This window comes from Thiohalocapsa sp. ML1 (assembly GCF_001469165.1).
GTDB lineage: Bacteria > Pseudomonadota > Gammaproteobacteria > Chromatiales > Chromatiaceae > Thiohalocapsa.
Genome location: NZ_JABX01000014.1, coordinates 1 through 57,671, shown reverse-complemented (window position 1 = coordinate 57,671; position 57,671 = coordinate 1). Strand labels below are relative to the sequence as shown.

The following is a 57,671-nucleotide window of genomic DNA, read 5'->3' as shown; positions in this document are numbered from 1 at the left end:
AGTACGTTCAAACAATCGTGTGGGACAAAGGCATAGCCCACATCGCGGGCAACGTCAACGGCGATACCATCCGCCAATTCCCTGTAGTTTCTGAGGTCTGTGCCTTCTATCGCCGTCGCCTTGAGTTCGAAACGCGTGAAGGGCGAAGATTGCTTGCCAAAGAGTGGCTTCGCTATGAATGGCAACGGGCGAAGTTGAGGCTCGATCGCGCCAACGAGGCATGCGGAGTGAAGAACGCTGCAACGCGCAAGTACTTAACGCAAGACTGGCTTTGGTACTTTCCCCCGCCCGATATGATGGCCCGGTTGGTTGCGTATGCAAATGAACGTGGCGACCCTGCTGGACGGCCGTACTTCGCAGTCGATGGTACCAATCCGGTGACGCCGACGGAGTGGGCGGAGTTTCGTGATCGCTGGGTGCATATCCACGGATTGACAAACGTTTGGGCGCATCCGCCGTTGAACGGTCGTGAGCGCTATCGGGGCACAGGCAACCGATCCGCGCCGCGAATACACAATCCAGGGCCTAATGCCGCGGCGCATCTGAATCAGAAGCCGCTGGAGTTCATGCGCCGCATTATTAAATGCTGTACACCGCGTGGCGCGGTGGTATGGGAGCCCTTCGGTGGGCTTTGCTCTGCATCGGTTGCTGCCGTGGAGATGGGGCGCAGAGCTTTCGCGGCCGAGAACATCCAAGAATTCTTCGAGCTTGCCGCAGCCAGGCTTTCGGAGACAGAGCGAGCCCAAGCGCTCAACGAACAAGCGCCAATCGAACCATAGAAATGCTCTATCTCTGGAGAATTGCCCGTGCCTAATCCACCCGCGGCGCCGACTCGGACATCTATCCCAACTGGAAACTCTGCACTTGCTAAGCTCCTCGACAACGTAAAGGATGCGCTTAGAGCGATCCCGGTTTATTATGAATCTGGGACTCACATAGAGGGGCTGGAGGCTGTAGATTTGTTTAATCTCAACTCGGTTCTGGGGAGTTCTATAGAGATTCAAGTCGTTGACACTTTGAACCGCGTAAGGAAAGTGTGGGACCCGGATGACGAATGGCCCGAGCATAATTTCGAGCGTTCATCGCAAACGTTTCCGGACGTTCGCCTAATATCGAGAACAGGTGGGGAAATCAATACGGTACTGGGAGTAGAGCTTAAGGGTTGGTATCTCCTAGCCAAAGAGGGCGTGCCGAGTTTTCGGTACAAGGTAACACCCGCGGCATGTTCCGAGTACGACCTATTGGTTGTCGTGCCCTGGCACCTGAAGAACGTATTATCGGGTATCCCGATCGTCTATGAGCCTTACATTGAGCAGGCTCGCTTCGTAGCCCAGTACCGCAACTTTTGGTGGAAGCACATGCGCAACTCGGCTGGCAACACGACGATCAACCCACCGCCCGGAGTAATTCAGCCCTATCCGCCGCCGAAGTCGAAAGTCAACGATTCACCTAGCAGCGACAGTGGCGGCAACTTTGGTCGAGTCGCGCGCATAGGAGTTATGGATACCTATATTGACCGCATGCTGTCGCATCGCGTATCGGGTGTTGAAGCCAACCATTGGGTTCTATTCTTCAAGACGTACGCCGAATCCAATAACTCGGCGAGAATTACAGAGAAGCTTGAGAACGAGCTTGCGAGGATGCGCCAAGAGGCAAATTCCGATTCGGATCTTCGACTTCTCGACTTGCTCGCGGAGATTGGTAACCTATGGTGTACACGGTAATCTGAGCCTGCCCGCGTCGCGGTGACAGTTTATTGCATCCACTGATTCGTAGGCCTCAGGGGCTACCCCATGCCATTACCCACATCTCAGTGGGGACAGAGAGCCCGAGGGGCTGGACACGCTGAGCCGGACCTGTTGAAATCCGGCCCCATCAAGTTTGATGGGGCTGGAGCAGATGGGCGTGGGCATACCTGACAAGTTGTGCGGTCGGCCGTTCGATGCGGCGGACCTGGAGCGGATCCGCGCTGAGATCGTGGCGGCGGAGCCGCCGCAGCGCTCGGAGATTGCACGGCGGGTGTGTCGGGCGCTGGAGTGGACGGATGCGCTGGGTCGGCCGAAGCTGATGAGCGCCCGGGTGGGGCTGCTGCGGCTGCATCGGGCGGGGCTGATCGAGCTGCCGGCGCCGAGCCGAGGCAATGGCAACGGTCGTGGTCTGCTGCGGGGTCCGGAGCGCTGGCCGGAGCCGGTCGCGGTCGTGGGCACGGTCGGGGATCTCGGCGGCTTGCGGCTGGAAGCGGTGCTTGATGCGAGCGCATCAAGGCTGTGGAATGGGTTGATCGCGCGTTATCACTACCTTGGCTACACGCCGTTGCCGGGGGCGCAGCTGCGCTACCTGGTCCACTGCGAGGGTGGCGTGCTGGGCGCGATCGGCTTCGGCGCGGCGGCCTGGAAGGTGGCGGTACGCGATCGCTGGATCGGTTGGGATGCCGCCTGTCGCGAGGCCCACCTGGGCCGGGTGCTCAACAACGCGCGCTTTTTGCTGCTGCCCTGGGTGCGGGTGAAGCACCTCGCCTCGAAGGTCCTGGCGCTGGCGGCGGCGCGGATCCCCAAGGACTTTGCCGCGCGCTATGGTGAGCGGGTGGTGCTGTTGGAGACCTTCGTCGAGCGGCCGCGCTTTGCCGGCACCTGCTACCGTGCCGCCAACTGGCACTACCTGGGGGAGACCACCGGACGCGGCAAATGCGATCGCACCCATCAGGCGGCGTTGCCGCGCAAGGGCGTCTACGTCTACCCGCTGACGGCGGGGTTTCGCGCCGCGCTGGGGGTGGTGCGATGAGTGCGCTGGCCGACGAGCTCGGCGCCATCGATCTTGGCGATCGCCGCCTCGATCGCCGCGCGCGCCGCCTGCTGCAGAAACTGGGGGAGAAACCGACGTTGAGCATTCCCGCCGCCTGCGGGGGCTGGGACGAGACCCGCGCCGCCTACCGCCTGTTCGACCACGCCGAGGTAACGCCCGAGCGCGTGCTCGCCCCGCATAGCGCCTGCACCGAGGAGCGTTTGCGTGCCTATCGGCGGGTGTTGTGCATTCAGGACACCACTGAGCTGGACTACACCACCAAGAAGGCCAGCATGGCCGGACTCGGCCCGCTCAACTACGAGACCCGTTGGGGGATGTATCTGCATCCGACCCTGGTGGTGACCCCGGAGCGGGTTCCGCTCGGACTGCTCGATGCCTACACCTGGGTGCGTGAGCCCGGCAGCATCGGCCAGGAGAAGGATCGCAATCGCCCCCTCGAAGAGAAAGAGAGCGTGCGTTGGATCGATGGCTTTGCTCGCGTCAACGCCTTGGCCGAGACACTGGCCGACACCCGCATCACCTACATCGCCGACCGCGAAGGCGACATCTACGACCTGTTCGTCGAAGCCCCCTGTCCCGAGCGCAGCGCCGACTGGCTGGTGCGCGTGCAGCATACCGAGCGGCTGCTGGCCGATGGACGCAAGCTGCGCGCAGTCCTTGATGCCGCCCCCGTGCTCAGCGAGATCAGCTTCGAGCGCCCCCCCGCCAAGGGCCGGCGTGCGCGCACCGTCCACCAACAGATCAAGGCCGTGCGCGTCACCCTCAAGCCACCGCCGCGCCCCGACCGCACTTTGGCCGAGGTCACCGTCACCGCACTGCTCGCCACCGAGCCACACCCGCCCGCAGGCGAAGACCCCTTGGAGTGGCTGCTGCTGACCAACCTGCCGGTGGAGAGCGCCGAGCAGGCCGCCGAAACCCTCTCCTGGTACCTCTGCAGGTGGCAAATTGAGCTTTATTTCAAGGTCTTGAAAAGCGGCTGCCGCGTCGAGCAGCTGCAATTGGAGACCCGCGAGCGCCTCGAGCCGGCGCTGGCCTTCTACATGATCATCGCCTGGCGTGTGTTGTACCTGACCATGCTCGGACGCGACTGCCCGGAAATGCCCTGCGACAGCGTCTTCGCCGAGGAAGAATGGAAGGCGGTCTATTTGGTGACCCAGCGCAAGCCACCACCCGCCGTGCCGCCATCCCTCGACACCATGGTGCGCATGGTCGCCACCCTCGGCGGCTTTCTCAATCGCAAGGGCGACGGCTTTCCCGGATCGAAAACCCTTTGGATCGGCCTGCAACGCATCCCCGATTTCGTCCTCGCACTTGAGGCTCAGCGCAGCATCGGGGAAAGTTATGGGTAATGGTATGGGGCTACCCCCCCCGGCAGCGTCCGTAAATTGCCCGCGACGGTCAGTGCCAACTGTTCTTCTGTTCTCGCGAGGAGTCCCATATCCATGTTCATGTCGCGCACCCGGACGCGGAGGCACGATGCCAGGCATCTTCGATCTCCGTAAAGTGTGCTGCGACAACGGCCTCCGCTTGCCGCATTTGAAGCCGATTAAGGCCTACGGCGACTGCGAGCGGTGTTGAAGGATTCAGCCAGAATGTCCGCTTTGGCGGCTGAAGTCACGAGCATATCCAAGCGCTGCTTATGGCTTCTGCTTGACGATGAAGAACTTGCAGTGCCGTTTTCAGACTTCCCTTGGTTCAAGTCCGCAACGATTGAGCAACTCTGCAACGTTGAGCGTCCGACCGAAGATCATCTGTATTGGCCGGCGATTGACGTTGATCTTTCGGTCCAGTCGATTCGTCAGCCTGAGCGTTTCCCGCTTCTCTCCAAAACGACAGGCTGACCAGAAATGGCCTTGATCATACTTTCGACCACGGACGCGCGGTCCGCGTAGTCAGGCCACCCTGGCCTACCGGAGTCAGGGCTGGAAGCCGTGGCTACGCACGGAGCCCTCGGCGCTGGTCGGGATTACGATCAAGGCCTGCCGCGCCGGCTAGGCGGCTTGGTCCTGTTGCAGCAAGGCGTCGGGATCGTAATCGGCGAGCCCGAATTCCTTGGGGTCCAGATCGAGCGCTGCGGCCTGCTCACGTGGGACGGTCAGAACATCGTAGTAGGCTGCCTTCAACCCGCTGTTGAACTGCGTCCGCTCTTGCTGTGCCCTTTCGGCAGCCCGCCGCGCGGCCAGCAACATCTCCTCCAATAAGGGCCGAGGGCCGAGGGCCGAGGCGGGCTCCCTCGGCCCTCGGAGCGGAATGGCGCCCGCAGCCCACCGAGCGCAGCGCGGCGCTCAGCCGCCGCCGAGCATCGCCCGCAGCGCCGCGGCGTGCCGGCAGGCCTGGCGCGGCTCGCGCAGGCGTTCGGCGATGACGATGGCGTGGAGCTCGCCGAGTGCCGTGGCAAAGTCGTCGTTGACGACCAGGTAGTCGTATTCGTCGTGGTGGCTCAGCTCGTCTCGCGCCTGGGCCATGCGCCCGGCAATGATCTCGTCGCTGTCCTTGCCGCGACCGCGGAGCCTTGATTCCAGCGCGGCAAGGGACGGCGGGGCGATGAACACGCTGACGGCATCCGGAAAGCGCTCCCGGACCTGGCGTGCGCCCTGCCAGTCGATCTCGAGCAGCACGTCCGTGCCGGTGTCGCGCTGCTCGCCGAGCGCCGCGGCAGCAGTGCCGTAGGCGTTGCCGAAGACGCGCGCGTATTCGACGAATGCTGCAGCCGCCGCCATGCGGTCGAAGGTGGCGGCGTCGACGAAGTGATAGTGCACGCCGTCCTGCTCGCCGTCGCGCGGGGCGCGGGTTGTATAGGACACCGACAGCGCGAGGCCCGAGTCCTGATCGAGCAGCGCCTTCACGAGGCTGGTCTTGCCGGCGCCGGACGGCGCCGAGACGATGAACAGGAGCCCGCGGGCGGCGGCCTCGGCAACGTTGGCTTCTTGCGGCATGCTCGTCACTCCAGGTTCTGCACCTGCTCGCGCATCTGCTCGATCAGCACCTTCATCTCCACCGCGGCGTGGGTGGTCTCGGCGTCGGCGGATTTCGAGCTCAGGGTGTTGGCCTCGCGGTTGAGCTCCTGCATCAGGAAATCGAGCCGCCGGCCGACCGGCACGTCGCCGGCGAGGGACTTCTGCACCTCGGCGATGTGCACCTTGAGGCGGTCCATCTCCTCGTCCACGTCGAGGCGTTGGGCGATCAGCGCCATCTCCTGCTCCAGCCGGGCCGGATCGAGCTCCGCCTTGACCTCGGCGAGCCGCTCGCGAATGCGGGCGCGCACGGCTGTCAGCACATCGGGCATGCGCGCGCGCACCGCGTCCACCTCGGCCGCGAGCTTCTCGCAGCGCGCGAGCAGCAACGCCCGCAACCGCTCGCCCTCGCGCTCGCGGGCGGCGATGAGGCTGTCCAGTGCCTGCTCCAGCAGCGCGAGGGCCGCGGCGGCGATGACGTCGGTGTCCTGCGCTGGCTCCTCCAGCAGGCCCGGCCAGCGCAGCAGGTCGATGACATGCGGTGTGGCGGGCTCACCGAGCCGCGTGGCGATCTGGTCCGCGGCGACCAGGAGCTGCTCCAAGAGCCGCCGATTGACCTTGAGCACGCCCGCATCGTCTGCTGACGGCGCGAAGCGCAGTGTGCAGTCCACCTTGCCGCGGCCGAGCCTTGCCGCGAGACGCTCGCGCACCGGCGTCTCCAACCCGCGCAGGTCGTCCGGCAGGCGCAGGTGCGGCTCCAGGAAGCGGTGATTGACCGAGCGCAGCTCCCAGGTGAGCTGGCCGAATGCGCCGGTGCTGCTCTCGCGGGCGAAGGCCGTCATGCTGCGTGTCATCGTGCTCACCTCGGTGTGGGCTTGCGGGTGGGGTTGTCGGGCGGCGGTGCCGAGCCTGCGGCGCGGGCGGCAAGCGCGCTGCGCATCGACCCCATCGGGGGCGCGACAGCGCGCGGCAGCGGCTATCATACCGGCTCGGGCTTCGGCGCTGGCGTTGCGCCGGAGGCGCCGGAACCGAACGCATGCCCTGCGGCCCTGACCTGAGGCCCGCACCCCGCAGACGCCGCAGCAAGAGCGCCGCATGAGCCACGCCCGCGACAGCCTCGAAGCAGGTACCACGCTGGATTGCTATCGCATCGTCGATACCATCGGCAAGGGCGGCTTCAGCCTGATCTACCTTGCCGAGGACGAGGAGACGGGCGATGAGGTCGTGATCAAGGAGTTCATGCCCAAGCGCCTCGCGCGCCGACATAGCGACGGGCGGCTGCTGCCGGTGGATAGCAAGCAGCGCGAGTCGCTCTACCGCAACCGCCGGCTGTTCTTTCAGGAGGCGAAGGTCATGGCTTCCCTCGCCCATCCGCACATCGTCGCGGTGCTGAACATGTTCATGCGCAACGACACGGGCTACATCGTAATGCAGCACGAGCGGGGGCGGAATCTGGGCCAGTTCGTCCACGAGCGCGGCGGCGGGCTCAGCACGACACTCCTGTTGCGGATCTTCGTTCCGCTGCTGGACGCGCTGCACACGATGCACGCCCGCGCCATGCTGCATCTGGACGTGAAGCCCGGCAACATTCATTTGCGCAACGGGCACGACCCGCTGCTGCTGGACCTCGGCGCCGCGCAGGTGCTGACCATCGGCGGCAGCACGGCGAGCCATGTCATCACCGCGGGTTACTCGCCGCCGGAGCAGTACCGCCAGGGCGGCAAGATCGGCCCCTGGACCGATGTGTATGCCGTCGGCGCGTCCCTGCGCTGCTGCATCGAGGGCAATACCATGCAACCGGCCCCGGAGCGCCTGGCGGACGACGCGGTGGTGCCGTCGCTGGAGCTGTTCGCCGATCAATACCCGCAGTGGCTGCTCGCCCTCATCGACCAGTCCACCGACCTGGTTCCGGAGCGCCGCCCGCCGGACGCGGGCGCGATGCTTCGCGTCATGCAGGAGCACGGCGAGCAGCACTTGCAGTTCGGCTGAGCACCCGCGCACCAGCCTTGCCCCCGATCCGTTTCACCGCCATAGGAGAACCCGAATGCGCCCATCGAAGCGCGCGCCCGACGAGCTGCGCCCGGTCCGCCTGACACGCGGCTTCACGCACTACGCCGCGGGGTCGGTGCTGGTGGAATTCGGCGCCACGCGCGTGTTGTGCACCGCGAGCGTCGAGGAGCGGGTGCCGCCCTTCCTGCGCGGCGCGGGCAAAGGCTGGGTCACGGCCGAATACGGCATGCTGCCCGGCGCCACGCATGAGCGCACGGCCCGCGAGGCCGCCCGCGGCAAACAGGGCGGGCGTACGCTCGAGATCCAGCGCCTGGTGGGGCGCGCGCTGCGCGCGGCGATGGACCTGCCGGCGCTGGGCGAGCGCACCGTCACGCTCGACTGCGACGTGCTGCAGGCCGACGGCGGCACCCGCACCGCCGCCATCACCGGCGCCTGGGTCGCGCTGCATGATGCACTCACCGGCCTGACCGCCGACGGTTTGCTGACCGGCTGGCCGCTCAAGGAGCAAGTGGCCGCGGTGTCCGTTGGCATCTATCAGGGCACACCGGTGCTGGACCTGGACTATGCCGAGGACAGTGCGGCGGAAACCGACATGAACGTCGTGATGAACGCGACCGGCGGGCTGATCGAGGTGCAGGGCACCGCCGAGGGCGCGGCCTTCTCGCGCGCGGAGCTGGACGCGCTGCTGGACCTCGCCACCGCCGGCATCGGTCAGCTCATCGTCATCCAGCGCGCGGTGCTCGCCGGCGCCTGAGGGCAGCCGACGCCGGTCCTGCGACAACCCAAGCCCGGAGCATCCCACCATGCCTGTGCACCGACCGAGCGACATCGTGCTTGCCAGCAACAACCCGGGCAAGCTGCGCGAGATCGGCCAACTGCTCGCCGGTGCCGGTGTCGCGGTGCAGCCGCAGCGGGCCTTCGGCCTCCCGGAGGCCGAGGAGACCGGGCTCAGCTTCGTCGAGAACGCGATCCTAAAGGCGCGCCATGCGGCGGCGGGCAGCGGACTTGCGGCCATCGCCGATGACTCCGGCATCGAGGTGGACGCCTTGGACGGCGCCCCCGGCATCTACTCGGCGCGCTACGCGGGCCCGGGAGCCGACGATCAGGCCAACAACGACAAGCTGCTTGCGGACCTCGCCGAGGTGCCGGACGGCGCGCGCACGGCACGCTATCGCTGCGTCATGGTCTATCTGCGCCATCCGCTGGACCCGACCCCGTTGATCTGTCTCGGCACCTGGGAGGGGCGCATCCTGCGCGCGCCGCGCGGCGAGAACGGCTTCGGCTACGACCCGCTGTTCTTCGTGCCGACCCATGGCTGTGCCGCCGCGGAGCTGGACCCCGACACCAAGAATCGCCTGAGTCACCGCGGCCAGGCCCTGCGCGCGCTGGTGGCGCAGATCACCGACGCCGCCGGCCAGCACCAACACGCCGACGACTGAGCGCCACCGACGAACCGCATGACCGCAAACCTCGCCCTGACCATCGCGGACAACCTCGCGCGGGTTCGTGAGCGCATCGCCGCCGCGGAGGCCCGCTACGGGCGCCCGCCCGGCAGCGTCGCGCTGCTCGCCGTCAGTAAGGTGCATGGCGCCGACAGCGTCGCCGCGGCCCATGCCGCGGGCCAGGCGGCCTTCGGCGAGAGCTACGTGCAGGAGGCGCTGGACAAGCAGGCAGCCCTCGCGCACCTACCGCTGACCTGGCACTTCATCGGCCGGGTGCAGACCAACAAGACGCGCGACATCGCGGGCCATTTCGCGTGGGTGCACGGCCTCTGCGAGCTCAAGCACGCGCGCCGGCTCGGCGCGCAGCGCCCGGCGGCGCTCGGCCCGCTCGCCTGCTGCGTGCAAGTGAACCTAAGCGGCGAGGCGAGCAAGGGCGGGCTCGCGCCCGAGGCCGTCGCGGACTTCATCGCCGCCTGCCGCGGCATCGACGGCATCGGCGTGCAGGGACTGATGACGCTGCCGGCACCGGCCGACGACCTCGCCGCGCAGCGTCGGCCCTTCGCCGCGCTGCGGGCGCTGCGCGAGCGCCTCGCGACACCGGCGCTGCCGCTGCCGACCCTGTCCATGGGCATGACCGACGACCTGGAAGCGGCCATCGCCGAGGGCGCTACAATGGTCCGCGTGGGCACCGCGATCTTCGGCGCACGCGTCGGCACCGCGCACCGCTGACGCTCGCGCAGGCGTCGGGCGCCACCGCCCGGCGTCGAGCCCGCACAGCGGGCCTCGTTTTGCAGCCGCCATTTGCAGCCACGTTTCGCAGCCACGTTTCGCAGCCACCATTTTCGACCACCATAGGGAGTCGATCTCAACATGCCACTGAGTCAGACCCGCATCGCCTTCATCGGCGGCGGCAACATGGCCCGCAGCCTGGTCGCCGGCCTCATCGCCGATGGTCATGCGCCGACGGCGCTGACCGTCAGCGACCCGCTGCCGGAGCAGCGCACGCGGCTCGGCGAGGCGCATGGCATTCACACCACCGACAGCAATGCGGCGGCCGTCGCCGATGCGGAGGTCATCGTGCTCGCGGTGAAGCCGCAGGTGGCGCCCGCGGTCTGCCGCGCGCTCGCGGGGCAACTGCGTGAGCCCGCACCGCTCGTCGTCTCCGTCATGGCGGGCGTCACCGAGGCGTCTATCTGTGCCTGGCTCGGCCGCCCGGTGCCGCTGGTGCGCAGCATGCCGAACACGCCGGTGCTGGTGCAGTCCGGCGCCATCGCGCTGCACGCCAACGCCATTGCCACGCCCGCGCAGCGCAACCTCGCCGAGGAGATCATGCGCGCCGGCGGGCTCACGCGCTGGGTTGCCGGTGAACGGGACCTGGATGCCGTCACCGCCGTGTCCGGCAGCGGGCCCGCATACTTCCTGCTGCTGATGGAGGCGCTCGAGCACGCCGCCGTCGCCGAGGGCCTGGAGCCCGAGGCCGCGCGACTGCTGAGCATCCAGACCGCGCTCGGCGCCGCGCGCATGGCCATGGAGAGCGACGAATCGCCCGAAGAGCTGCGCCGGCGCGTCACCTCGCCCGGCGGCACCACCGAGCGCGCGCTGGAGGTGCTCACCGAGGGCGGCTTGGAGGCGCTGGTGACCCGCGCCGTCGCCGCCGCCCGTGCCCGCGCCGTGGAGTTGTCCCAGTTGCTCGGAGCCGACGCATGACCCAGGCCTACCTCACCGAACCGCTGATCTTTCTGATCAAGACCCTGTTCGGGCTCTACATCAGCATCGTCGTCATCCGCTTCCTGTTGCAGTGGGCGCGGGCGGACTTCTACAACCCCATCTCGCAGTTCGTGGTGACCCTCACGTCGCCGGTGCTGCGGCCATTGCGCAAGGTCATCCCGGGCTACGCCGGCATCGACATCGCCTCCGTCGTGCTCGCCTGGGTGTTGAAGGCGGTGGAGCTGACGCTGCTCGCCTGGCTGCTCGGGCTCGGCTTTCGGCCGCTCATCGCACTGGCCTGGGCCGTGCCGGCGCTGGTTGGGCTCATCATCAGCATCTTCCTGTTCGCAATCCTGGTGCGCGTGATCCTGAGCTGGGTCAACCCGGACCCCTACAACCCTGCAGTGAGCCTCCTGAACCGTCTCACGGACCCGATCCTTGAGCCCGCGCAGCGCCTGCTGCCGGCCATCAGCGGCATCGATCTATCCCCGATGGTGGCGATGATCGGGCTGGTGCTGCTGCAAATGCTGCTGTTGCCGCCGCTGCGCGCGCTCACCGGCAGCCCGTTCTGACCCTTCCGCCCGCGCCTTGAGCTGGTATCGCTGGGACGGCAAGACGCTGCGGCTCAACCTGCGCGTGCAGCCGCGGGCGCGGGACGACGCCTTCGGCGAGCCCCTCGGCGACGAGCTGCGCGTGCGGCTGAAGGCACCACCCGCGGACGGCAAGGCCAACGCCCGGCTGGTCGAGTTTCTCGCCGTTGCCTGCGGGGTGCCGCGGCAGCGGGTGCGGCTCGCCGGCGGCGCACACGGGCGCTCCAAGGTCGTTCTCATCGATGCGCCGGTCGTCTTGCCGCTACCTCTGGCCGAATGTCGCACCAGCGCACGGGATAACGCCTGACGCGCGGTTAGAATTCGAGTCATCCAGGGCAGTCATCCCGCCCTCCAACGCTGACAAGGTTGTCCGATCGCGGCTCGATGGAGGCGCACCCGATGCGCTCGGGACACGACAACACAGTACAGGCTCCGCTGCGCGAGCAGTTGGTCGTGCACGCTAAGTGGCGGTCCCGGGCAACACGGGCCGTACACGTTATGAGGGCTTGGCTGCGCAGCGTCGGTGCCGGCACGCCCCAGACAGACGCGCGGTTGCGGCGTGCGCTTGCCGCCATCGAAGGCGACAGGCTCTGCATCGCCATCGCCGGCGAGTCGCAACGCGGCAAGACGGAGCTGATGAACGCGCTGTTCTTTGCCGAGCTGCGCCAGCTTTTGCCCATCGCCGCGACCGGGAGCCTGTGTCCGCTGGAGATCTGCTGGCAGCCCAGCGACGGCGGCGCGTGCCTCAAGCTCTTGCCGATCGAGTACCTCGGCAAGCCCGATTCCCTGGCCGGGATGAAACAGAAGCCGGAGCGCTGGGTGCGGCTACCGCTGCATCCGCAGGAGCCGGAGCAGATCAGCGCGATCTTGGCCGAGGTCCATCGCACCAAACCATTGCAGTTGGCGCAGGCGGCGGGGCTCGCCGGCGCGGCGGCGACCGGTGATCAAGAGGGCACTGTCGAGATCCCCTGCTGGCGCTACGCGGTGCTGAGCTTTCCGCATCCGCTCCTAAAGCGCGGGCTCGTGCTGCTCGATTTGCCGGGCCGCGCGGCCATGGCGCGCGATCCCGCTCTCTACACGGAGCTGCTCGCGGCCATCGACGGTATGGTCATGACCATCGCCGCCGAGCGCGGTGTCGAGGCAGGCGACCTCGCGCTCTGGCGCGAGCATCTGCGGCCGGCGGGTGTGCAAGCCCCGGTGACCCTGGTGGCGCTGACGCGCAGCGGCGCGCTCGGCGCCGTCGAGGAGGCGCCGAGCGGCAGCACGCTTGAGCGTTTGCGCCACCGCACCGCCACCACGCTCGGCATCGATCGCGCGCTGGTGCGTGCGGTATGCGCCCGTGCGGGCCTGGCCGCCAAGATTGCCGACAAGCCGGCACGGCTGCGCGCGAGCGGCATCGACGCCTTGGAGTCGCTGCTCGCGGAGCAAGTCATCGCCAAGCGCCGGCAGGCCTGCCGCAGCGGCGTTGAGGCGAGCATTGGTGCCCTGCTGCGGTTCGCCATGTCGCGGCTGGAGGCGCGCACCGCGGCCACCGAGCAGCGCATGGCCGAGCTGGAGGTCCTGGATGCACAGAGCGCGGGACTGGTGGCGCGCTCCCTGGAGCTGGTGCGCCGTGACGAGGCCCTGTACGTGCAAGGCGTGGAGCAGGTCAGGGGCGCCCAGCGCCTGCTGCGAGCGCACGCCGAGCACGCACGGGGCCTGCTCTGCGCCGCGGCCTTCGAGCACCTGGCAGGGCGCGCGAGCGCGCGCCTCGCCGAGCGCTGGACCACGGCCGGCATGCGCCAGACCATGCGGGCGCTGTTCGACGAGCTGCGCGGCGTGGTGGCCCGCGTCGGCACCGACAGCGCGCGGCTCGGGCGCGAGGTGCAAGACATCTACGCCGCGCTCCGCGCGGAGCTCGGTCTCGATTTGGACCCACCGGCGCCGTTCTCGCTGACGCACTATCGGCACGAAATGGAGCTGCTGTACGCGGAGGCCGTGCGCTGGATCGATAGCGAGGAGCTTTTGCTCTGCCCGCGCGGCGCCGCCGTCGCGCGCTTCGAGCGCGGGCTCGTGCAGCGGGCGCGGGTGTTGTTCGACCACCTGCGCGACGCCGTGGACGGCTGGCTCGACGCCGCCCTGGCGCCGCCGGTACGCGCGGTGGAGGCGCGCAAGGCCCGCGCCGAGGCGCGCCTCGGACGCTATCAGCGCGTCGAGACCAGCCGCGAGCACCTGCATGCCGAGCGGGCGAGCCTCGTCCGCGAGCGGGCGCAGCTCGCAAGGCAACTGACGCTGTTGCGCAACATCCGCAACGCCATCGACTTCGAGCCCGGCCCCCAGGCCCCAGCGCGGCGCGCGCCGTATCTGGTCACCAGCGACGGCGCCCCGGTGCGACGGCTGGACCGGGCTACGGAGGCTTGACCCTAGCGGCAAAAGGGGCCGAGGGCCGAGGGCCAAGGCAGGCCTCCTCGGCCCTTGGCCCTTGGCCCTTGGCCCTTTCCGATCCCGATCCCGATCCCGATTTCGATAGCGATTTCGATAGCGATTTCGATAGCGATGATCAGGTCCGAGGCTCTGCCTCGCTAGGTTGACGCGGCGTAACGCAGCTCAGCCGGGCGCCGCCACCTGCCACAGCGCATAGCCGCCGAAGCCGATGACGACCAGGCCTGCGGCGCGGCGGAACCAGATTGCCTCCATGTAGCGCGCGGCGGCGCCGGCCAGCAGGCCGATGCCGAGCAGATTGGGCAGCGTGCCGAGCCCGAACGCGAGCATCAGCAGGGCGCCCGCTGCCGGCGAGCCGGTGCCGAGCGCGAGGATCAGCACGCTGTAGACGAGCCCGCAGGGCAGCCAAGCCCAGATGAGGCCCACGGCTACCGCCTGCCACCAGCGGCGAATGGGCAGAAGCCTGCGGCCGATGGGCTCCAGCCGCCGCCACAACACGCCCCCCGCCCGTTCCACGGCCGCCAGCCCACGCCACCAGCCACCCAGGTAGAGCCCGAGTGCGATCATCACCAGCGCCGCGACGGCGTACAGCGCCCGCTGACCGAGCAGCAGCGCGCCCGAGCCCGCCAGCAGCGCCCCGAGCCCGCCCGCCAAGGCCCCGGCGACGCCGTAGCCCAAGATGCGCCCCAGGTTGTAGCCGAGCTGCAGCGGCAGCGCGGCCGTGAGGCTCGCGCGGCGTTCCGCCGCCATGCCGAGGCTCAACAGTGAGACGATGCCGCCGCACATGCCCACGCAGTGCACGCCGCCCAGCAAGCCGACGATGAAAGCGGTCAGAATCGCGCTCGGCATACGTGCCTCGCCGCAACCAGGTTAGCATGCCGGCCCGCCCGGAGATGCTGCCGCGCGCCATCGGCAGAGATGCACGCGGTGTGTTGTTTGTGGCAATATCGACCACGATCCATCGGAGCCCGTCCAATGCATGAGTATCAGCGGCAGTTTCTCGCCTTCGCGATCGAGACCGAGGTGTTGCGCTTTGGACGCTTCACGCTCAAGTCCGGCCGGGAAAGTCCCTACTTTTTTAATGCCGGCGCGTTCAGCACGGGGCGAGGGCTGGCTCGGCTGGGCCGCTATTATGCCGAAGCCTTGCGCCATTCCGGGCTCGGCGTCGATATGCTGTTCGGTCCCGCCTACAAGGGCATTCCGCTGGCCGCCTGCACCGCCATCGCGCTGGCCGAGCACTACGCTTGGGATCTGCCCTTCGCCTTCAACCGCAAGGAGGCCAAGGCGCATGGCGAGGGTGGCAGCGTGGTCGGCAGTCCACTGGCGGGGCGTGTCCTGATTGTAGACGACGTTATTACCGCGGGCACGTCGGTGCGCGAGTCGGTGGCGCTGATCCGCGCCGCTGGGGCCGAGCCCGCCGGTGTGCTCATCGCCCTCGACCGTTGCGAGCGCGGCGCCGGTGCGCTGGCCGCGACGGCGGAGATCGCGGCGGAGTATGGCATCGCCACGGTCAGCATCGTGACCCTGCACGACTTGGTGGATTACCTCGATGAGCATGGCGATCAGGGTGGCTTTCACGCCTCGTTGGCAGAATATCGGGAGAACTATGGCGTGGGTCTCACGCTGCAGCCAACACGCAGTGACGCCGACCGCGAAACATGCTCCACATCGCAGTCGGCGTAACCTCGCTCGACTACCTTTTGTCTGCAGGGCGGGGTGCGGCACGGGACTGGGCTTCCTGACGGCGCACAGAGCATGCGGGAGGGCCAAGGGAGAAGGGCCAAGGGAGAAAGGGCCAAGGGAGAAGGCCTATAGGGAGGCGGGCCACAAGGAGAAGGGCCGCGGGAGCTCGTCGCCCTGCATGAGTACTGCTTTCGTCCTCGCCTTTGCCGATACAACTTCTGTCAGATCAGCCATGACACAAGTCCAGCGACTCCCCTCCCAGCGCCGGCCGAGCCGGCTCCCAACGGCGCTACGTCTTGGCATGCTGCTGGCGCTGCTGCTCGTGTCCGGCGCAGCGCCACTGGCCGCGCCGCAGTTGTATCGCTGGGTCGATGACCAGGGCAACATCCACTACTCGGACGTCATGCCGCCGACGGAGGTCGAGAAGGGCCACACCCAGCTCTCGCCGGAGGGCCTGCGCGTGCGCACGGTGGCGCCGGCGAAGACGCCGGAACAGATCCAGCGCGAGCGCGAGCTGGAGCGCCTGCGCGCTCAGCAGCAGCGCATGCTGGACCAGCAGCGGGCCGATGATCGCGTGCTGCTGAACACCTTCCAGAGCGTTGATGACCTAATCATGACCCGCGAGGGCAATCTGTCGGACATCGACACGATGGTCCAATTCAAGAAGGCCAACATTCGCCGTCAGCAGGACTGGCTCGCGCAACTGCGCGCCGATGCGGCGGACCTCGAGCGCAAGGGCGAGCGCGTGTCGGATCAGCTCAAGGAGCGCATTGCTAGCACGGAGCGCTCCATCGAGGAGGCGCTCACGAGCATCGTCGCGCGCGAGCAGCAGAAGCAGGAGATCCGCGCCAAGTTCGACCGGGACCTAAAGCGCCTGCGCCAGCTCAAGAATCTGCCCGCCTCCGCGGTGCCGAAGGAGGCGGTGGCGACGCGCCGGCCGGTGCTCGATAACCTCGTCGAATGTGCTGATCCGGTTGTTTGCGAGCAACTCTGGCAGCGTGCATTGAACTACGTGCGCCGCCACGCGACCCTCCCCATCGAGTCCCTCGGCAAGGACGTTGCCATGACCGCGGCACCGAAGGAGCGCGACGACATCGCGCTCACAGTCTCGCGGATCTGGAGCAAGGGCGGCGGTAGTGCGTCGATCTTTCTCGACGTGCAATGCACCAGCTATTCCCCCGGTCAGGAGGATGCCTGCCGCACCGATGCCCGATCGCAGGTGCTGAAGGGTTTCCGTGCCGCGCTCGAATCCGCCGAGGATACGAGCGCCGAGACCGCGTCGATGCCGCTTGGGAATCTCGGCGCGCAGCGCCTCAACGGGGGCTGATTCGGCGCGCAGCGCCTTAACGGGGGCTGATCTTGGTGCCGACGCCCTCGTCGGTGAACAGATCGAGCAGCACCGCGTGCTCCACCCGCCCGTCGAGGATGTGGGCGGCGCGCACGCCCGCCTTCACCGCCTCGACTGCGCAGCGGACCTTCGGCAGCATGCCGCCGGTGATGACCCCGTCGCGCACCATCCCGTCGACGCGGGCGAGATCCAGCTCGCGCACCAGCGCGCCGTCGGCGCCGAGCAATCCCGCCGTGTTGGTGAGCAGGATCAGCTTCTCCGCGCCCAGCACCTCCGCCACCTTGCCGGCCACGAGGTCCGCGTTGATGTTGTAGGAGCGGCCGTCCGCGCCGACCCCGATGGGGGCGATGACGGGGATGAAGTTGCCACCCACGAGCATGTTCACGACGCTGACGTCGATGCTCTCCACCTCGCCGACGTGACCGAGATCGATGATCTCGGGCGCGTCCAGCTCCGGTGCGTCGCGGCGCAGCACCAGCTTGCGTGCCCGGATCAGGTCGCCGTCCTTGCCGGTGAGCCCCACGGCAACACCGCCGTGCTGATTGATCAGGTTGACGATGTCCTTGTTGACCAGGCCGCCCAGGACCATCTCCACGACGTCCATGGTCTCGCTGTCGGTCACGCGCATGCCGTCGACGAACTCGCTGGCCTTGCCGAGGCGCGCCAGCAGCGCGCCGATCTGCGGGCCGCCGCCGTGCACTAGCACGGGGTTCAGCCCGACCAGCTTCATCAGCACGATGTCGCGGGCGAAACCCTCCTTCAGGCGCTGCTCCACCATCGCGTTGCCGCCGTACTTGATCACCATCGTCTTGCCGGAGAAGCGGCGGATGTACGGCAGCGCCTCGGTGAGGACACGGGCGATGGTCTGAGCGCGATCTTCGTTAACGGACATCTGGGCGATTACACGAGCACTATCGGACGTTTAGGGAACGGACATGAGGGCCAAGGGCCAAGGGCCAAGGGCCAAGGGCCAAGGGCCAAGGGCCAAGGGCCAAGGAGCGGCTCGGCGTTAGCCCCGAGCGACGCAACGCCTCGGACCGACGAGTCGCGCTCATCGCTTATCGAAATCGCTATCGAAATCGGTATCGGGATCGGCTGCAACTCGGTTCGATTTCGATTTCGATTTCGACGAACGGCTGGCGGAAAACGCTTCCCTAGCCCCTAGCCCCTAGCCCCTCAAGCGGAAACGCTTCCCTAGCCCCTAGCCCCTAGCCCCTAGCCCCTCAAAAAGGCAGCTCCAGGTCAGGCGCCACCATGTCCATCATGCGCCGGAACAGGTCCTGGATCTTCTCCAGCGCCGCCTGATCGTCGGCCTCGAAGCGGAACATGAGTCCGGGCAGCGTGTTGGAGGCGCGAATCAGGCCCCAGCCCTGGTCGAACTCCGCACGCAGTCCGTCGATGATATTCACCTCGACGCCATCGAGCCGGTCCGCCATCCCCAGCACCGCCTGCATGATGCTCGCCTCCTCGCCCGTCGGCAGCGGCACGAACAGCTCCGGCGTGCCGATGCCGACCCGCAGGGCGCCGAAGACCTCGGTGCTGGTGCGCGGGTCCAGGGCCAGCACCTCCAGCAGGCGGGCTGCGGCATAGAAGGCGTCGTCGAAGCCGTTCCAGCGCTCGGCGAAGACGATGTGGCCCGAGTATTCGCCGCCGAGTGGGGCACCGAGCTCGCGCACCTTCTGCTTGATGAAGCTGTGCCCGGACTTCCACATGACGGGCCGCCCGCCATGCTCCAGCACTGCGGCGCCTAGGTGATGGCTGCACTTGACGTCATAGACGATGTCGCTGCCCGGGCTGCGGGAGAGCACGTCGGACGCCAGCAGCATCAGCATGCGGTCCGCGGAGATATACCTGCCGGCGGAGTCGACGATGCCGAGCCGATCGCCGTCGGCATCGAATGCCAGGCCGATGTCCGCCCCTTGCCCGAGCACCGCGTCGCCCAGCCCGAACAGGTTCTGCGGCTGCGAGGGGTCCGGCATGTGCGCATCGGCCTGGGCCGGGTCGAGATCGCAGTCGAGCTCGACGACTTCGCACTCCAGTTGCCTGAACAGCGCCGGTGCGACGCGGCACGCCGTCGCGAAGCCGCAGTCGATGACGACCTTCAGCGGCCGCGCCAGCGCGATGTCGTCACAGACCGCGCGGATATAGTCGCCGACGTAGTCGAGGACGGCATAGCCGCCGGCGCCGCGCTCAAGCTCGCCGCGGACGATACGCTCGCGTAGGCCGCGCATCTGGTCCTCGTTGGCCGAACGCCCGCCGAGCACGACCTTGAGCCCGTTGTAGTCGGCCGGGTTGTGGCTCGCGGTGACGATGGCCGCACTCGCCGCACCCCGTGCGAAGGCCGCGTGGTAGGCAAGCGGTGTCGGCGCGATGCCCAGGTCGATGACATCGCAGCCGCTCTCGCGCAGACCGGCCGTCAGCGCCGCTGCGAAGGCCGCGCCGGACGGGCGCTGATCGCGCGCAACGATGCAGAGCCTTTGTCCCTGCGCCGCGGCCTCGCTGCCTACGGCACGCCCGAGCAGGCGCATCACCTGCTCGTTGACCTCCTCGCCGATGAGGCCGCGGATGTCGTAGGCGCGGAAGATGTGCGCGGGGACGCTGGCATGTGCGCGGCTGCCGGGCGGGGCCGCCGCGTTGGGTGCAGACCGAGCTGGCCGATCGGACTCGTCCTCCGGCAGGTTGAGCTCGAAGCCCGCGTCCAGGTCCATGACGCCATCGTCCTCGCTGCCGTTGGCCTCCGCGGCCAGCACCGCGAGCTCGGCCGCGGACTTGGGGGCGACGCTGCGCCCCGGCGCCAGCTCCCGCAGCCGCCGGCGCAGGTTGTCCGTCGTGGCAACGAGCTCGCGCACGCGCCCACGAGTGGTGCGCAGCGGTCGCTGTGCCACGGCGTCCTCGGCCAGCGCCAGCATGCTCGCGAGGTCGGTCTTGACGCCGCGCTGCAGCAGCCGATACGGAAAGCCGAGCGCCGCGGCCAGCAGCAGCAGCGCAAGCCCGTACAGCCCTGCCAGCAGTGGCAAGAGTCCGGCGCCCACCAAACCCGGGGACTCGGTCCAGGCGAACAGCTCCAGGCGCGTGTCGGCGATGGGCAAGCGCACCGACGGCGCGCCGGCGGGCGGCGCCTTCGCCTCCGCCGGCATCACCGGCACGATACTGTCTGCCACCAGTTGGCGGAACACGAAGCGGCTTTGCCCCGGCACCTCGGACACCGCGTGCGGCAACAGCGACAGCGGCAGCATGATGTGCACGACGCCGATGACGGGCCCGCCGTCGCCGTTGGTGACCGGGCCCGCAATGGCGAGGTGCTCATCCTCCTGGCGCACCCGGTGCGCCTCCAGCGGCGAGATGGCACCCTGCTGCAGCACCTGCTGCACCATGTCCAGCCCGGCGAAGCTCAGGCGGCGGGAGGCGGCACCGCCGGGCGCGATGTCTTCTGGGCTGAAGATCAGCACCGCGAGAGCGCCCGGCACCAAGAGCCCAAGCTCTGCCTCCTTGTCGCGCAGCGCCGCGGCGCGCCCGTCGAGCAGCGCTGCACGCAGACCGGCATCGTCGCGCCAGCGTTTGAGCTGCCCGCGCACCGCCGCCGTGCGATTGCTCATTTCCTGCGCCAGCGTCGCCGAGTAGCCGCGCAGGTGACGCTCCATCAGGCGCGACTCGTTGGCGCCGAAGATGATCGTCGCCCCGAGCAGCACCATCAGCAGCACCAGCGCCGCCGCGGTGTAGGCCAGTATCCAGTAGGTGCCGAGGCCGAAGCCGTCGACGCTGTCCGGAACCGCGAGCCCCTCGGGCTCGTCGCGCCCCTTGCGCGTCATGAGGAGCATGCCGGCGCCATCCCGTCACGCCCCGGCCTGCGCAGGCGGCCAGGCTCCGCCCGCCGACGCGCGAGCCCATATCGGGCGCGCGCCGCCGCCTGCCCGCCCAATCGCGGCAATGGCGCCATCGTCAACATGCTGACATCCCCATCACAAGCGTCCACTGTGCCCGAAGCCGCGGCTGCCGCGCGGCGTGGCGGCGAAGTCCGCCACCAGCTCCAGCTCCGCATGCACCACGGGCACGAGCACCAGTTGTGCGATGCGCTCGCCCACCTCGATGCGGAACGGCGCGCTGCCGCGGTTCCAGCAGGACACCAGCAGTTCGCCCTGGTAGTCGGAGTCGATGAGCCCCACCAGGTTGCCGAGCACGATGCCGTGGCGATGCCCGAGCCCCGAGCGCGGCAGGATCACGGCCGCGAGGCCGGGCTCCGCGATATGCACGGCCATGCCGGTGGGCAACAGCTCCGCGCTGCCGGGGGCGAGCTCGATTGCAGCCGGCGGCAGCGCGCGCAGATCCATGCCCGCCGCACCGTCGGTGGCGTAGCCGGGCAGCGGAAAGTCGCGCCCGAGACGCGGGTCCAGCACCTTAACCTGTAACCGATGCCGCATAGCGCTCTGCAATCAGCTCTGTGAGGGCCGCCGCCAGCGCGGGCTTGGGCAGCGTTGGAAGGGAGCATCTGCCGCCGGGCCAGAGCACGAGCAGCGCGTTGTCGTCCGCCTCGAAACCGACGCCGCGCCCGACCAGGTTGGCGGCGATCATGTCGAGCCCCTTCCCGCGCAGCTTGGCCTCGGCGTGGGCCGCGAGCGCCTCGGTCTCGGCGGCAAAACCGACCGTGAAGGGCCCGGCCGGCAGGGCCGCGACCTCGGCCAGGATGTCAGGATTGCGCACGAGCTCGAGCGTGAGCCGATCGGCGGCCTTCTTGAGCTTGCCGGGCAGTGGCGCGGCCGGTCGATAGTCGGCGACGGCGGCGGCGGCGACGAAGATCGCGCAGTCGCCGACGCGCGCCATCACGGCCGCGTGCATCTCCGCCGCCGATTCCACGCCGACGCACTCGACGCCGGGCGGGCAGGGCAGCGATGCCGGCCCGGAGACCAGGCTCACCCGCGCGCCGGCGCGGGCCAGCGCCGCGGCCAGCGCATAGCCCATCTTGCCGGAGCTGCGGTTGCCGACGTAGCGCACCGGATCGATGGCCTCGCGGGTCGGCCCCGCGGTCAGCAGCACCGGCACGTCGGCGAGGAGGCCCGTTGCGTCACCCGGCGGCGGGCCGCCCTGCGGCGTGCCGTCGAGCAGCGCGGCGGCGATCTCGGCGGGCTCCAGCATGCGGCCGGGGCCGGTCTCACCGCAGGCCTGTGCGCCCTCGGCCGGACCGAGCACCCGGCAGCCGCGCGCCTCGAGCAGGCGCAGGTTTGCGGCCGTCGCCGGGTGGCGCCACATCTGCCGGTTCATAGCGGGCGCGAGCGTCACCGGTGCCGCGGATGCGAGCACTAGCGTCGTCAGCAGATCATCCGCGAAGCCGTGCGCCAGCCGCGCCATCAGGTGCGCGGTGGCCGGTGCGAGCAGAATCAGGTCCGCCCAGCGCGCGAGCGCGATGTGGTCCATGCCGGCCTCGGCCTCCGGCTCCAGCAGCGCCGTGCGCACCGGCCGGCCCGAGACCGCCTGCAGCGACAGCGGCGTGACAAAGGCGCCGGCGGCGCGCGTCATGACCACCTGCACCGTTGCGCCGCGCTCGGTGAGACGCCTAACCAGCTCGGGCGTCTTGTAAGCGGCGATGCCGCCGCTGATCCCCAGCAGAATCTTGTACGATCCGTCGACGGACACGGTGCTCGTTTCGCTGGCTCGGTGCCGATTGAGACTGTTAGCACCGGATTGTAGCGCAGGGTTTACAGTGCCCGCGTGCGCAAGCACGCAGGATGCGCCGCAGAAGGGCGGCTAAATTTTCGCTTGGAAGCATCGTGTACGCTGCCGTAAGCTCTCCGCGGACGCACCCTAGCTCGCTTTGGTGAATTTTTCCTTCGCAGATGCGTCAAGTTTCATGGCGACAAGGCGCTTGAAGGCAAAAGGGCCGAGGGCCGAGGGCCAAGGCAGACCTTCTCGGCCCTTTGGTTCCGTTGCGGCAACGAGCGGGCGGCGCAAGACGACGCTCCGCGCCCTGGTTGGTCTGAGGCTCTGCCTCGCAAGATTGCTTGGGGGCGCCGAATGCTTGCAGATGAGTCAATTTTCGATGGGACGCCGGACTGGCGAGGCGCGTCGGGATCGGGATATCGACGTCGAAATCGATCCGAGTGCCGACCGATCCCGATCCCGATTTCGATTTCGAGAGCGATGAGCACGACTCGTCGGTCTGAGGCGAAGCCTCGCTAGGAGACCATGCCGCATGCGAATCACCGATCTGCCCGCCGCCGAGCGCCCGCGCGAAAAACTGCTCGAGCGTGGCGCCGGCGCGCTCAGCGACGCCGAGCTTCTTGCCATCTTTCTGCGCACCGGCGTTGCGGGCCGCAGCGCCATCGACCTCGCCCGCGACCTGCTCGCCGAGCGCGGCGGGCTGGTGGGGCTGTTGTCGGCGAGCCATGCGGACTTCTGCCGCGGCAAGGGCCTCGGCACGGCCAAGTACGTGCAGCTCCAGGCGGTGCTGGAGCTGAGCCAGCGCTATCTGCGCAGCGAGATCAGCGAACGCGACGTGCTGACCAGCCCGGAGGCGACGCGCAACTACCTCAAGAGCAAGCTGCGCGTGTATGCGCACGAGGTCTTCGCCTGCCTGTTTCTCGACAACCACCACCGCGTCATCGAGTACCGCGAGCTGTTCCGCGGCACCATCGACGGCGCCAGCGTGCACCCGCGCGAGGTGGTGCGCGAGGCCATGCGCTGGAACGCGGCCGCCGTGATCTTCGCGCACAACCATCCGTCCGGCGTCGCCGAGCCGAGCCAGTCCGACGTGCGCATCACCGAGCGGCTGCGCGACGCCCTCGCGCTGGTGGACGTGCGGGTGCTGGACCACATCGTCATCGGCGAGGGCGGCGGCACGTCGTTTGCGGAGCGGGGGCTGCTGTGAGCGCCCGAGAGCGGCCGCGCTGCGCCGCCTTTGGTAGACTCTGGCGCAACTGCCCTGAATCCGGCCAAACAGTTGACGCATGAGCACAGTGCTTCAAACCCGTCACGCCTGGTCTCGTCTCGAGTACGAGCGCATGGTCGATGCCGGCGCGTTCGCGGCGGACGCCCGGGTCGAGCTGTTGGATGGAGAGCTCCTCGATATGAGCCCGCAGAAGAGCGCCCATGCCACGGCGGTGGGCTTGGTCGAGGAGGCGCTGCGCGGCTGCATCCCCGCCGGTTGCCACATCCGCAGCCAGAAGCCGCTCGCCCTCGATGACCGCTCCGAGCCCGAGCCGGACATTGCGGTCGTCCCGGGGCAACTGCGGGACTATGCGCGGCGCCATCCGGCCTCTGCCCTGCTGATCGTGGAGGTCGCCGACAGCAGCCTGCCCTACGATCAGACGGACAAGGCGCGCGCTTACGCCCGCAACGGCATCCCGGAGTATTGGATCCTGAACCTGCGGGAGCGGGTCTTGGAGGTCTGTCGCGGGGCCGCGGCACAAGGCTACCGAGAGCGGCAATCGATTGCCGCCGCGGGCCAGGTGGCCCCGCTGCTCGCACCCGAATCCAGCATCCAGGTCAGTGCTCTGCTGCCTTGAGCCCGCGGATCGGCCGCCGACCGAAGGTCTTGCGCACGCTGGAGACAGCCGACTGTGCTGCCCCATCGCCTTAGGCGACGGGATCATCTTTGTGCGTCGAGTAATCGGCCGCGACCGTACACCCAGGGCGGGTCTCCCAAAGCAGCATCAGGGGTTTCCCTGTTCCGCGATCCGGTCTAAGATCTTCAAAGAGCTAGCTTCTTGAAGCGATCGGCGTAATTCGTCATGGAAAAGTCACAGTTCGTGCGACGAGGCAGGTGCCTCCTGCTGCTGGCCGACAATATATCAATGTGTGCGGTTGCGCCCGCGATCATGAAGCTTGGCGCCACTCTCGCCGCGCCGGAACCGGCCCCGCCCCCGGCCCCCGCGGAGCCGAGCTGCAACTGCATCTCCGCCACCAGCGTCGATGCCGGCTGCTGCGGGCTCGACGCTCTTAGGCGCCGACACGGCGAGGGGTTTTATCTGAACCGCTCCGTGGGTGTCTCACCTGCCGCTGCGGCGACGCCGAACGCGCTATGGCTCTTCGTGCCGCCGACACCGCTGTCCGGGCGCGGCGGTCCGAGCCGCCGCTCGGTCGCCGCCAGCTAGGATCGCCGGGCTGACCGAGACCTCACGGATGGGACCGCGCAGCCGCCATCAATTGGTTCAGCACGCCGGCCAGTGGCGTGCGCCGGGGTGATTGCATCCACGCCGCCACCGCGCGCTCGTCTCGCCGCGGACGGCGCTCCCACACCCGCGGGCTGCGGCGACAGGATCGGCGCGCCCGCCACCGAGCCAGCCAACGCCCGCCGGCGGCGTCGGCATCCGCGCCGCCCGCGCGGGCCATCTTCAAGACGCACCATCACCTTCGGAGACTGCCATGCGCTGGACGGAGTCGCGTTGGTCTAGGGGATTGGTCGGCACCCTGGTGCTGACCTTCGTGTTGCAGGGCATCTGGTCCGCGGCCTTAGGCGTCGCGCAGGCCTTCCCGCGCTGGGCGTCGGCCGCACCGCCGCCGGTGCATCCAGACCTGTTGCCTCCGGGTGCGCACGGCTCGAGCTGGAGCATGCTGGACCTGCTGGCGCCGCCGGTCCTGGCGCAGGGGGCCGATCCGCTGATCTTCTCGACGCCCGAGGCGGACCTGAACGACCCCTTCCTGGTGGAGCAGGCCGCGGCGCTGGGCTACGACGCGGAGGCCATCTTCGCCTTCGTCCGCGACGAGATCGGCTTCGAGTCCTACGACGGCTCCCTGCGCGGCGCCCGCGGGGCGCTGTGGAGCCGCGCCGGCAACGCCCTGGACCGCGCCAGCCTGCTGGTGGGGCTGTTGCGGATTTCGGGCATCCCGGCGCGCTATGTCGGCGGCACCCTGGGCACCCCGGACGCCCAGCGGCTCATCGCCTCCATGTTCCCCAACCCCACCGTCATCCTCGGCTGCCCGCCGGATGACGCCGAGCGCGCGGACCCGGTGAACGACCCGGAGCTGATTGCCGAGGCCAGCCAACACTACTGGGTCGAGTACGGCGACGCCCTGACCCCCCTCGACTCTGCCTTCCCGGAGGCCCTGCCCGGCGACACCTTCGCCACCGCCGCCGAGACCTTCGCCGAGGTACCGGACGCGCTGCGCCACAAGGTCACGGTGCGCCTGAAGGCTGAGCTGCGCGGGCAGCTTTCCAGCCTGTTCAGCTTCGGCGGCGCCTACGAGATCGAGCCGGAGACGGTGCTGGAGCATACCTTCACCGCCGTGGAGCTGGTGGGCAAGCCGGTCAGCATCGGGCATTTCGTCGACACCTGGACGCCGCCGCCGAACCCCTTCGCGGTCTACACGATCACCCGCCACACCTACTCGCCCTACCTGCTGATCGGCCAGAACGACACCGACCTCAGCGACGACCCGATCATCCGCGGCGACGACTACTTCGAGCAGTTCACCAACTTCCCGTTCGGCAGCCAGGTGCTGACCGGGGTGCTGCTGGAGATGGATGTGATTGCGCCGGGTGGGGGCTCGGAGACCTATGAGCGGTGGTTGTTGGATAAGGTGGGGTATGACGTTAGGGTGAATGGTGGGCAAGTAGAGACGATTGGTGATTCGGATTCTCCTTCGATCTCACGGCATGAAGTTTTCACCTTATACATTTCTGGAAGCCTGATTGGCAATTCTGTGATTGATCGTCACTCCGATATGGCGGCATCGCTGCGCGCGCGGGCGATTAGTTTATCTGTATTGGCAGAGAGCGTCGATTCCGAGACTCCTTCCGCCCAGGACATAAAGTACGTGGACGAAGTTGATTCACTCGGGGTAGAGCTTCTTGTATCTACTACTGCTGCGAAGACCTTCGCTTTCGCTGCGATATCTGATTCTGGCGCCGCCGCCTTGGACGAGTCTTTCCTGGTCAAATCTTTCTTTGACAGCCCACGGATCATAATTGCTGGTGGGTCGTTCAATGAAGAATCGCAATCTTCGGGCTCTTTAGGTAGCCTTATGGTTGAGCTTTCAATGGATTTGCGAAAGGATAACGTTCGAGTTATCCCGTTTAATGGACAAAGTGACCTAGGAATCTCCGCTTTCAACTTTGCTAGAGGCCTCTACGAAAGTTCTGCCGAGCACGCTGCACTTACGGCTTTGCCCGAAGGAGCCGAAGATACTGTGGAACTTGCCGCCCTCAGTGCAGTGAAGGTTTTTCAAGAAGCCCGTTTCCAGGATGTCGGGATGGTCCTCTACGGTTCTTGGGATGCGGTAGGGATCGAGCAGGGCGGTTACTCCTCGGAGGCGCAGGCCCGTATGACTGCGTCCTTGCGCGAAGGGAAACTCATTATAGCGCCTGCCAACCCGGTCTTAATTGACGGGGCATATACGGTTGCCTGGTACGAAGTAGATATTGAAACGGGTGAGACGTTTTCTGTTCTCGAAGATGGAACTTATGGTATCGGTTCTTACCTAGCACTGGCGTACCATACAACTCGCAATCTTTTGCAGAGTGTCACGCCCTTTGCGGCCGGCGTGATTTCTGGGGGTTTAATCACGGTCAGCTCAATGATGACGTTCGCCGCGATAGATCTCGCTTGCAATGGCAGATGCAGGCAGGAAGCAAAGGCCATTGCAAGTGCCGAGGCCGAGTTTATGGCAATAGCGATCACCTTGGTTGCGGCGACGGCCTATCCTCCGCTTGGAATTGCCGTTTTCTTGGCGACTGTCGAAAGCTTTTCTGAATCCGTACAGTTGATTTTCGACCTCGCCGATCCGCCGGCGCCGGGCTTCCTGTTCTCCATTCCAGGTGTAGCAGCGATCCCAGGGGAGGCAGTACAACAGCCCAGCCTTAACTCGTCCGTGGTCTCAGACAGCTACCTCACGGTATCGAAGCATGGGAGCGAGTATCCCTTCGCCTTCCGCACCCAAGTCAAAAACCTCGGCCCCGACACCGACACCTTCACCCTCGCCCTCGACAACATCCCCGACGGCTTCACCGCCCGCACCAGCGTCCCGTCCATCACGCTGGAGTCCGGCCAGACCGGCGAGGTCGGGGTCTGTCTGGAGCCCATCGACGCGGTGCCGCCCGTGGGCACCGACCTCGCGTTCGATGTCACGGCCACCAGCAGCGCGGACCCGTCGGTCTCGTTGACCACCACCGGCGGCATCACGGTGCCGGCGGTGGAGGGGCTGGCACTGGCGTTCGGCCCGCAGGTGCTGGCCACCGAGCCCGGCGTGCCGGTGCAGACCACGCTGACGCTGCGCTCCGTCGGCAGCGGCCCCATCGACGACGCCGAGATCACCGTGGACCCGTCAGCGGGCCTCACCGTCGAGGGCATTACCAGTCCGGTGTCGCTTGCCATCGGCGAGACCCTGACCTGGCCCGTGACCCTGACCCCCGCCGCCGATACCCCGGTCAACACCAGCCTCAGCGCGCTGGTCACCGCCCGCTTCGGCGAGGACCTGGCCGGCGACCCGCTGGAGGTGAATGCGGCGGTGTCCGTGATTGCGTCGACGGAGGCGGCGAAGTCGGCCTATGAGGCCGCGGTCGCGGCGGCCGATGTCGGGCGCCCGAATCTGGCCGGCACCTTGTCGGACCTGGGCGATGCTGTGAACGCCCTCGCCGGCGAGCCGGAGAACAGCCAGCACCGGGATCGTTTGCTGGCACTGCTGGATCGGCTGCTGGCTCAGTTGCACGGCCCTGCCGTGGTCGATTTGGTGACCGGGCTGACCGCGACGCGGGATGCCCTGGAGGGCGCGGAAATAGCGGATATACCGGATGTACTGGCGCAGTTGCAGACGGATGTCGGCGCGCTGGACAGCTTCCTGCGGGACGATCCGTCGGCGGTTCCATTCGAGTTGAACATGTGGCCGACGTCGGTGACGGCGCAGCCGGGCAATGCGGCGCGGTTTTCCGTTCAGCTTGCCAACACCGGCACCGAGACGCTGACCTATGACCTGAGTCTGTCCGACGTGCCCGACGGCGTGAGCGCTGGTCTCAGCATAGAGTCCGTGACATTGGCACCGGGTGAGGCGACGTCGGTGGAGGGCGGCACGCCGCTGGTGCTGACGGTGACGCCGGCACCGGACCGGATCGAGACCTTTGAGCTGACGGTCACGGCGAAACCCAGCGGCTCCGCGCACGAGAAGACGGCGCGGGGGCAGGTGCTCGCGCGGTCGGAGACGCTGCAGGTCTTGAACGTGACGGCGACGCCGGGCTTCACGGACCCGGGCGGCTCGGTGCAGGTGTCCGCGGATGTACTGAGTGCCGTCAATCGCGAGCAGACCCTGCAGGCCGGCTACAGCGTGACGGACGCGGAGGGCAATGCCGTACTCACGTCGACGCCCGTGACCGTGACGACATCGGTGACGGATACCTTCACGCCGATCGATCTCGGGCCACTGGATACTACTGGCTTCGCCGAGGGCCAATACCGTCTTCTGGTCTCGCTCTCCGACGCCGACGGGACTCCGGTGCCGGGCGCAACCGAGGAAGGCAGCCTGTTCGTCGGCTCGCCGCTGCTCGCCGAGCTGACGCTGGAGCCGGGGCTGGTGCCGCCAGGCGATGCGGTGACCGAAGCGAGCCTGAGCGTCAGCAATCAGACCGTCATCGACGACGCGGAGATCACCCTGCTGGGGCAGATCGATACCACCTCGACAGCCCGCAGCCTCGTGGTTCGAGGTGACTATGCTTACGTCTGCGGCACAGAGGACGTTACCGTTGTGGACGTCAGTGATCCGCGCAATGCGGTTGTCGCGGCGGTGGTGGCGGAAGACTTGATCGAGAACTTCAGTGTTTCCTACTGCCGAATCGTCGATGATCAACTGGTCATCAACGCACAGGAACGTGAGAACGCGAGCTCGCTGCGCAGCTTTGTGTTCAGCCTCGATGACCCGTTGTCACCCACGTTGCTCGGGAGCCAGACACTGCCCTACCGCTTCTTGCAGAGCTGGTACGGGGAGGGTGATACGGTGTTCATGGCCTTCGGCACACTGTCGCGTTCGTGGTGGTGGATCACGCAAATGGGAAACTTTGCAGCGTTCGATTTCAGCGACCCGACAAATCCACAGTTGCTGGGTTCAGTGTGGGGCTTTGACGGGCTTGATGGCGCGGGACCGGATATCGTAAACAGTGCAATCGCAGCACCGGGCGACTTCGCCTTGTTGGGAGTGGGGGATGCGAATGGAGACGACAGATCCTCTGCCGGTCGTATCCTGACAGTGGATACGAGCGATCCTGCGAACATGCAGGTGGTTTCGGAAACCGTAGTGCCGGGTACTCGCTATATCGAAGAGCTGTTGCTGGTTGGAGAGACGTTGTGGGTCGTCGGGACGAACTATTCCGATCTGGAATGGCCGCCTTTCGATTACCCGGACATCACGATCAGCGCCTACGATGCGGCCGATCCCACCGCGTTGCAGTGGATCAGCTCGACCCCCGTCACGGATGCAACCATGGCGGGCGCGACCTTGGTCGATTTGGGCAACGGCTTCGCGGCCCTGGGCGGGCTGAAGTTCGAAGGCCAACCGGCCCTGACGGTTGTGGACATCAACGACCCGCTTCAGCCGAACATCAGCCATGTCGATGTCACAGCCCGTGTTGCCGAGATGCGTCGACGCGGAAATATTCTGTTTACGCCGAGCAGCGATGGCCTCGGCTTCTACGACATCGGTGAGGTCTTGGGCCTGACCTACTCGGCACAGGTCCGGGTGCCGAACGACGGCAGTGTTGCCGTCGTGAGCGATTCCTTCGACATCCCGCCGACGCGGATCGAGTCGGGTGCCGACTACGACACGTTGATCTGGGAACGTGCACTGAATACGGATCGCCCCGAGGAGACGATCAATTGGAGCATGTCCGCGGCAGATCTCGCGCCGGCAGAGGTTAGAACGGCTACCCTGGAGTCGCAGATCGATTTCACCACATCTCAGGACGACACCGGTGTCGTGGCCTTGCCAGCTACCGAGTTGGCGAGCGAGCAGACCGTCGGGCTGACGCCGGCCACGCGAACCGTCTCTCCAGGGGGGCAAGCTGATTACACGCTGCGCATCGACAACCCGTCGGACCAGGCCGTCGATTACACCTTGGCGCTCCAGGGAGTGCCTGCTGGCTGGGTGAGCATGTCTCCGCAGGTCAGTATCCCCGCGCAGTCGTCGTTGGACGTACCGCTTGCCATCACCGTTGCCGGAGATCCCGGGTCCAACGGCTACGGCTTTGTGATTGCCGCCGTCACGGGAGGTGGCGCGACCAGCGAAGTGGCCGGTGCGGTGTTGCTCCAGCGCCCGACCATGGAGCCGGCGAGCGCCGACCCGGCGGTCGGCGTCAATCTGGCGCTGACGCCGGCGAGGGCGACAGCCGGGCAGGGGACGGCTGCTGTGTTCAGCATTCAGGTGACCAATGTCGGCGACGACACCGACACCTTCGACCTCTTCGTGAACGTGCCGGCCGGTATCACGGCCACGCTCGGCATGAATTCGGTCAGCGTCCCGCCGGGCACCAGCAACGGCCGCTATGTGCAACTGGAGCTGACGCCGGCACCGGGCACCGCGGCGGGTGACGTGCCCTTCACCGTGTCGGCCGCCTCGACCGGGGACCCGGACACGACGGATCAGGTCGGCGGCACCCTGTCGGTGTCCGCCATCGGCGTCGACGCGGAGCTTGCACCGGAGCTGCTGGCGCCCGGTGAGGCGATCGCGCTGACGGTGACCAACACCGGCGCTGTCGAGGAGACCTTCGACCTGGCCATGGCGGGTACGCTGGGGCCGTTCGCGGTGCCGGCGGCGGAGTCGGTGACGCTGGCGCCGGGGGCCTCCGCGACCGTGGCCATCGACCTGCCCGATGTCGGCGCGGCGCTGCCGGGCCGGCTGGAGCTGTATGCCATCGCCACGGCCCGGAGCGACTCGGCGATCTCCGACCGCGCGCTGGCCGAGGTCGAGATGCCAGCGACCAGCGGCATCACGGCGGCTTTCGAGCCGGCGACCGTGGTGCTGGATGGCCTGGGCTCCGGCTCGTCGATCCTGGCGGTGGAGAACACCGGCAATGTCGAGGATGGGTTCACCGCGACCATCACATCCGTCGGCGGGCTGGACGCCGCGACCATGACCGGGCTGCGCGGCGAGGCCACGCAGTCCATCGAGGGCTTCCGGCTGCCGGGCCTGGCGACGGGCGGCATCCTGACGACGGGTGACATGAGTGCCTTCGGCAGCGGCACCGTCACGGTGCGGATCACGTCCGACACCGATCCATCGGTGAACGCCGAGGCGACCCTGAACCTGGTCACCGCCAACCAGACGCCCATCGCCGATGCCGGCGGGGATCGGCAGGCGAGCCTGGGCCAGGTGGTGCAGCTCGATGGCAGCGGCAGCAGCGACCCGGACGGGCGGCCGTCGCCGCTCGGCTACGCCTGGGCCTTCGTCTCGGTGCCGGACGGCAGCGCACTATTGGCCGCGGACCTGCATCAGGCGGATCAGGTGAATGCCTTCTTCACGCCGGACGTGGAGGGCGAGTATCGGCTGTCGCTGACCATCACGGATGGCGAGTCCGCGGCCACCGACGAGATCACCATCACGGTGGTCAACGACACGCCGGTGGCCAGCGCCGGCGACGACCGGAATGTCCAGACCGGGACGACGGTGACGCTGGACGGCAGCGCGTCCTTCGATCCGCAGGGCGAGCTGTTGAGCTACGCCTGGGACCTGGCGTCGATGCCCGCCGCGAGCCTGCTGACGGAGGGCGATGTCACGGGCCTGGCGACGGCGCAGCCGAGCTTTGTGCCGGATGTGGACGGCGACTACGTCTTCGAGCTGACGGTCAGCGCGGGCGGGCGGGACAGTCTGTCGGACGAGGTGACGGTGACGGCGGCGACGCTGAACGTCGCGCCGAATGCCGACGCTGGCGAGGATCAGCAAGTCCAGGTGGGGGATGTCGTCGCGCTGGACGGCACCGGCAGCACGGACCCGGATGCCGGGCCTGTGCTGCTCGACTATCTGTGGTCCTTCGTGCGAGTGCCGGTGGAGAGCGCCCTGACGGATGCCAACATTGGCACGCCGGATCAGGCAGAGGCCGACTTCGTGCCGGACGCCGAGGGCGAGTACGAGGTGAACCTGCGCGTGGACGACGGCGCGGCGACGGATGACGACCAGGTGGTCATCACGGCGCTGATCCCGAACGTGCCGCCGGTGGCCGAGGCCGGTGAGGATCAGACCGTCGCGCTGGGGCAGACCGTCACGGTGGATGCTGGCGCCAGCTACGACCCGGACGGCGGCGGTGCGGAGACCTTGGCGTTGTCCTGGTACTTCGTGTCGGTGCCGACCGGTAGCGCGTTGGCCAACGGGGACATCGCCAACGCGACCGCCATTCAGGCGAGCTTCACGCCGGATGTGGCAGGGCAGTATGTGCTGCGGCTCGACGTGTCTGACGGTGAGGATACGGCTTCCGACAACGTGCTGGTCGAGGTGCAGCGAGCCGTGACCCCGATCGACGACCTGCGCGCCGTGCGCGGATCAAGAGTCGTCCAATTGATCTGGTCTCCGAAGCCCGGGGCCGCGAGCTACAGCGTGTATCGGAGTACCCGGGGCCCGTACAAACTGTACGCCGCCGGACCGGCTGTGACCTATCCGCCCTTCGTGGATAGGGCATTCATCTATACGCGCACCTGCTATGTGGTCCGTTGGCTGACCGACGATGGGCAGCTCGTCGAGCAATCCAACGAGGCCTGCGTCACCCGTTGAGGGCGGCCAAGCGTCATCTCGAGAATGCAGCGGAGAAAGGCAATGCGCAGACCGATCCAGGCGGTGATCCTGACAGGCGCCGCGTGCTCCATGGCCGGCATGTCCCTGGCAGCAGACTTCGACTTCAGCGGCACCTTCACCACGGACGACCAGGTCGAGCTTATCAACTTCACCGTCGGCTCTGCGAGCCGGGTCACGATCTTTACATCGTCATGGGGGACAGACAACGCAGACGATGGTTACGTGCCGAACGGCGGTTTCGACCCATTGCTGGGTGTCTGGGACAGCGATGGTACCCTCGTTGACTTTCAGGATGCCGGCCTGAACGTGGGGGTCACCCAATCGAACGGTGTAGGCTATTCGCACGGGCTCTATGACGTGTACTTAACCGTCGACTTGACTGCAGGCGACTACGTTGCAAGCCTCACCCAGTACAGTAATTTCCCCCTCAGCGACCAGTTGGCTGACGGCTTCGTGGAAGCTGGCAATCCAAATTTCACATTCGACTTGGGCTTTGGCGGTAAGCCTATGTTCAATGGTGTCTGGGTGCCCGGCCTCGATCCCCGTACCGGTGCCTGGGTATTGCACATCATCAATGTAACGCCGCCGAGTCCACCCAACGACTGCGGCGATTGGCTGGGCACGCAGATCGGTGCCGGCAAATGCATCGAGAACGGAGTCATGACCGTCGACGCCGCGAATCAGGTGATCGCCGGCAAGCTCGATGTCGGGGACGGCGGCGGCATGCTGGACTCCGCGGGCATGACTGCCAACATCAGCGGCGAGATCGTCGGCAACGGTCCAGTGCGCAAGGTCGGGGCCGGCCGTATCTCGCTGACCGCCCGGAACAGCTACCGAGGGCGAACATTCGTGGACGAGGGAACCTTGTCTGTGGATGGCTCCCTCGCCGCTGGCGGGGTCACCGTCAACCCCAGCGGCACGCTTCGCGGTACCGGTGTCATCAACGGCGATGGGGACATCCGCGGGCGTCTGGCCCCCGGAGGTTCTCCGGGGACCCTGACATTCAACGGCCCTGTGGTCATGCGTTCCGATTCGGTCCTGCAGATCGATATCGATGGCACCGGCACCGGTAACGGCGCCGGCAATTACTCTCGCCTTATCGTCCAAGGTGCAGGCAACACCTTTACGGCCGGCGGCGATTTTCAGCCCCTGTTGCGGGGTATCACCGGCGAGGCCACCAACGCCTACACGCCGCCCATCGGCCAGCAGTTCGTTCCGGTGGTTGCGGATGGCGGCATCGTCGGAACCTTCGACTCCCTGACTAAGCCGGACGGCCGAGCCGCCGGGACGCGCTTCGATCTGCTCTACGACCCCACCCGGATTCGCGCGGTGGTCACCCCGGCAAGCTACGCGCACCTACCCAACATGGTGCTCCCTGGCAATGCGATGGCGGTTGGCGGTGCGCTCAACCTGATCCGCCCGGCCCCCGCCGCGAGAAAGGACGCCTTGTTCCGCGCGCTGGCGGTACTGGATGCGCCGCGGCTGGCGCTGGTTCTGCCGCAGCTCGCAGGGGAGATCCACGCGGACATGATCGCCGCGAGCTTCGACGTTCACCGCGCCCCGCGCGGACTGGTGTTCGGGCGGTTGGAGGATCTGCGGCTCGGGCGCACCACCCCCTCGACAGGCGTTGACGGTGGCGCGTCTTCGCAGGCGCGAGTTGTGGACGGAGCCGAAACAGATCGTAACTTCTGGTTGCAGGCCACTGGCAAGCGCATCGAGACGGACGGCGACGAGAAAGCCGGAGCGTTCGATGAGGATATCTATACCGTTGCCGGGGGCGGGGACTTGCAGGTTCTCCACGACCTTCGTCTCGGCGGGGCCGTCGCTTATGGACATGCCGAGGTCGATGCGGGCGCGAGCGGCGAGGGTGATATCAGCTCGCTGCAGTTGATCGCCTATGGCCTGTGGGAGCGGGGCCAGTGGTTCGCCAACGCCGCCGTCGGATATGGCTGGGACAACTACGATACCAAGCGCGTCGTCGATTTTCCGATCGCAAGCAATTTGTCGTCGCGCACGGACGGCAACAGCGCCTTTTTGGATTTGGAGGTCGGACTGATGTCCCTTTGGCGCGGCTACCTGATCGAGCCGAGTTTCGGCATGCGCAGCGATATCCTGGAGCGAGACGAGGTTGCGGAGCGCGGCCTTGGTGGATTGGTTGTCCGAGGTGATTCGTGGCAAGCGCTCCAGACGCGATTGGGAGCCCGCTTCTCCCGCGACTTGACGACGGGCAGCAACACGCTTGTAACGCCGGAGCTGCGCCTGCACTGGCTGCACGATTTTGGCGACAGCATCGCACCCAACTCCAAAGCCATAATGGACAGTGCCGCTTTCAGTGTGCAAAGCCCGCACGCCGGTCGCGATGCCCTTGAAGCGGGAGCGGGCGTACGCGTGAGCTCGGGCGAGAACCTGTCGTTCTACATCGACTACAAATACACGCATCGCTCGGCGCAGTCGGGGCATGGCCTGATCGCTGGCTTTCAGTTGGCGTGGTGACTCAGGCGGGCTGACGCAGCGCCGCTGAGCATCGCTACGCTCGTGCGGGTAAGCCGATACCGGTGAGCTGCACGAGCGCCCCATCCAGTCGATCGGCATCGCGATCGGCCGCAACACCTTGACTTTGCGAGATTGCCCCGCTAATCTGCGCGGCTTCGTCGAGCGGCCCTTGGGGTTGCTCCCTTCGGGTCGGGCGCGTAGGTCGTGCGCCGATGCCCGGCCGCACCCGCGAATCGCATTCTTTTAAGGAGCCTCGGGCCATGTCCAAAGTCTGCCAGGTGACCGGCAAGCGCCCGGTGACCGGAAACAACGTCTCCCACGCGCACAACAAGACGCGCCGGCGTTTTCTGCCGAACCTGCACTACCACCGCTTCTGGGTGGAGAGCGAGAAGCGCTGGGTGCGCCTGCGGGTGTCCACCAAGGGCATGCGTATCATCGACAAGCTTGGTATCGACGCGGTGCTCGGCGACCTGCGCGCCCGCGGCGAGAAATTCTGACGGCGCTCCCCTGTCCCCGGCGCCACGGCTGATGACCTCGGTCGGTCGGCGCGGGACACGCCACCACCCCTACAGGCGCTCAACGAGGTTACAAGCCCATGGCAAAGGCAGCACGCGAGAAGATCCGCCTCAACTCGAGCGCGGGCACCGGCCATTTCTACACCACGACCAAGAACAAGCGGAACCAGCCGGGCAAGATGGAAATCAAAAAGTTCGACCCGGTCGCGCGCAAGCACGTGATGTACAAGGAAGGCAAGATCAAGTAGCAGCATCCCCCGCCGCCCCTTCCGCAAGAACCGCCCGCAAGCGCTTGCGAAAAAAAGCCCGCGTCAGCGGGCTTTTTCGGGTCCGTCGATAAGGCCGGGCGAGCCCGGCGGCCCGCCCTCCCGATCAGTGTGCGGGCGCCCCGACCAGTGCGAAGCCGCGCAATTGCCGCGAGAACCGCTCCAGCGCCTGGATGCCGGTGGCCTCGGCTTGGTGGCACCAGTCCTGAAGCTGCGCCAGCAGCGCCTCCTGCGACGGCGCGTTGCGCTCCCAGATCTGCCGCAGCCGCTCGCGGAACTGATACACCACCGCCAGCTCCCGGCTCTGCGCCAGCAATTGCTCCAGATTGCGCCGCCCGGTGTCGTCGAGCTGGCCCCGGGCGCGGGCGAGCAGCCGCGCGGCGCGGCGCGGCGAGACGCCGTCCGCGCTGCGCTCCGGTCCCTCCTGCAGCACCTCACGCGTCACCGGCCTCAGCACATTCAGGCTGAAGTGGCGGATGACGTGCATGCGGCCCACCAGGAGCGCCGTCAGCGTGTCCAAGTCCACGTGGCGCTTGCCCTCGATGAAGCGCGGCGACGGCGCCAGCCGCTTGACCCGCGCGAGCCTGAACCGGCGCAGCAGCCGGATGTAGAGCCAACCCAGATCGAGCTCCCAGCGGCGCATGGACAGCCGTGCCGAGGACGGGAAGGCGTGGTGGTTGTTGTGCAGCTCCTCGCCGCCGATCAGGAGCCCCCAGGGCAGCAGGTTGCTGGAGGCATCCGGCGTCTCGAAGTTGCGGTAGCCCCAGTAGTGGCCGACGCCGTTGATGACGCCGGCGGCGAGCACCGGTATCCACAGCATCTGCACGGCCCAGGCGGTGATGCCGTAGACGCCGAACAACGCGAGGTCCAGCACCAGCATCAGCGCGACGCCGGCCCAGCTATAGCGGCTGTAGACGTTGCGCTCCAGCCAGTCATCAGGGGTACCGTGGCCGTAGCGCGCCATGTCGTCGGCGTTGCGGCCCGCGACCATATACAGCTCCGCACCGCGCCCGAGCACGGTGCCGAGCCCGAGTATCTGCGGGCTGTGCGGGTCGCGCTCGGTCTCGCAGTGGGCGTGGTGCTTGCGGTGGATGGCGACCCACTGCCGGGTCACCATGCCGGTGGTGAGCCACAGCCAGAACCGGAACACGTGCGCGACGGCCGGATGCAGATGCAGTGCGCGATGGGCTTGGGCGCGGTGCAGATAGACGGTCACGGCGACGATGGTGAGATGCGTCATCGCGAGCACGGCCAAGGCGACCTGCCAAGGCGGCAGGCCCAGTAGACCCTGGTACGTCATGAAATCATCCTCTGGTGCTGAGTTGAGACCGACCAGTGGCCGCACTGGCCAACGTCGGCATGGAGCCGGGAGACGCGTACTTCGGTGTCATCAATTTCCGTGCCTGGTGCGCACGGCGATGTCCGGCCAACCCACCCCGCGGTAGATGTCGTGCACGGAAGATCTCCGGCATTGCCCCAGACGTTGTTCTCATTATTGGGGCAGCATGCTAGGACTATAGCCAAGCGGCGGCGGACCTGCCAGCAGCGGCGGGTGGATTCCGGGGGCTGCGGGTCGGATCGACCGGCGGGCAGGACGGTCAGTCGGCACTGTCGCCGTCGCGCAGCAGCAGGTTGTCCAAGCGGTCGCGCTGCGCCTGCCAGCCCGGGGCGAGCCAAGTGGTCGCCACATCGTCCAGGATCACGGCCGGTCCGTCGGCGCGGCCGTCCAGCGGCAGTTGGTCACGCCGCAGCAACGGAACCGGCGCCGCGAGCCCGACGAGGCTGGCCGTCTCGTCCACCGGGTGCGCCGCGGGCAGCGCGCCGACGCTCGGCAACGCCGGCGCCCGGGCCGGCGCGGTCAGGCGCACGCGCAGGTTCACCAACTCCACCGGCAGCTCCAGCGCGTGCCCGTAGCGGGCGATGTGCAGCGCCCGGAACGCGTCCGCGGTGGCCGCGCCGCCGCGCCAGGGCAGGTTCAGCGTGTAGGACTGGCCCCGATAGCGCAGATCGACGCTGTCCTCGCGGTGCAGGGTCGCGGGCTCGATGCCGTCGCGCGTCAGCTCCGCCATGCCGTCCGCCGCCAGCGCCGCGAAGGCGCGCGCCACGTCGGCGTCCACGCGCCCGGCGAGCGGCCCGGGCCAGGCATGGGTCAGCAATCGCCCGGGCGGTGCCGCGAGCATGCCGAGCGCGGACAGCACGCCGGCACGCGCGGGCACCAGCGCGCGGCGCATGCCGAGTGCGTCGGCCAGGGCGCAGACGTGCAGGCCGCCTGCGCCGCCGAAGGAGCAGAGCCAGGCGCCGGCCGGGTCGATGCCGCGCTGCACCGAGATCACGCGCAGCGCCTGCGCCATGTGCTCGTTCACAATGTCGATGACGCCGAGGGCGGCCCGCGCGGCGATGTCCGCGTCGCCGGCACCGTCGCCGTCCAGTCCGAGCCGGCGGCCGAGCCGCGCCAGCGCGGCCTGCGCCGCGGCGCCGTCGAGCGGCATGCGTCCGCCGAGGAACGCATCGGCCCGCAGCCGCCCGAGCACGAGGTTCGCATCCGTCACCGTCGGCTCGACGCCGCCGCGGCCATAGCAGACCGGCCCCGGCTCGGCGCCGGCGGACTCGGGGCCCACCTGCAGCGCGCCGCCGGCATCGACGCGGGCAATGGAGCCGCCACCGGCACCGATGGTGTGCATATCCACCATGGGCACGGCGACGGGCAGGTCCGCGACGCGGCCCTCCAGCGTGAGCCGCGGCTCGCCGTCCACGAGTGCGACATCGGTGGACGTGCCGCCCATGTCAAAGCTGAGCAGCCGCCCGATGCCGGCCGCATCGGCGACAAAGCGCGCGCCCGCGAGCCCGCCGGCCGGTCCCGACAGCAGGAGCCGTACCGCGGCGGCGCCGGCCGCGCTCGCCGCGACAGTCTCGCCGCTCGACTGCATCACGGCGATCCGCGCACCCGGCAGCCCGGCCGCGAGCCGCCCGAGATAGCCGCCGACGACGGGGCCGACCCGGGCATTGAGCCAGGTGGCGACGCCGCGCTCGTACTCGCCAATGAGCGGCAGCACCGCCGAGGACAGCGACACGAACAGCGTCGCCGGCAGCGCCGCCGCGATGGCCCGCTCGGCGCCGTCGTCCAGATACGCATGCAGCAGGCAGACGGCCACGGCCTCGGCACCGGACGCCGTGACCGCATCGACGAGCGCCCGCAAGTCTGCCTCCGTGAGCGGCTCCAGCAGGCTGCCGTCGGCGCCGACCCGCCCGCCGGTCTCGAAGCAGAGCGCCGGCGGCACCGGCGGCTCGGCGGGCGGGGGCTGCAGGTCGTAGAGCGCGCGGCGCGCCTGCCGGCCGATGGCGAGCAGGTCCGCGAAGCCGCGGCTGGTCACGAAGGCGGTGCGCGCCCCCTTGCCTTCCAGCACGGCGTTGGTCGCCACCGTGGAGCCGTGCACGATCGTGAGCGCCGCCGGGTCGAGCCCCAGCTCCCGCACGCCCGCGAGGATCGCCCGCTCCGGCGCGCCGGGCGTGGACGGCACCTTGTGCACGCGGAGCTCCCCGTCCTGCCACAGGACGAAGTCCGTAAAGGTGCCGCCGGTGTCGATGCCGAGTAGAGCCATGCGCAGGGGTCGCGATGCGTCGTTGCCGGAACGATGTGATGTACCACGCCGCGGCGGGCCGACGCGAGCCCACGCGCAGGTCGCGGCCCGCGCGCTCGGGCGGGCTGTGCGCGGCCGTCGCGCGGGGGTCGGGGTCGAAGTGGCCGACAACGACAACGACAACCACCGCGCCGCGGCGCGAACCTTGACGCCCCAACCGACGCCGCCTAGTCTCCGGCGAGGTACAGCGCTGACCGCCGGCAGTGGCACGAGGAGCAACGACGATGGGCAAACCCGCCGCCAGAATCACCGACATGGTCCTGCAGACCGCGCCGCATTGCCACGCCCCGATCCACCCGCCGGCGCCGGTCCCGACGCCCGTGCCGCATCCCGCGATGCCGCTCATGATCATCACGGGCCAGCCGACGGTGCTGATCGGCTCCCTGCCGGCGGCCCGCGTCACGGACACCACACTGCCCTGCATGCTGGTGCCCTGCGTGCCGGCGGGGCCGGGCATGATCGCGATGGGCTCCGCCACCGTGCTGATCGGCGGCATGCCCGCGGCGCGGGCCGGCGACATGACGAGCCACCCGAGCTGTGTCGCGCCCATCCCGAGCCCCACGGGCAATATCCTTCCGCCCTGCTGCCCGACGGTGCTCATCGGCGGCTGAGCCTTGAAGCTGGTCCATTTCGAGTCCCTGGCGCCGGTCTGCCCGAGCTGCCGGCTACATCGCCAGCAGGAACATCCGCTGGTGCTCGCGTCCATCGCGGTGCGCGACGCCGACACCGTGCTGGAGGGCAGCCTGCACTGCCCGAACGCGGAGTGCCGGCTGGAATATCCGATCATCGACGGGATTCCGCTGCTCTTTCCGGACATCCGCCGCTACATCGACGACAACATCGGTCATCTCACCGCGCGTGCGGACCTCGCGGCGGAGACCGAATCCATCCTCGGCGACTGCTTGGGGCCGAACAGCGCCTTCGACATCACCCGCCAGCACCTGAGCGCTTACGCCTGGGACAACTACGGCGACCTCGACCGGGAGGAGCCCGGCGACGGACCCGTCCGGCCGAACGGCGTCGGCCGCTGCCTGCACGCAGGCCTGGCGCGCGTGGCGCGCCGCCCGGATCGGCCCGTGCTGGACATCGGCTGCGCGGTGGGCAGGAGCAGCTTCGAGCTGGCCCAGACGACGTCGCAGCTCGTGCTCGGGATCGACGCCAATGTCGCCATGCTGCGGGTGGCGCAGCAGGTGCTGCGGCAGCGGAGCCTGCGCTATCCACGCCGGCGCATCGGCGTCGTCTACGACCGGCGGGAATTCCCCGTGGACCTTCCGGCCATGGAACGGGTGGACTTCTGGGCCGCGAGCGGCATGTCGCTGCCGTTTCGCGCCGACGGCTTCGGCCTCGCCGTCGCGCTGCAGGTGCTGGATTCGGTCAACTCGCCGCATGCGCTGCTGACCGCCATCGCCGAGGCGCTCGTGCCCGGCGGCAGCGCCGTGCTTGCCTCGCCCTACGACTGGTCGCCCGGCGTCACCCCCATCGAGGCCTGGATCGGCGGTCACTCGCAGCGCGGCGTGACGCGAGGCGCGGCGGAGCCCCTGCTGCGCTCGCTGCTGGCACCGGACGGTCATCCGCAGTCCGTGACCGGGCTGGAGCTGCGCGACGAGGTGCTGCACTTTCCGTGGCATACGCGCATCCATGAGCGCAGCATCACGCTCTACGACACGCATATCCTGATCGCCGAGGCGGTCGATGTTGCAGGCTGAACGCGAATGACGGCGGACTGAAGTCTGCGTTACCCAGGGGCGGCGCCTCCCGGGTACGCCGGATTTATCCGGCCCTTGGGAAGGGTGACTTCAGTCGCCCGGTACGGGCAACCATCGGCAGGGCCGACTAAAGTCGGCGTACCCAGGGGCGGCGCCTCCCGGGTACGCCGGATTTATCCGGCCCTTGGGAAGGGTGACTTCAGTCGCCCGGTACGGGCAACCATCGGCAGGGCCGACTAAAGTCGGCGTACCCAGGGGCCGACTAAAGTCGGCGTACCCAGGGGCCGACTAAAGTCGGCGTACCCAGGGGCGGCGCCTCCCGGGTACGCCGGATTTATCCGGCTCCGGCAATGAGACTAGAAACGCTGGGCCTCGTTCGGCGCAAAGCTGCGCAGGATCTGATCGAACACCGGGTTAGACTTCGCGGCGTTCGCGGCGAGGTCGGTGGTGGTCAGGATGTAGAGTCGGGCCTTTTTCCCCGGCGTCAGCAGATACACGTGCTTCTGCGTCATCCGCGCGGGCCCCTCGCCCCACTCGACGGTTGCGAGCACGCCGTCCGCGTCGCCCCGCTTGCCCGCGACCTTGTTCACGAGCTTGAAGCCCTGGAACTGGCCGCTCAGGTTCGACAGCGCCTTGTCCGCGTACTGCGCGAGGTCCAGGTCCGCCGCCACGTCCTCGAACCGGATGACCAGATTCGCCGCGAACCCGCCGTCGGCGGGCAGCACGAAGGTGTAGGCCGACGCGTCATGGCATCCGCTCGGCAGCGTCAGCGTGAAGCCGGAACCTTGAAACTGCGGCATCGATGTCGCTCCCCACGCGCTCGGGCTTGATCGGAAATCGAGCACTGATGGTAACAACAACTCGGCCCCGGCCGGTCAAGCCGCGGCGCCGGCGCGAAAGCCGCCGCGCGCTCGGTTGGCAGCGGCCAGCGCCCGCGCTATCGTCGCGGCCATGGAAACACTGCTGCGGGTGCGGGGCCTCGAACGACGCTATGGCGGCAAGCCGGTGCTCGCAGGCGTCGATTTCGCGCTCGCCTCCGGCGAGGTGCTCGGCTTGCTGGGGCCGAACGGCGCCGGCAAGAGCACTTGCCTTCGCATCCTCGCGGGCCTGCTCGCGCCGAGCGCGGGGCGGGTCACGGTGGGTGGAGACGACCTCGCGCGCCATCCGGAGCGCGCCAAGCGCCGCATCGGCTACCTGCCCGAGCGCCCGCCGCTGTATCCGGAGATGCGCGTTGCGGAGTATCTGGACCACTGCGCGCGGCTCCGGCGCATCCCGCCCGGCGCCATCGCGCGCGCCGTCGCGCGCGTGGAGCGGCTGTGCGGCCTCACCGAGGTGCGCCGCCGGCTGCTCGGCAAGCTGTCGAAGGGCTACCAGCAGCGCGCCGGGCTCGCCGCGGCGCTGCTGCACGAGCCGGAGCTGGTGATCCTCGACGAGCCCACCGACGGGCTCGACCCGGTGCAGATGCGCGAGGTGCGCGGGCTCATCGCGGAGCTGGGCAACAGCGCCGCCGTGATCATCTCCAGCCACGCGCTGACGGAGGTGCAGGCGACCTGCCGGCGCGTCATCGTGCTGCACCAGGGGCGGATGCTGCACGACGGGCGGCTCGATACGCCACGCGCGCTGTTGCTGCGCGTCGCCCGGCCGCCGAAGCTCGCGGCGCTGAAGGCGCTGGCGCCGGTGGCCGCGGCCGTGCCCGTCGCGCGACCGGTGCCCGGCAGCAGCATCGCGGAGCCCGGCACCTACCGCATCGAGCTGACGGACGGCGCGTGCGCGGAACAGCTCGCCGCGGCCGTCGTCGCCGCGGGCTGGGGGCTCGTCGAGCTTGGCGTCGAGCGCACCGACGTGGAGCGGCTCTTCTTCCAGACCCTCGGCATGGAGGCGGCGTGATCGTCGCCATCGCGCTCCGCGACCTGCTCGCCGCGTTTCGCACGCCCGTCGGCTGGGTGCTGCTCGCGGTGACGCAGGCCATCCTCGGCTATGTGCTGCTGAAGGTGCTCGATCGCTTCTCGGGGCCGGCGCCCGCCGTCGACAGCGCCGGGCTCAACCTGGAGCTTGCGCACAATCTGTACGGCGCCGCCGCCGTCATCTTGCTGCTCGTGGTGCCGCTGCTCGCCGCCCGCGCGCTGGCCGGCGAGCGCAGCGACGGCACCTGGACGCTGCTCGCCGGCGCGCCGGTGTCGCTGGCGGAGGTGCTGCTCGGCAAGTACCTGGGGCTGGCGCTGCTGTTGCTGCCCCTGTGCCTGCTGCCGCTCGGGCTCGGGCTCACGCTGCTCGGGGCCGCCGCCGTGGACCCGGGGCTGCTCGTCGCCGCGTCGCTCGGGCTCTGGCTCACGGGGCTCCTGTTTGCGGCGGTGGGGCTCTGCGCGGCCAGCCTGACCAGCCAGCCCATCGCCGCCGCGGTGGCCGCCTACGGGCTCTTGATCCTGCTCTCCGTCGTGAACCGGGCCGAGATGCTCGGCGCCGCCGAGCTCGGCGTGCTGGACTGGCTGGCGTGGAACCAGCATCTGTTCTGGTTCCTGGCCGGCATCGTGCGAGTCGGCGACCTGGCCTATTTCGTGCTGATGTCCGCGCTCTTCCTCGCGCTTGCGCACCGTGCCCTGGACAACGCAAGGCTCGGATGACGGCGCGCGCATGAAGGCCAACCCATCACCCGCGGCCGGTGCCGACGCCGCGATGGCCGCTGTCCCGAGTACGGAGCCGGCTGCCGCGCGGCCGTCGCCCGGCGCCGACGCCGACGGCGCGACGCAGCGCGACAGCGGACCCTGGCGGCGCGTCCTGTGCACCGTCGCCGACCTGCTCTTCGCGCTGCTGCTCTTTGGCGTCGTGCTGGCCGCGGGCTGGCTCGTCGCGCGCCATGATCACTACTTCGACTGGACGCTGACGCAGCGCAACAGCCTGTCGCCGGAGAGCATCGCGGTACTGGAGCGGCTGTCGGCCGGCGACGGGCCGCCCCTTGCGATCACCATCTTCGCGCCGCGCGAGCATCGCATCGGCCGCGCCGTGGAGCAGCTCGTCGCGCAGTACCGCCGGCACCGGCCCGACCTGGACGTGCGTTGGGTGGACCCGCAGCGCTTCCCGGAGCGCGCCCGCGACGCCGACGTGCGCCTGCTGGGGCAGATCCTGCTGGAGTATCGGGGCCGGCGCGAGACGCTCGGCGTGCTGAGCGAGGCGGCGCTATCCGGGGCCATCGCCCGGCTCACGCTGGACCGCGCCCCCTGGGTCGCGGTGCTGGAGGGCCACGGCGAGCGCGCGCTCACGGGTGGTGGCGGGCCCGACATCGGCCGCTTCGCGCAGCTCTTGCGCCAGCGCGGCTTTCGGCTCCGGCCGCTGGACCTCGCGAGCGCGGGCAGCGTGCCGGCCAACACGGACCTGCTGGTGCTGTCGACGCCGTCCATCGCGCTCTTCCCGGGCGAGGCCGAGGCGCTGGTGGACCACGTCGCCGCCGGCGGCAACCTGCTCTGGCTCATGGACCCGAGCGAGACGGGCGACACGGGCGACTTGATGGGCCTGGAGCCGCTCGCCACCTATCTCGGCGTGCGGCCGTTGCCCGGCACCGTGGTCGATGCCGCCGCGGCCGCGCGCGGCTTCGACACGCCGACCTTCGCCTTGCTCGCCGACTGGCCGGCGCACGCGCTGGGCCGGGACTTGGTCGAGCCCGCCGTGCTGCCCGGCAGCCTCGCCTTCGAGACCGCCGCCGCGCCGGGCTGGCAGCTCGACGCGGTGCTCGCCACCGGCGCGGAGAGCTGGAACGAGACCGGCCCGATCCGCGGCGAGCTGACGCGCGACCCGAGCCTCGGCGAGCGCCCCGGCCCGCTCGCGCTGGCGCTGGTGCTGACGCGCCCGCGCCCGCCGCCGCCCGGCACGGCGGCGAGCGCAGACGAGGCGCCGGCGGAGGCGCCGATGCAGCGCGTCATCGTCGTCGGCGACGGCGACTTTGCCAGCAACGCCCACTTGGCGAGCGCCGAGAACCGCACGCTGGCCCTGCGCATGGCGCGCTGGCTGACCGGGCTTGAAGACCTCATCGCGCCGCCGACGGGGCCGGACGACCGCGCCATCGTCGCGCTGTCGGATCTGCGCGCCGGCATCATCTCCCTCGGCGCCGTCGTGCTGCTGCCCGTCGCGCTCATCGGCGCCGGGCTCCTGGTGCGCTGGCGCCGGGAGCAGGACTGACCATGCTCGCGCGGCGCTGGCTCATCAACTTGGGCCTCTTGGTGCTGCTCGCTGGGTTGCTCCTCGCGGCGCGCCTGGACGTGCGCGAGGCGCTGCGCGAGACGCGCCTCACGGCGCTCAAGCCGGCGGACATCGCGAGCATCGAGCTGCACCGCGCCGGCGAGCCCGCCGTGCGGCTCAAGCGCGACGACGCTGGCTGGCAGATGCTCGCGCCCTACGCCGTGCCGGCGGACGCGGAGTCGGTCGCGAAGCTCCTGCCCGTGGCGGCGGCGACGCTGACGCGCACGCTGCCGGCGGCCGGGCTCGACCTCGGCGGGCTCGGTCTCGACCCGGCGCCGGTGCGCATCGTGCTCGACGGGCTGGAGCTGCGGTTCGGCGGCACCGAGCCGGTGGCGGACCAGCGCTATGTGCAGATCGGCGACATGGTGCACCTGATCGACGACCGCTTTCTGCCGCGCCTGATGACGCCGACGCTGGAGCTGGTGAGCCGCCGCCTCCTGCCGGCCGACTTCAGCCCGGGCCTGGGCGACCTCGACGGCGAGCCGCTGACCGCCGGCGCGCTGGCGCCGCTGGCCGATGCCCTGGCCGTGCGTGTCGAGACGCCGCCGGACCTGCGCGACGGCGGCGGGTTGGGGCAGTCTCTCCGAATCGGCTCCGCGGACGGCGGCGACGCGCTGGAATTCCTGGTCAGCGACGGCGGCACCCGCTGGACGCTGCTCGACGCCAAGCTGAGCTGGCGCTTCGCGACGCCGCCGCTCGATGCCGCGCGCAGCGCCCCCGCGCTGCCGATGCCGCCGCCGCCCGGCCGGTCGCTGCCCACCGCGGCGATGCCGACGCCGGCCCCCGTGCGGCCTGACGAATGGCGCGAGCCCGACCCGGCCGAGCTGCCGGCGCCACCCGCGCCCGAGCCCGTCGCGCCGGCGCTGCCGACGGAGCGGCTCGCGCCGCCGCCGCCCGGCAGCGAGCCGGCCGAAGAGCGGCCCACCGCCGCGATTCCGAACCTGCGCGACATGGTGCCGCCGCGCAGAACAGACCCGTCCGCGCTGCCCGGCGCCGAGGACCCCTTCGCGCCCGTCCAGCCGCCGGACCTGCCGCCGGACCTGCCGCCCGCGCCGGAGCAACTCGCCCCGATGGACGACCCGATGGCGCCGCTGCCCACGGAGAAGCTGCGGCCGTGAGCACGACCCCGGCCATGCCACGGGCCCGCCGCGGCCGCGGCGCCGCGCACTGACATGCCCGAGCTGCCCGAGGTGGAGACGAGCCTGCGCGGCATCGCGCCGCACCTGCGCGGGCGGCGCATCCTGCGGCTCGTGGCGCGCGAGCGGCGGCTGCGCTGGCCGGTGCCGGAGAGCCTGGACGCGGCCGTCGCCGGGCAGCCGGTGCTCGATCTGCGCCGACGCGCCAAGTACCTGCTCATCGACCTGCCCGCGGGCACGCTGATCCTGCACCTGGGCATGTCCGGCAGCCTGCGCGTGCTGCCGGCGGCCACGCCGCCGGGTCCGCACGACCACATCGATCTCGCGCTGGACGACGGGCGCTGTCTCAGGCTCCGCGACCCGCGCCGCTTCGGCAGCCTGCACTGGGCGCCGCCGCCCGTGGAGGCGCACCCGCTGCTCGCGCACTTGGGCCCGGAACCGCTGTCGCCCGGCTTCGACGGCGCCTACCTGCACCGGCAGAGCCGCGGCCGGCGCGCAGCGGTCAAGACCTTCATCATGGACAGCCACGTCGTCGTCGGCGTCGGCAACATCTACGCCAGCGAGGCCCTGCACCGCGCCGGCATCCATCCCGCGCGCCCCGCCGGGCGCATCGCGCTGCTGCGCTTTGAGCGTCTCGCCGCGAGCATCAAGACCGTGCTCGCCGCCGCCATCGCCGAGGGCGGCACCAGCCTGCGGGACTTCGTGCAGGAGAACGGCAACCCCGGCTACTTCGCCCGCGCGCTGCGCGTCTATGGCCGCACCGGCGAGCCCTGCCCCGGCTGCGGCGCGCCCGTCCGCACGCGGCGCATCGGCCAACGCTCCAGCTTCTATTGCCCGCGGTGCCAGCGCTGAGGTGCGGAGCGCGACGCGCCGATCCGCGACGACTCCGCGGGTCCGGCGGCATTGATGCGGGAGGATGCATCTACTTGGCAGGACGAGGCTTTTGGAGGTTGCGGGTATCAGAAAAGGCGCTAGACTTGGCCCAAGCAGAATGCTTGAAGAAAGGGTCCAACCTAACACCTCAAGCACAGGCTGCGGCCCAAGTAACTGTTAGGCAAAAATATCAGAGGCCAGTATGCCCCCATTTTCAAGACTCTTTGGCAGCAGGAAATCAAGCGAAGAACTGTTCACCGATGCTGCTGCGACGCTCGCACGGACCCTGGAATCTGTACTTCGTGAGATCGGAGGCGAGCCGTCAAATCGCCTATTGATGCGCCAAGAGACGGCCGCCTTCGCTCTGACATATTGCACCCTGATAGTCCTAGCATCGTCAAACGGAGCCCCGCAGGATGTTGAGCGAAGGTCGGATGAGATGAACCTTGCCGCCGTTAACGCATTTATGGAGCGCGGATGGGTGTCGAGCAGCAATGAGCTGATAAACAAGTTGCATGAGCGCTACACGGATTACTCGGATATCATCCAGAATGCTCTTTTAACAAACGAACATGGCGGCCCAGAACTAGCGTTTTCGGTAGTTTTTTTAAACGTCTATAAACCAATCCCCGGATACTACGCGCAGCTACTAATGAAACGAGGTCTTCTCATGGAATCGTTGATGCAAGCGGCCAACGACGTTCGGAAGTCATGCAACTAAAGAGGAAATAGAGGGCATACCACCGTGGCAACGTCAAATCTCGATCTCGCCGAAGCCTACCGAGACCACTATCCTCATACGTTTGGATCGTTGCAATATCTTGTGCCGGCTATGGCCAAGGTCTTTAACAACCGAGGAAAGTTTACAGTTTTTCGAAAAGACAAAGGGGTCGCTGCCTACAAGAAATTTGAAGCCAAGTTGGCCGATACCATTCTTGCTATGGTTTTGGATAGGATTATTGCAAGAAATGCACAGCCGAGCGAGATAAGAGAAAACCTAATCCGGGCGCTGGAAGAATTCGAAACAGTATTTCCCAATTGGCAGGACGCTTATACATTCGGAAAAGAATATTTCGTCGATTCGCCGACGGTCGCGGAAGACCGAATAAGAAATCTGATGCGCTAGACGTTGAAATACGGTGACAGTTTACTAAATTGAGATACGGTGACAGTTTACTAAATTGACTAATTTAGCCCGACAAACTGACGGGTCACAAAGGCATCTGTCTACCATTTCACACCCCCACATACGGTGGGCATAAACCGTGCGAACCAGCGCAACAGCCCGATCCATGCATGCGGGTCGAGCTTGTGGCAAAATTCTAAGGGTGTCGGGCCGCATGCATGGGCCGGCTTTGCAAAACGTTAGGTAGGGTACAGCGAAGAAAGTATGAGCACGGACGGGTTGAGTCACCAAGTCGAAATATCGGCTGATAATCCTGATTTGGAGAGACTCAAGGTCAGTTGGAGGCGGCCTGAATTCACAACCGTTGATGGGATAGGCCCTTTAGACAGTCTCTACCAAGCTGGTGATGCCGTCGCGGCAATAGGAGGTTTCTTCGGTGACAAATTGCTCAGCATTGGGAGTGGCATCATGATTGGCCCAGGTCTAATGCTGACGGCAACGCACGTTCTCGATGAGTTTCCTCGAGCGGGTTCTGGACCAGTGTTACTCACGCTTCTCCCTGAAGGTGCAGCGCGAGCCTGGCTTCCAACAGCCACGGTTACGTGCTCAGGGAAGAGTGAATTCATGATGCATGATAGGAAAGTTGTATCTGATCTTTCCGTGGTTTCATGCAGCCTGAACTCCGACGCACACATTTCACATATTGTTTCGTTTGCCCCAATTGAGCTATGCCTTCCACTGCCAGGGCAGAGGCTCTGGGCAGTAGGTTTTCGACAAGGAAAAATTGAACCTGGCGCCGCTCCGGTAACACCACTCGTCAGTTCGGGTTTGGTCACTGCTTGCTACCCGCATGGCAGAGGCGACCGTATGCGGTCCCCATGCGTTGAAGTTGCTATGGAAGCACAGGGAGGGATGAGTGGAGGCCCAGTTTATAACGAGGATGGCTTCGTGGTTGGCATTGTATCATCATCGTTTGACGGTGGACCAACCTACGTGACTCTCGTCTGGGATGCATTACGTTTGTCGATTGATAGCCTTCCTGCCGAAATCTGGGGGAGTAGACCTTCGAGTTTATGTGAAGGCAAGCGATCGGGTCTCGTCAAGATCAGAGGAAACTTCAAGTGTGACCCGTATAGGAACATTACACTTTCACTGTCGGATAAAGAAATGAGGGTTCTTTTTTCTACTCAACAAGATGCCTAACCAGAGCACCAGCCCGACCGCTTGCTGGCCAGCCGTCGCTTCGCTCCGTCCGGCCAGCAAGCGGCAGGCTGTGCTTAACGTTGGGCAGTCGTACGAACCCCGCAAACAGCGAGCAATAGGGAACAGACCACGTTTTCTCGGACTCTCGCTTTACTTTGCCGGGACGATAGAAAACGTGGTCTGTCCTGGTCTGTCCCCATTTTCTCCGCGGCTGCTCCAAGGCGCGGGCTGCGCTTAACGTCCGTAAAAATAGAGCAAAGGAGGATTGAACTGGAATGAGCGTCTCTGAAATGTTCTCCGAATTTATTGCCAACTTGGCGATTAGCAATGCGGGCACCGTCAGTTACCGCTACGGAGAACTTACGTCGGCCTTGAATAAGCAATTTCGAGATACGGAATCCAAGACAGCTAACACTTTGCAAGTTGGTTCATTTGGCCGCAAAACTGGTATAGATGGTATATCTGATCTCGATATGCTGTACATCATGCCCAAGTCCATATGGGATGATTACAAGGAGGGCAAACAGCTCAAACTCTTACAGGATACAAAAGCCGCGATCCTAAAGCGCTACCCGAACACTAATGTTAGGGTTGACCGGTTGGTTGGCACCGTAACCTATACAGACTTCCACGTAGAGGTACAGCCGGTCTTTGAGCAAGAGGATCAAAGCTACTATTATCCAGACACCAAGGGCGATGGTAGTTGGAAAGTAACTAAGCCAAGGAAGGAAATGGCCGCAGTCTCAGAGTTGGACGCTGACAAGAACTACAATCTGAAACGCCTCTGCAAAATGGCTCGCGCCTGGAAAAACAAACATGGTGTCGGAATGGGCGGCCTATTGATTGACACACTTGCCTACAACTTTCTCAAGTCTACCACAGATTATGACGACAAGAGCTACCTCTACTACGACTGGATGAGCCGAGACTTCTTCAAGTATCTTTCGGAATTGCCCAAGCAAGATTACTACGCCGCACCCGGAAGCGGCCAACGAGTGAAGGTCAAGAAGAATTTTCAAGCCAAGGCAAAAAAGGCATATAATCTGTGCTTGGACGCGACCAATGCAGAAAAGCAAAAGAACGTTAATGCGAAATGGAAAAAGGTTTATGGTAGACCGTTTCCTGCGGCCAAAGAGGAGGTTGCAGAGGCTCCAGTGGCGAAAGCCGCATACACATGGAAAGACACTGAGCAGTTGATCGAGAACCAATACCCCATAGATATACGAGAAAACCTGGTCATTGACTGTGAAGTTAAGCAGGATGGCTTCCGAATGCACCTTCTGAGCAGTATGCTGGCCAGCAGAATGCCTCTGCTAGCCAGGAAGAAGCTTCGTTTCTGGGTGAAGGAAATATCAGTCCACAAGCCATATGCTATCTTATGGAAGGTTTTGAACCGAGGTGAGGAATCGCGAAATAGGAACTGCATCCGGGGACAAATAGTCAATGATGAAGGTCATTTAGAAAAAACAGAGAAAACAAACTTCAAAGGCGACCACGTTGTCGAGTGTTATTGCGTTAAAAACGGCGTTGTCGTCGCCAAGGACAGGATTCACGTCCCAATAGCCACCAACCAAGAAGATTATGAATGAAGAAGCGAAGATCATAGAAGGCCAAGTTAGAGAATGCTATGGTCGTGTAGTATATTCGCATAAGACGCACGAGAAGTGTGCGGACATCCTACTGTCCCGACTCGGACACATAAAACTTGGACAGATAGTGTTGTCTGCATTAACTACGGGAGGGATCTTATCGACATTCTTTGGAAGCGGCAACATCGGCGCAGGAATCGGTGTTGTCTTGTCCACCGTTCTCCTAGGTTTGAATGCTTACACCAAGGACTACGACATGGGTGAGATTGCCCAAAAACATAAGCAAGCAGCATCTGACCTGTGGATCATCCGGGAGGAATTTCTTTCTTTGCTGACTGACATTAGGATTGGGGATGTGTCACTTGATAAGATCAGAGAGCGCAGGGATGCTCTTACCAAAGAGTTGCATGTGGCTTATGCGGGCTCGCCTAGCACGAGTTATAAGGGTTACAGAAAAGCTCAAAAAGCCCTCCAAAAACTGGAGGATATGACTTTCTCAAATTCAGAAATCGATGCATTCCTCCCCCAAGAATTGAAGAGGGGGAATAATGGATCAAAAATTGGGAGAGGCCAGCATTAAATCGCCAGGCCAACGAATCGCCCAACAAGCGCCTCGGCCCGACCGCCCGTTGCCGCGCCGTCGCTGCGCTCCGGCGCGGCAACGGGCGGCGAGCCAGGCTTAACGTTAGCTGAGTAACACCGTTGAACTCTGCCGCAAGAACCACTGGACGTGACAAAGAATCGGCTGCGGTGGAAATGGCAGAAAAGGCTGTTGCGGTCGGTAGGTTAATGCTTGGTGAGTTTAACGACTGGGAGGAATTTTGTCGCCCAGCAACCGTTGATTACTCGTCTCTTCCAAGGCGCCAGCTAAAATCCGGCTACGCTGATGTTCGACGTAGGCTGGAAACGGAAATAGAGAAGTTCTGTGATCAGAACTTCGTCTCATTAAATACAGAACGACTTGCCAAGCTCTATGACGAAATCCTTGCCAACTGTGGATTAGAGATACCTCTCAAAGAATTTGAAAGAAGATACGGAAAATTGCACCCTAAAGCACTTAACGGAGCACCGCCTCACCTAACAATTAGTATTTCTCTTTGGGGCCTTAAGTTTCGCTTTCCCGAAGACATGATTGCGAAGGACATTGCGACTTCATTGCAGCTAATCCGACGCGCGAAGCGGACCATAAACCCTTACGAGAAGCTGCCCCATAAGTCGGTATCCAATCGCACGGAGGCATTCGTTCCGTCGCTCCGAAATCTCGAATTTGCACAACGAGCAATTGTATTGTCTTGCTTTAATTTGCTTGAGGCTTACTTAAATGGTTTGGCTTGGGATTATTGTGAATCACATAGCTTAGAGCACCTTTCCAAAAGAAAGGCAAAGCTCTTGCAGGATACAACATCCGCGTCAATCCGCGAGAAGCTCGACAATTATCCATGGATCATCTCTGGCACTTCAGAAGTTCCGCTAGATGGTAAGGCGGAGTTTCTAGAACAGGTAAAGCCGTTTCGTGATTCCTTGGTGCATCCTTCGCCGTTTACTGCGCCGGAAAGATTCGGCGGTTATCAAAAACTCCAGAAGTTCTATGACTTGGATGAGGGCATAGTGAAGCTAGCAGTCGTAAGTTGCCTATCTTTGATAGCAAGCATAAATCATATCGTTACCGGCGCAAAGGGAGTTCCGGCATGGTGTGAGGGCATCGACAACGAAATAGAATGGGCCGTTACAAATGACAGCTAGCAATGCCACAAACTCGGGCTTACAAAGCGTCGATCCTTCCTCGCTCTGCTTTTTGGCTCCGACTACGGCAGACGTTAGCTACAACACGGAGTCGTGACAGCGATGCCGGTTCCGCTTATCCCCGCCGTCCTGATAGGTTTGTCAGTTCTCACGGGTACGAAGGGCGTTCATGGTAACGTCAGATCCCTGCTTCGCATCCGAAACGCACGGAAGCGCTATAACAGACGCCGAACTAACTATGAAGCTTGTGAGGACGGTTACACGGAGGCGCGGGGTGATGCCCACAGCCGTTTCGAAGCACTCGGAAAAAGGCGCTTGGAAGCCGTAGTCACCTTGGGAAAGGCTGTCGATTTCTTGAAGAGAGCACGGATAAAGGAAAGACAACTCAAAGAAGACGTCAACCTCGGCCAGGAAACCCTCGCCGAGTGGTCTGGGGCCGCCACCAACGCCTTGGAAGTCTTGAGCGGCCTTGGGACAAGCGCGGGAGCAGGAATCGCCACGGCTTCTGCCGCATACGGCCTCGTAGGAACCTTAGCTTCAGCCTCCACCGGCACCGCAATATCTTCGCTCAGCGGAGCGGCCGCTACTAACGCAACCATCGCGTGGCTAGGAGGCGGTTCACTTGCTACTGGCGGCGGCGGAATGGCGCTCGGTGCACTAGTACTCAACGGAATCGTCATCGGCCCTGGCTTGCTCGTGGCCAGCTTTTTTGCCGGGAAAAAGGCCGATGCGGTTGAAACGGAAGTAAGTCATCAAATTGCTGAAATGGATAAAGCCGAGGCACTGATGGAACAACAGCTCGCGGTGCTCCGAGTCATCCTTCGGCGTGCAGACGAGCTTTACGACGCCACCATGCGCGTAGATGCCGCGCTGCGTGAACTTTTGGGCAAATCTAACCCTTCGAATATCGAAGACGCTTACATTGTCGCCCGAACAGCGAAAGCCCTCGGCGACTTGCTTGATGTTGCCATAACCGATAAAGACGGCAATTTGCTTTCAGAGTAGCTTGGGCAATCGGTTCTACGAGAAGAAAGAGCATGACAAAAACATACCAAAAGGCCATTTCCGCTGCCGGGAAGCACGTTGCCTCAGCGGCAAACACTCTGAACCCGTTGGCAGTTATCTCCGAAACAGTAGAATACCTCAGAACAAGGACCGAGGAGAACACTAAGCGTTTATATATTCAAGCGAAGCGTGATGTGCTTGTGCGATCCCTCGAGTCGGAGAAAGAAGTCATCCTGAACTACTTCGAGCTTCGGTTTGCGGAGCGCGCTTCCGCTCTAGAGAGGTTCTTCGCAGCACTTGAGCAGGGAGTTGCGGATCGCAACAAGGAGGCTTTGGATCACGCTCTTACGGGGATCTTAGGAATTCTGCAAAGCAATCCGCTTAAAGACTTCGCTGAATTCAAGAAGAGTATGTCGAACCCGGAATTTGTTATTGAGCTATAGCGCAGCACCGAACTCTATACCAAACGAAACAAAGAAAGCTAAGTAGCGCGCCAGCCCGACGCCTTGGAGCAGCCTTCGCTGTCGCTCAGGCTGCTCCAAGGCACGGGCTGCGCTTAGCGTTGGCAACCCGCGCACACCGAAGGAGCGCTCGAAATGCTTGACCGTCGAATGGCACTAGCGTTGATAATGCTGTACTCACTGACTGGCTGTGGCATTCTTACCAAGAGCGCGCAGCAACAAGATCAAGTATTCGGCCTACTCATCATGGTCGTTGGCGTTGTGGTCTTCTTTCTCGCACGAGCGATGTCCCGTAGTCGTACTGCGCTTATTATGTGGTTCAGCGACATTCGCTGGGGCTTGCTTGCCGGTCTATCCATGTTTGTAATCGGCTAATCTTCTCTGCGACGCAATAGCCCACGCCGACTACGAACATGCTCTAGAGAGTAACTCGATAGAGAAGTGATGGGGTACGTATTTGGATATTCGGTTCTACAATGATCCTGCAACCGGCGTCCCTCACATCTACGAGCATGGCGTCCATGAAGACGAGGTGGCAGAAGTGCTGTTTGGCATTGGCGAGGATTTGCCGGCAAAGCGTAACTCGCGCATGAAGATCGGCCAAACACGCGCTGGCCGGTATCTACAGGTTATATATGTTCCGGATGAAGATCCAGACAGCTTATTCGTAATCACAGCCTATGAATTACAAGGCAAAGCGAAGACTGCGTATCGGCGTAGACAACGGAGGAACAGGCGATGAGTAATGCGTTTCCGAAAGGCTGGAACGAAGAGCGTGTCCGCCAAGTTCTGCAACATTATGAAGGTCAGTCGGAAGATGAGCAGTTCGCGGAAATTGAGGCAGCCTTCGAGCAAGAAGGCATGATAACGATGTCCGTACCCGCGAGCCTCGCCGGAGAGATTCGAGCACTGATTGCGCGTAAGCAAGATCAGTGAGTGCCAACAAGCCCGCCAGCCCGACGCCAAACTGCGGCGGGCGCTTCGCGCGCCGCCGCAGTTTGGCGCGGGCTGCGGTTGACGTTGGGCCTCACAAGCAGCGACATCCAAGAGGCATCGATATGAAGCATGAATTTACGCTTGAATTCTGGGAAGACGATGGCTGGTTTGTTGGAAAATTGAAGGAAGTCCCCGGCGTCTTCAGCCAAGGCGAAACTCTTCAGGATCTCGAAGAGAATATTGCCGATGCCTATAAGCTCATGTCTCGGGATGACCAAGCAGGCAATCGTCCGCCTGCGCGCACAAAAGGGATCGTTTTGGAAGTTGCATGAAACGCGGCCAGTTCATTGAGGAGCTGGCAGCCGCTGGCTGCTACCTGAAGCGTCACGGTAGCCGTCACGACATTTATGCAAATCCCGTAACCGGGAAGCAAGCGCCCGTTCCGCGTCATCCCGAGATTCGGGAGAGTCTCTGTCGACTTATTCGCAGCCAGCTAGAGATTCTACAGCAGTGAATAGGCCCAACGAATAAGGTTAGATCGCGCGAGCGAAGCGAGCCGCGATCTGAACCGGTCGTTGGACGAGCCCGGGGTCGAGGAATCACGGGGAGGGCATAGAAAACATCTTCCATGAAGCCGGTGGTGCGCCGGCCGCGGGGACCCGCGGCCGGCGCACCACCGGCTGTCTTCGTCGCCGTTGCGGCGACGGCGGCAGGCCGAAGCGGGGATCGCGCGCCGTTTGGCCCGAATTCGAGCCGAGCGCGGTCCTCGGCCTGCGGCAGCCGAAAACCGAGTGGTCAGATTGTCGGCGGCGGCTACATCACCGGCGCCGCGGCTGCGGCGAGCGGCTGCGGCGGCGATGCGCTGGAGTGCGGACGCGGCGGCATGCCGGTTCGCACGATGCGCATCGGCGCACCGCAGCAGCGGCAACGCAGTTGCGGACGGGGCTTCTCATCGGCCGGCAGGCGCTTCACGAGCATGCCGACCAGGTAGTGCAACAGCGCAATCGAACGCTTGCTGTTGGGATGCAGGAAGCCGAAGTTGCGCGCCCGGCGAAAGCCCTTGGGCAGGACATGCCGAAGCACCAGCGCGAGAAATCGCGCG

At 66.0% G+C, this 57,671-nt stretch carries 52 protein-coding genes (1 of these 52 running past the window's edge); 40 read left to right on the top strand and 12 right to left on the bottom strand.

From position 1 onward, the window contains the following. From ML01_RS27175 to ML01_RS27170, 5 genes are all read left to right on the top strand, one after another. On the top strand, positions 1-779 hold the 3' portion of the coding sequence (locus ML01_RS27175) for a DNA methyltransferase (RefSeq protein WP_371258206.1). It extends 406 nt beyond the left edge of the window; 779 of the gene's 1,185 nt are visible here — the last part of the coding sequence; its start codon lies off the left edge, out of view; its stop codon occupies positions 777-779. Between the two features lie 27 nt (positions 780-806). Continuing rightward, entirely contained in the window at positions 807-1,724 is a 918-nt protein-coding gene (locus tag ML01_RS28635) for a hypothetical protein (protein ID WP_156427661.1), read from the top strand. Between the two features lie 160 nt (positions 1,725-1,884). Then, complete coding sequence (locus tag ML01_RS10980; RefSeq protein WP_254045218.1) at positions 1,885-2,781, top strand: DUF4338 domain-containing protein; 897 nt, start codon at positions 1,885-1,887, stop codon at positions 2,779-2,781. After that, on the top strand, positions 2,778-4,151 hold the full coding sequence (locus tag ML01_RS10975; RefSeq protein ID WP_058555441.1) for an IS4 family transposase: 1,374 nt from the start codon (positions 2,778-2,780) through the stop codon (positions 4,149-4,151). Before ML01_RS10980 ends, ML01_RS10975 begins: the two co-directional genes overlap by 4 nt. Positions 4,152-4,394: 243 nt before the next feature. Continuing rightward, positions 4,395-4,643: a DUF2442 domain-containing protein gene (locus ML01_RS27170; RefSeq protein WP_082674163.1), complete on the top strand. Its 249-nt coding sequence runs from the start codon at positions 4,395-4,397 to the stop codon at positions 4,641-4,643. A gap of 150 nt (positions 4,644-4,793) precedes the next feature. Here the strand turns inward: ML01_RS27170 and ML01_RS10970 are convergent, their stop codons facing one another. From ML01_RS10970 to ML01_RS10960, 3 genes are all read right to left on the bottom strand, one after another. After that, on the bottom strand, positions 4,794-4,991 hold the full coding sequence (locus tag ML01_RS10970; RefSeq protein WP_058555440.1) for a hypothetical protein: 198 nt from the start codon (positions 4,989-4,991) through the stop codon (positions 4,794-4,796). Positions 4,992-5,087: 96 nt separating this feature from the next. Then, positions 5,088-5,738: a guanylate kinase gene (gmk, locus tag ML01_RS10965; protein WP_058555497.1), complete on the bottom strand. Its 651-nt coding sequence runs from the start codon at positions 5,736-5,738 to the stop codon at positions 5,088-5,090. 5 nt (positions 5,739-5,743) lie between these two features. Continuing rightward, a complete protein-coding gene (locus ML01_RS10960; protein WP_058555439.1) occupies positions 5,744-6,610 on the bottom strand; it encodes a YicC/YloC family endoribonuclease in 867 nt (288 codons plus the stop codon). A gap of 241 nt (positions 6,611-6,851) precedes the next feature. Between ML01_RS10960 and ML01_RS10955 the strand changes: the two genes are divergently transcribed. The 8 genes from ML01_RS10955 to ML01_RS10920 all read left to right on the top strand — a co-directional run bounded on the left by ML01_RS10955 (position 6,852) and on the right by ML01_RS10920 (position 13,905). After that, entirely contained in the window at positions 6,852-7,745 is an 894-nt protein-coding gene (locus tag ML01_RS10955; protein ID WP_058555438.1) for a serine/threonine-protein kinase, read from the top strand. Positions 7,746-7,800: 55 nt separating this feature from the next. After that, positions 7,801-8,520 (top strand): ribonuclease PH, encoded by a 720-nt coding sequence (gene rph / locus ML01_RS10950; RefSeq protein ID WP_058555437.1) that lies wholly within the window; start codon positions 7,801-7,803, stop codon positions 8,518-8,520. Between the two features lie 49 nt (positions 8,521-8,569). Next, positions 8,570-9,205: an RdgB/HAM1 family non-canonical purine NTP pyrophosphatase gene (gene rdgB / locus ML01_RS10945; RefSeq protein ID WP_058555436.1), complete on the top strand. Its 636-nt coding sequence runs from the start codon at positions 8,570-8,572 to the stop codon at positions 9,203-9,205. An 18-nt stretch (positions 9,206-9,223) separates the two neighbouring features. After that, positions 9,224-9,937 carry a YggS family pyridoxal phosphate-dependent enzyme gene (locus ML01_RS10940; protein WP_058555435.1) on the top strand — a complete coding sequence of 238 codons (714 nt, stop codon included), beginning with the start codon at positions 9,224-9,226 and terminating at the stop codon, positions 9,935-9,937. Between the two features lie 147 nt (positions 9,938-10,084). Further along, entirely contained in the window at positions 10,085-10,915 is an 831-nt protein-coding gene (proC, locus tag ML01_RS10935; protein ID WP_058555496.1) for a pyrroline-5-carboxylate reductase, read from the top strand. Next, on the top strand, positions 10,912-11,487 hold the full coding sequence (locus tag ML01_RS10930) for a YggT family protein (protein WP_058555434.1): 576 nt from the start codon (positions 10,912-10,914) through the stop codon (positions 11,485-11,487). Before proC ends, ML01_RS10930 begins: the two co-directional genes overlap by 4 nt. A gap of 16 nt (positions 11,488-11,503) precedes the next feature. After that, the gene (locus ML01_RS10925) at positions 11,504-11,812 is read left to right on the top strand and encodes a DUF167 family protein (protein WP_058555433.1); all 309 of its coding nucleotides are present in this window, start codon (positions 11,504-11,506) and stop codon (positions 11,810-11,812) included. 191 nt (positions 11,813-12,003) lie between these two features. Next, entirely contained in the window at positions 12,004-13,905 is a 1,902-nt protein-coding gene (locus ML01_RS10920; RefSeq protein ID WP_058555432.1) for a hypothetical protein, read from the top strand. Between the two features lie 186 nt (positions 13,906-14,091). Here the strand turns inward: ML01_RS10920 and ML01_RS10915 are convergent, their stop codons facing one another. Further along, complete coding sequence (locus tag ML01_RS10915; protein WP_058555431.1) at positions 14,092-14,775, bottom strand: sulfite exporter TauE/SafE family protein; 684 nt, start codon at positions 14,773-14,775, stop codon at positions 14,092-14,094. A 126-nt stretch (positions 14,776-14,901) separates the two neighbouring features. Here ML01_RS10915 and pyrE point away from each other — a divergent pair, with 126 nt between their 5' ends. After that, positions 14,902-15,609 (top strand): orotate phosphoribosyltransferase, encoded by a 708-nt coding sequence (pyrE, locus tag ML01_RS10910; protein WP_082674162.1) that lies wholly within the window; start codon positions 14,902-14,904, stop codon positions 15,607-15,609. 232 nt (positions 15,610-15,841) lie between these two features. Beyond that, positions 15,842-16,936 (top strand): DUF4124 domain-containing protein, encoded by a 1,095-nt coding sequence (locus ML01_RS10905; RefSeq protein ID WP_162267999.1) that lies wholly within the window; start codon positions 15,842-15,844, stop codon positions 16,934-16,936. 16 nt (positions 16,937-16,952) lie between these two features. Here ML01_RS10905 and argB read toward each other — a convergent pair whose 3' ends face one another. The 4 genes from argB to coaBC all read right to left on the bottom strand — a co-directional run bounded on the left by argB (position 16,953) and on the right by coaBC (position 22,585). After that, complete coding sequence (gene argB / locus ML01_RS10900; protein WP_058555429.1) at positions 16,953-17,849, bottom strand: acetylglutamate kinase; 897 nt, start codon at positions 17,847-17,849, stop codon at positions 16,953-16,955. Positions 17,850-18,180: 331 nt separating this feature from the next. Beyond that, complete coding sequence (locus ML01_RS30545; RefSeq protein WP_254045217.1) at positions 18,181-20,775, bottom strand: phosphomannomutase/phosphoglucomutase; 2,595 nt, start codon at positions 20,773-20,775, stop codon at positions 18,181-18,183. A gap of 141 nt (positions 20,776-20,916) precedes the next feature. Then, the gene (gene dut / locus ML01_RS10890) at positions 20,917-21,375 is read right to left on the bottom strand and encodes a dUTP diphosphatase (RefSeq protein ID WP_058555428.1); all 459 of its coding nucleotides are present in this window, start codon (positions 21,373-21,375) and stop codon (positions 20,917-20,919) included. Beyond that, entirely contained in the window at positions 21,353-22,585 is a 1,233-nt protein-coding gene (gene coaBC, locus ML01_RS10885) for a bifunctional phosphopantothenoylcysteine decarboxylase/phosphopantothenate--cysteine ligase CoaBC (protein WP_058555427.1), read from the bottom strand. Before coaBC ends, dut begins: the two co-directional genes overlap by 23 nt. Positions 22,586-23,141: 556 nt before the next feature. Here coaBC and radC point away from each other — a divergent pair. From radC to rpmG, 7 genes are all read left to right on the top strand, one after another. After that, a complete protein-coding gene (gene radC, locus ML01_RS10880) occupies positions 23,142-23,816 on the top strand; it encodes a DNA repair protein RadC (protein ID WP_058555426.1) in 675 nt (224 codons plus the stop codon). A gap of 79 nt (positions 23,817-23,895) precedes the next feature. Further along, positions 23,896-24,453: a Uma2 family endonuclease gene (locus ML01_RS10875; protein WP_058555425.1), complete on the top strand. Its 558-nt coding sequence runs from the start codon at positions 23,896-23,898 to the stop codon at positions 24,451-24,453. Positions 24,454-24,765: 312 nt separating this feature from the next. Further along, positions 24,766-25,041, top strand: coding sequence for a hypothetical protein (locus ML01_RS28630; protein ID WP_156427660.1), 276 nt, complete (start codon positions 24,766-24,768; stop codon positions 25,039-25,041). Positions 25,042-25,312: 271 nt separating this feature from the next. After that, on the top strand, positions 25,313-33,628 hold the full coding sequence (locus tag ML01_RS10865) for a PKD domain-containing protein (protein WP_082674160.1): 8,316 nt from the start codon (positions 25,313-25,315) through the stop codon (positions 33,626-33,628). A 42-nt stretch (positions 33,629-33,670) separates the two neighbouring features. Further along, the gene (locus ML01_RS10860; protein WP_058555422.1) at positions 33,671-36,142 is read left to right on the top strand and encodes a DVUA0089 family protein; all 2,472 of its coding nucleotides are present in this window, start codon (positions 33,671-33,673) and stop codon (positions 36,140-36,142) included. 260 nt (positions 36,143-36,402) lie between these two features. Then, a complete protein-coding gene (gene rpmB, locus ML01_RS10855; protein ID WP_058555421.1) occupies positions 36,403-36,639 on the top strand; it encodes a 50S ribosomal protein L28 in 237 nt (78 codons plus the stop codon). 98 nt (positions 36,640-36,737) lie between these two features. Then, positions 36,738-36,905, top strand: a complete 168-nt coding sequence (rpmG, locus tag ML01_RS10850; protein WP_058555420.1) for a 50S ribosomal protein L33 — start codon at positions 36,738-36,740, stop codon at positions 36,903-36,905. A 124-nt stretch (positions 36,906-37,029) separates the two neighbouring features. Here the strand turns inward: rpmG and ML01_RS10845 are convergent, their stop codons facing one another. Further along, a complete protein-coding gene (locus ML01_RS10845) occupies positions 37,030-38,223 on the bottom strand; it encodes a fatty acid desaturase (protein WP_058555419.1) in 1,194 nt (397 codons plus the stop codon). Between the two features lie 298 nt (positions 38,224-38,521). Continuing rightward, entirely contained in the window at positions 38,522-40,522 is a 2,001-nt protein-coding gene (locus ML01_RS10840; protein WP_058555418.1) for a hydantoinase/oxoprolinase family protein, read from the bottom strand. 263 nt (positions 40,523-40,785) lie between these two features. Here ML01_RS10840 and ML01_RS10835 point away from each other — a divergent pair, with 263 nt between their 5' ends. Further along, entirely contained in the window at positions 40,786-41,172 is a 387-nt protein-coding gene (locus ML01_RS10835; protein ID WP_058555417.1) for a PAAR domain-containing protein, read from the top strand. A gap of 3 nt (positions 41,173-41,175) precedes the next feature. Beyond that, complete coding sequence (locus ML01_RS10830; RefSeq protein WP_058555416.1) at positions 41,176-42,267, top strand: methyltransferase domain-containing protein; 1,092 nt, start codon at positions 41,176-41,178, stop codon at positions 42,265-42,267. 356 nt (positions 42,268-42,623) lie between these two features. Here the strand turns inward: ML01_RS10830 and ML01_RS10825 are convergent, their stop codons facing one another. Then, positions 42,624-43,067 (bottom strand): DcrB-related protein, encoded by a 444-nt coding sequence (locus ML01_RS10825; RefSeq protein WP_058555415.1) that lies wholly within the window; start codon positions 43,065-43,067, stop codon positions 42,624-42,626. 151 nt (positions 43,068-43,218) lie between these two features. On the opposite strand from ML01_RS10825, the gene ML01_RS10820 reads away from it, so the two are divergent. The 16 genes from ML01_RS10820 to ML01_RS27145 all read left to right on the top strand — a co-directional run bounded on the left by ML01_RS10820 (position 43,219) and on the right by ML01_RS27145 (position 57,083). After that, a complete protein-coding gene (locus ML01_RS10820; RefSeq protein WP_058555494.1) occupies positions 43,219-44,154 on the top strand; it encodes an ABC transporter ATP-binding protein in 936 nt (311 codons plus the stop codon). Beyond that, entirely contained in the window at positions 44,151-44,888 is a 738-nt protein-coding gene (locus ML01_RS10815; protein WP_058555414.1) for an ABC transporter permease, read from the top strand. Before ML01_RS10820 ends, ML01_RS10815 begins: the two co-directional genes overlap by 4 nt. Beyond that, the gene (locus ML01_RS10810; RefSeq protein ID WP_254045216.1) at positions 44,860-46,437 is read left to right on the top strand and encodes a GldG family protein; all 1,578 of its coding nucleotides are present in this window, start codon (positions 44,860-44,862) and stop codon (positions 46,435-46,437) included. Before ML01_RS10815 ends, ML01_RS10810 begins: the two co-directional genes overlap by 29 nt. A gap of 2 nt (positions 46,438-46,439) precedes the next feature. After that, positions 46,440-47,615 carry a hypothetical protein gene (locus ML01_RS10805; RefSeq protein ID WP_058555413.1) on the top strand — a complete coding sequence of 392 codons (1,176 nt, stop codon included), beginning with the start codon at positions 46,440-46,442 and terminating at the stop codon, positions 47,613-47,615. 54 nt (positions 47,616-47,669) lie between these two features. Next, positions 47,670-48,485, top strand: coding sequence for a bifunctional DNA-formamidopyrimidine glycosylase/DNA-(apurinic or apyrimidinic site) lyase (mutM, locus tag ML01_RS10800; RefSeq protein ID WP_058555412.1), 816 nt, complete (start codon positions 47,670-47,672; stop codon positions 48,483-48,485). A gap of 223 nt (positions 48,486-48,708) precedes the next feature. After that, positions 48,709-49,227: a hypothetical protein gene (locus tag ML01_RS28625; protein WP_156427659.1), complete on the top strand. Its 519-nt coding sequence runs from the start codon at positions 48,709-48,711 to the stop codon at positions 49,225-49,227. Positions 49,228-49,251: 24 nt separating this feature from the next. After that, complete coding sequence (locus ML01_RS28620; protein ID WP_156427658.1) at positions 49,252-49,632, top strand: hypothetical protein; 381 nt, start codon at positions 49,252-49,254, stop codon at positions 49,630-49,632. A 264-nt stretch (positions 49,633-49,896) separates the two neighbouring features. Further along, positions 49,897-50,835 (top strand): serine protease, encoded by a 939-nt coding sequence (locus ML01_RS31325; protein ID WP_082674158.1) that lies wholly within the window; start codon positions 49,897-49,899, stop codon positions 50,833-50,835. A gap of 275 nt (positions 50,836-51,110) precedes the next feature. Beyond that, positions 51,111-52,424 carry a nucleotidyltransferase gene (locus ML01_RS10795; protein ID WP_058555411.1) on the top strand — a complete coding sequence of 438 codons (1,314 nt, stop codon included), beginning with the start codon at positions 51,111-51,113 and terminating at the stop codon, positions 52,422-52,424. Continuing rightward, positions 52,417-53,004: an SLATT domain-containing protein gene (locus ML01_RS10790; protein ID WP_058555410.1), complete on the top strand. Its 588-nt coding sequence runs from the start codon at positions 52,417-52,419 to the stop codon at positions 53,002-53,004. Before ML01_RS10795 ends, ML01_RS10790 begins: the two co-directional genes overlap by 8 nt. 122 nt (positions 53,005-53,126) lie before the next feature. Beyond that, complete coding sequence (locus tag ML01_RS28615) at positions 53,127-54,167, top strand: hypothetical protein (protein WP_156427657.1); 1,041 nt, start codon at positions 53,127-53,129, stop codon at positions 54,165-54,167. Positions 54,168-54,482: 315 nt separating this feature from the next. Next, positions 54,483-55,172 (top strand): hypothetical protein, encoded by a 690-nt coding sequence (locus ML01_RS28610; protein WP_156427656.1) that lies wholly within the window; start codon positions 54,483-54,485, stop codon positions 55,170-55,172. Between the two features lie 32 nt (positions 55,173-55,204). Beyond that, entirely contained in the window at positions 55,205-55,615 is a 411-nt protein-coding gene (locus ML01_RS28605; protein WP_216819155.1) for a hypothetical protein, read from the top strand. Between the two features lie 756 nt (positions 55,616-56,371). Beyond that, a complete protein-coding gene (locus ML01_RS27155) occupies positions 56,372-56,569 on the top strand; it encodes a hypothetical protein (protein ID WP_082674156.1) in 198 nt (65 codons plus the stop codon). A gap of 122 nt (positions 56,570-56,691) precedes the next feature. Then, entirely contained in the window at positions 56,692-56,901 is a 210-nt protein-coding gene (locus tag ML01_RS27150; RefSeq protein WP_082674155.1) for a type II toxin-antitoxin system HicB family antitoxin, read from the top strand. Beyond that, positions 56,898-57,083, top strand: a complete 186-nt coding sequence (locus ML01_RS27145; protein ID WP_082674154.1) for a type II toxin-antitoxin system HicA family toxin — start codon at positions 56,898-56,900, stop codon at positions 57,081-57,083. The genes ML01_RS27150 and ML01_RS27145 overlap by 4 nt, the downstream gene beginning before the upstream one ends. A 299-nt stretch (positions 57,084-57,382) precedes the next feature. On the opposite strand, the gene ML01_RS29585 is transcribed toward ML01_RS27145, so the two are convergent. Then, positions 57,383-57,671: transposase (locus ML01_RS29585; protein WP_371258205.1), on the bottom strand; the 289-nt coding region annotated here is incomplete at its 5' end.

Coding starts and splice junctions, on each gene's coding strand:
- ML01_RS10980 (WP_254045218.1), top strand. CDS start 1,885: ATGGGGCTGGAGCAGATGGGCGTGGGCATACCTGACAAGTTGTGCGGT.
- ML01_RS10975 (WP_058555441.1), top strand. CDS start 2,778: ATGAGTGCGCTGGCCGACGAGCTCGGCGCCATCGATCTTGGCGATCGC.
- ML01_RS27170 (WP_082674163.1), top strand. CDS start 4,395: ATGTCCGCTTTGGCGGCTGAAGTCACGAGCATATCCAAGCGCTGCTTA.
- ML01_RS10970 (WP_058555440.1), bottom strand. CDS start 4,991: ATGTTGCTGGCCGCGCGGCGGGCTGCCGAAAGGGCACAGCAAGAGCGG.
- gmk (WP_058555497.1), bottom strand. CDS start 5,738: ATGCCGCAAGAAGCCAACGTTGCCGAGGCCGCCGCCCGCGGGCTCCTG.
- ML01_RS10960 (WP_058555439.1), bottom strand. CDS start 6,610: ATGACACGCAGCATGACGGCCTTCGCCCGCGAGAGCAGCACCGGCGCA.
- ML01_RS10955 (WP_058555438.1), top strand. CDS start 6,852: ATGAGCCACGCCCGCGACAGCCTCGAAGCAGGTACCACGCTGGATTGC.
- rph (WP_058555437.1), top strand. CDS start 7,801: ATGCGCCCATCGAAGCGCGCGCCCGACGAGCTGCGCCCGGTCCGCCTG.
- rdgB (WP_058555436.1), top strand. CDS start 8,570: ATGCCTGTGCACCGACCGAGCGACATCGTGCTTGCCAGCAACAACCCG.
- ML01_RS10940 (WP_058555435.1), top strand. CDS start 9,224: ATGACCGCAAACCTCGCCCTGACCATCGCGGACAACCTCGCGCGGGTT.
- ML01_RS10930 (WP_058555434.1), top strand. CDS start 10,912: ATGACCCAGGCCTACCTCACCGAACCGCTGATCTTTCTGATCAAGACC.
- ML01_RS10920 (WP_058555432.1), top strand. CDS start 12,004: ATGAGGGCTTGGCTGCGCAGCGTCGGTGCCGGCACGCCCCAGACAGAC.
- ML01_RS10915 (WP_058555431.1), bottom strand. CDS start 14,775: ATGCCGAGCGCGATTCTGACCGCTTTCATCGTCGGCTTGCTGGGCGGC.
- pyrE (WP_082674162.1), top strand. CDS start 14,902: ATGCATGAGTATCAGCGGCAGTTTCTCGCCTTCGCGATCGAGACCGAG.
- ML01_RS10905 (WP_162267999.1), top strand. CDS start 15,842: ATGACACAAGTCCAGCGACTCCCCTCCCAGCGCCGGCCGAGCCGGCTC.
- argB (WP_058555429.1), bottom strand. CDS start 17,849: ATGTCCGTTAACGAAGATCGCGCTCAGACCATCGCCCGTGTCCTCACC.
- ML01_RS30545 (WP_254045217.1), bottom strand. CDS start 20,775: ATGCTCCTCATGACGCGCAAGGGGCGCGACGAGCCCGAGGGGCTCGCG.
- dut (WP_058555428.1), bottom strand. CDS start 21,375: ATGCGGCATCGGTTACAGGTTAAGGTGCTGGACCCGCGTCTCGGGCGC.
- radC (WP_058555426.1), top strand. CDS start 23,142: ATGCGAATCACCGATCTGCCCGCCGCCGAGCGCCCGCGCGAAAAACTG.
- ML01_RS10875 (WP_058555425.1), top strand. CDS start 23,896: ATGAGCACAGTGCTTCAAACCCGTCACGCCTGGTCTCGTCTCGAGTAC.
- ML01_RS28630 (WP_156427660.1), top strand. CDS start 24,766: ATGAAGCTTGGCGCCACTCTCGCCGCGCCGGAACCGGCCCCGCCCCCG.
- ML01_RS10865 (WP_082674160.1), top strand. CDS start 25,313: ATGCGCTGGACGGAGTCGCGTTGGTCTAGGGGATTGGTCGGCACCCTG.
- ML01_RS10860 (WP_058555422.1), top strand. CDS start 33,671: ATGCGCAGACCGATCCAGGCGGTGATCCTGACAGGCGCCGCGTGCTCC.
- rpmB (WP_058555421.1), top strand. CDS start 36,403: ATGTCCAAAGTCTGCCAGGTGACCGGCAAGCGCCCGGTGACCGGAAAC.
- rpmG (WP_058555420.1), top strand. CDS start 36,738: ATGGCAAAGGCAGCACGCGAGAAGATCCGCCTCAACTCGAGCGCGGGC.
- ML01_RS10845 (WP_058555419.1), bottom strand. CDS start 38,223: ATGACGTACCAGGGTCTACTGGGCCTGCCGCCTTGGCAGGTCGCCTTG.
- ML01_RS10840 (WP_058555418.1), bottom strand. CDS start 40,522: ATGGCTCTACTCGGCATCGACACCGGCGGCACCTTTACGGACTTCGTC.
- ML01_RS10835 (WP_058555417.1), top strand. CDS start 40,786: ATGGGCAAACCCGCCGCCAGAATCACCGACATGGTCCTGCAGACCGCG.
- ML01_RS10825 (WP_058555415.1), bottom strand. CDS start 43,067: ATGCCGCAGTTTCAAGGTTCCGGCTTCACGCTGACGCTGCCGAGCGGA.
- ML01_RS10820 (WP_058555494.1), top strand. CDS start 43,219: ATGGAAACACTGCTGCGGGTGCGGGGCCTCGAACGACGCTATGGCGGC.
- ML01_RS10805 (WP_058555413.1), top strand. CDS start 46,440: ATGCTCGCGCGGCGCTGGCTCATCAACTTGGGCCTCTTGGTGCTGCTC.
- mutM (WP_058555412.1), top strand. CDS start 47,670: ATGCCCGAGCTGCCCGAGGTGGAGACGAGCCTGCGCGGCATCGCGCCG.
- ML01_RS28625 (WP_156427659.1), top strand. CDS start 48,709: ATGCCCCCATTTTCAAGACTCTTTGGCAGCAGGAAATCAAGCGAAGAA.
- ML01_RS31325 (WP_082674158.1), top strand. CDS start 49,897: ATGAGCACGGACGGGTTGAGTCACCAAGTCGAAATATCGGCTGATAAT.
- ML01_RS10795 (WP_058555411.1), top strand. CDS start 51,111: ATGAGCGTCTCTGAAATGTTCTCCGAATTTATTGCCAACTTGGCGATT.
- ML01_RS10790 (WP_058555410.1), top strand. CDS start 52,417: ATGAATGAAGAAGCGAAGATCATAGAAGGCCAAGTTAGAGAATGCTAT.
- ML01_RS28605 (WP_216819155.1), top strand. CDS start 55,205: ATGACAAAAACATACCAAAAGGCCATTTCCGCTGCCGGGAAGCACGTT.
- ML01_RS27155 (WP_082674156.1), top strand. CDS start 56,372: ATGAGTAATGCGTTTCCGAAAGGCTGGAACGAAGAGCGTGTCCGCCAA.
- ML01_RS27150 (WP_082674155.1), top strand. CDS start 56,692: ATGAAGCATGAATTTACGCTTGAATTCTGGGAAGACGATGGCTGGTTT.
- ML01_RS27145 (WP_082674154.1), top strand. CDS start 56,898: ATGAAACGCGGCCAGTTCATTGAGGAGCTGGCAGCCGCTGGCTGCTAC.